This window comes from Nonomuraea sp. NPDC003754 (genome assembly GCF_053605785.1).
Genome location: NZ_JBSGJX010000038.1, coordinates 1 through 57671, shown reverse-complemented (window position 1 = coordinate 57671; position 57671 = coordinate 1). Strand labels below are relative to the sequence as shown.

Annotated in this window: 50 protein-coding genes (1 of these 50 running past the window's edge); 20 read left to right on the top strand and 30 right to left on the bottom strand. The window is 71.4% G+C overall.

The genetic code is table 11. The features are described 5' to 3' along the window. On the top strand, window positions 1–125 hold the end of the coding sequence (locus ACWEVS_RS35320; protein ID WP_452555051.1) for a hypothetical protein. Its footprint begins 778 nt before the window's first position; 125 of the gene's 903 nt are visible here — the last part of the coding sequence; its start codon lies off the left edge, out of view; its stop codon occupies window positions 123–125. A 55-nt stretch (window positions 126–180) separates the two neighbouring features. On the opposite strand, the gene ACWEVS_RS35315 is transcribed toward ACWEVS_RS35320, so the two are convergent. After that, window positions 181–585, bottom strand: coding sequence for a hypothetical protein (locus ACWEVS_RS35315; protein ID WP_452555049.1), 405 nt, complete (start codon window positions 583–585; stop codon window positions 181–183). 215 nt (window positions 586–800) lie between these two features. Between ACWEVS_RS35315 and ACWEVS_RS35310 the strand changes: the two genes are divergently transcribed. From ACWEVS_RS35310 to kstD, 3 genes are all read left to right on the top strand, one after another. Further along, complete coding sequence (locus ACWEVS_RS35310; protein WP_452555047.1) at window positions 801–1448, top strand: hypothetical protein; 648 nt, start codon at window positions 801–803, stop codon at window positions 1446–1448. A 10-nt stretch (window positions 1449–1458) separates the two neighbouring features. Then, the gene (locus ACWEVS_RS35305; RefSeq protein WP_449926968.1) at window positions 1459–2691 is read left to right on the top strand and encodes an amidohydrolase family protein; all 1233 of its coding nucleotides are present in this window, start codon (window positions 1459–1461) and stop codon (window positions 2689–2691) included. Window positions 2692–2778: 87 nt separating this feature from the next. Then, a complete protein-coding gene (kstD, locus tag ACWEVS_RS35300) occupies window positions 2779–4551 on the top strand; it encodes a 3-oxosteroid 1-dehydrogenase (RefSeq protein ID WP_452555045.1) in 1773 nt (590 codons plus the stop codon). Between the two features lie 181 nt (window positions 4552–4732). Here kstD and ACWEVS_RS35295 read toward each other — a convergent pair whose 3' ends face one another. Continuing rightward, window positions 4733–5227, bottom strand: coding sequence for an anthrone oxygenase family protein (locus ACWEVS_RS35295; RefSeq protein ID WP_452555043.1), 495 nt, complete (start codon window positions 5225–5227; stop codon window positions 4733–4735). Between the two features lie 105 nt (window positions 5228–5332). Here ACWEVS_RS35295 and ACWEVS_RS35290 point away from each other — a divergent pair, with 105 nt between their 5' ends. Continuing rightward, window positions 5333–5824: a GNAT family N-acetyltransferase gene (locus tag ACWEVS_RS35290; protein WP_452555041.1), complete on the top strand. Its 492-nt coding sequence runs from the start codon at window positions 5333–5335 to the stop codon at window positions 5822–5824. A 55-nt stretch (window positions 5825–5879) separates the two neighbouring features. Here the strand turns inward: ACWEVS_RS35290 and ACWEVS_RS35285 are convergent, their stop codons facing one another. The 5 genes from ACWEVS_RS35285 to ACWEVS_RS35265 form a co-directional block, all read right to left on the bottom strand. Next, the gene (locus tag ACWEVS_RS35285; RefSeq protein WP_449926977.1) at window positions 5880–6689 is read right to left on the bottom strand and encodes a hypothetical protein; all 810 of its coding nucleotides are present in this window, start codon (window positions 6687–6689) and stop codon (window positions 5880–5882) included. Window positions 6690–6774: 85 nt separating this feature from the next. After that, window positions 6775–7275, bottom strand: coding sequence for an NUDIX hydrolase (locus ACWEVS_RS35280; protein ID WP_449926980.1), 501 nt, complete (start codon window positions 7273–7275; stop codon window positions 6775–6777). 72 nt (window positions 7276–7347) lie between these two features. Then, window positions 7348–7977, bottom strand: coding sequence for a hypothetical protein (locus ACWEVS_RS35275; protein WP_452555039.1), 630 nt, complete (start codon window positions 7975–7977; stop codon window positions 7348–7350). A gap of 122 nt (window positions 7978–8099) precedes the next feature. Continuing rightward, entirely contained in the window at window positions 8100–8714 is a 615-nt protein-coding gene (locus tag ACWEVS_RS35270) for a DUF305 domain-containing protein (protein ID WP_449926985.1), read from the bottom strand. Window positions 8715–8843: 129 nt separating this feature from the next. Then, window positions 8844–9455: a MarC family protein gene (locus ACWEVS_RS35265; protein ID WP_449926988.1), complete on the bottom strand. Its 612-nt coding sequence runs from the start codon at window positions 9453–9455 to the stop codon at window positions 8844–8846. Between the two features lie 401 nt (window positions 9456–9856). On the opposite strand from ACWEVS_RS35265, the gene ACWEVS_RS35260 reads away from it, so the two are divergent. Then, a complete protein-coding gene (locus ACWEVS_RS35260) occupies window positions 9857–10558 on the top strand; it encodes a GNAT family N-acetyltransferase (protein ID WP_452555037.1) in 702 nt (233 codons plus the stop codon). Between the two features lie 31 nt (window positions 10559–10589). Here the strand turns inward: ACWEVS_RS35260 and ACWEVS_RS35255 are convergent, their stop codons facing one another. Further along, window positions 10590–11843: a YibE/F family protein gene (locus ACWEVS_RS35255; protein ID WP_452555035.1), complete on the bottom strand. Its 1254-nt coding sequence runs from the start codon at window positions 11841–11843 to the stop codon at window positions 10590–10592. Between the two features lie 322 nt (window positions 11844–12165). Here ACWEVS_RS35255 and ACWEVS_RS35250 point away from each other — a divergent pair, with 322 nt between their 5' ends. Next, on the top strand, window positions 12166–13386 hold the full coding sequence (locus ACWEVS_RS35250; protein WP_452555033.1) for an MFS transporter: 1221 nt from the start codon (window positions 12166–12168) through the stop codon (window positions 13384–13386). A 79-nt stretch (window positions 13387–13465) separates the two neighbouring features. Here the strand turns inward: ACWEVS_RS35250 and ACWEVS_RS35245 are convergent, their stop codons facing one another. Continuing rightward, window positions 13466–14032, bottom strand: coding sequence for a hypothetical protein (locus ACWEVS_RS35245; RefSeq protein WP_452555031.1), 567 nt, complete (start codon window positions 14030–14032; stop codon window positions 13466–13468). Between the two features lie 244 nt (window positions 14033–14276). Here ACWEVS_RS35245 and ACWEVS_RS35240 point away from each other — a divergent pair, with 244 nt between their 5' ends. Beyond that, window positions 14277–14645 carry a hypothetical protein gene (locus tag ACWEVS_RS35240; protein WP_452555029.1) on the top strand — a complete coding sequence of 123 codons (369 nt, stop codon included), beginning with the start codon at window positions 14277–14279 and terminating at the stop codon, window positions 14643–14645. On the opposite strand, the gene ACWEVS_RS35235 is transcribed toward ACWEVS_RS35240, so the two are convergent. From ACWEVS_RS35235 to ACWEVS_RS35215, 5 genes are all read right to left on the bottom strand, one after another. Further along, window positions 14646–15719 carry a LacI family DNA-binding transcriptional regulator gene (locus ACWEVS_RS35235; protein WP_452555027.1) on the bottom strand — a complete coding sequence of 358 codons (1074 nt, stop codon included), beginning with the start codon at window positions 15717–15719 and terminating at the stop codon, window positions 14646–14648. 157 nt (window positions 15720–15876) lie between these two features. After that, window positions 15877–17940, bottom strand: a complete 2064-nt coding sequence (locus tag ACWEVS_RS35230; RefSeq protein WP_452555025.1) for a beta-galactosidase — start codon at window positions 17938–17940, stop codon at window positions 15877–15879. Window positions 17941–18028: 88 nt separating this feature from the next. Continuing rightward, entirely contained in the window at window positions 18029–19231 is a 1203-nt protein-coding gene (locus ACWEVS_RS35225) for a cytochrome P450 (RefSeq protein WP_449927009.1), read from the bottom strand. A gap of 115 nt (window positions 19232–19346) precedes the next feature. Next, on the bottom strand, window positions 19347–19913 hold the full coding sequence (locus tag ACWEVS_RS35220) for a TetR/AcrR family transcriptional regulator (RefSeq protein ID WP_449927012.1): 567 nt from the start codon (window positions 19911–19913) through the stop codon (window positions 19347–19349). A gap of 25 nt (window positions 19914–19938) precedes the next feature. Further along, entirely contained in the window at window positions 19939–23334 is a 3396-nt protein-coding gene (locus ACWEVS_RS35215; protein WP_452555022.1) for a BTAD domain-containing putative transcriptional regulator, read from the bottom strand. Between the two features lie 143 nt (window positions 23335–23477). Between ACWEVS_RS35215 and ACWEVS_RS35210 the strand changes: the two genes are divergently transcribed. Next, window positions 23478–24833: an FAD-binding oxidoreductase gene (locus ACWEVS_RS35210; protein ID WP_449927018.1), complete on the top strand. Its 1356-nt coding sequence runs from the start codon at window positions 23478–23480 to the stop codon at window positions 24831–24833. A gap of 109 nt (window positions 24834–24942) precedes the next feature. On the opposite strand, the gene ACWEVS_RS35205 is transcribed toward ACWEVS_RS35210, so the two are convergent. After that, window positions 24943–25731: a hypothetical protein gene (locus ACWEVS_RS35205; protein WP_449927021.1), complete on the bottom strand. Its 789-nt coding sequence runs from the start codon at window positions 25729–25731 to the stop codon at window positions 24943–24945. Between the two features lie 178 nt (window positions 25732–25909). Beyond that, complete coding sequence (locus tag ACWEVS_RS35200; protein ID WP_449927024.1) at window positions 25910–26788, bottom strand: LysR family transcriptional regulator; 879 nt, start codon at window positions 26786–26788, stop codon at window positions 25910–25912. Between the two features lie 111 nt (window positions 26789–26899). Between ACWEVS_RS35200 and ACWEVS_RS35195 the strand changes: the two genes are divergently transcribed. The 3 genes from ACWEVS_RS35195 (at window position 26900) to ACWEVS_RS35185 (ending at window position 31767) form a co-directional block, all read left to right on the top strand. Then, window positions 26900–27376: a cupin domain-containing protein gene (locus tag ACWEVS_RS35195; RefSeq protein WP_449927027.1), complete on the top strand. Its 477-nt coding sequence runs from the start codon at window positions 26900–26902 to the stop codon at window positions 27374–27376. Between the two features lie 13 nt (window positions 27377–27389). Then, window positions 27390–28739, top strand: coding sequence for an MFS transporter (locus tag ACWEVS_RS35190; protein WP_449927029.1), 1350 nt, complete (start codon window positions 27390–27392; stop codon window positions 28737–28739). A gap of 256 nt (window positions 28740–28995) precedes the next feature. Further along, complete coding sequence (locus ACWEVS_RS35185; RefSeq protein WP_452555020.1) at window positions 28996–31767, top strand: helix-turn-helix transcriptional regulator; 2772 nt, start codon at window positions 28996–28998, stop codon at window positions 31765–31767. Here the strand turns inward: ACWEVS_RS35185 and ACWEVS_RS35180 are convergent. Then, the gene (locus ACWEVS_RS35180; protein WP_452555018.1) at window positions 31764–35165 is read right to left on the bottom strand and encodes a M28 family peptidase; all 3402 of its coding nucleotides are present in this window, start codon (window positions 35163–35165) and stop codon (window positions 31764–31766) included. The genes ACWEVS_RS35185 and ACWEVS_RS35180 overlap by 4 nt on opposite strands. A 403-nt stretch (window positions 35166–35568) precedes the next feature. Here ACWEVS_RS35180 and ACWEVS_RS35175 point away from each other — a divergent pair, with 403 nt between their 5' ends. Beyond that, window positions 35569–36897 carry an MFS transporter gene (locus ACWEVS_RS35175; protein ID WP_452416792.1) on the top strand — a complete coding sequence of 443 codons (1329 nt, stop codon included), beginning with the start codon at window positions 35569–35571 and terminating at the stop codon, window positions 36895–36897. A 66-nt stretch (window positions 36898–36963) separates the two neighbouring features. On the opposite strand, the gene ACWEVS_RS35170 is transcribed toward ACWEVS_RS35175, so the two are convergent. Both ACWEVS_RS35170 and ACWEVS_RS35165 read right to left on the bottom strand, forming a co-directional pair. Then, window positions 36964–38187 (bottom strand): MFS transporter, encoded by a 1224-nt coding sequence (locus ACWEVS_RS35170; protein ID WP_452555017.1) that lies wholly within the window; start codon window positions 38185–38187, stop codon window positions 36964–36966. A gap of 73 nt (window positions 38188–38260) precedes the next feature. Continuing rightward, window positions 38261–39154, bottom strand: a complete 894-nt coding sequence (locus ACWEVS_RS35165) for an EamA family transporter (protein WP_452555015.1) — start codon at window positions 39152–39154, stop codon at window positions 38261–38263. 87 nt (window positions 39155–39241) lie between these two features. Here ACWEVS_RS35165 and ACWEVS_RS35160 point away from each other — a divergent pair, with 87 nt between their 5' ends. Continuing rightward, window positions 39242–39748 (top strand): MarR family winged helix-turn-helix transcriptional regulator, encoded by a 507-nt coding sequence (locus tag ACWEVS_RS35160; RefSeq protein WP_354918835.1) that lies wholly within the window; start codon window positions 39242–39244, stop codon window positions 39746–39748. Between the two features lie 826 nt (window positions 39749–40574). Continuing rightward, the gene (locus ACWEVS_RS35155) at window positions 40575–40742 is read left to right on the top strand and encodes a hypothetical protein (protein WP_452555013.1); all 168 of its coding nucleotides are present in this window, start codon (window positions 40575–40577) and stop codon (window positions 40740–40742) included. 33 nt (window positions 40743–40775) lie between these two features. On the opposite strand, the gene ACWEVS_RS35150 is transcribed toward ACWEVS_RS35155, so the two are convergent. Both ACWEVS_RS35150 and ACWEVS_RS35145 read right to left on the bottom strand, forming a co-directional pair. Next, the gene (locus ACWEVS_RS35150; RefSeq protein ID WP_452555011.1) at window positions 40776–42533 is read right to left on the bottom strand and encodes a hypothetical protein; all 1758 of its coding nucleotides are present in this window, start codon (window positions 42531–42533) and stop codon (window positions 40776–40778) included. A 28-nt stretch (window positions 42534–42561) separates the two neighbouring features. After that, the gene (locus ACWEVS_RS35145) at window positions 42562–46026 is read right to left on the bottom strand and encodes an MFS transporter (RefSeq protein WP_452555009.1); all 3465 of its coding nucleotides are present in this window, start codon (window positions 46024–46026) and stop codon (window positions 42562–42564) included. On the opposite strand from ACWEVS_RS35145, the gene ACWEVS_RS35140 reads away from it, so the two are divergent. After that, a complete protein-coding gene (locus ACWEVS_RS35140) occupies window positions 46025–46222 on the top strand; it encodes a hypothetical protein (protein WP_452555007.1) in 198 nt (65 codons plus the stop codon). The genes ACWEVS_RS35145 and ACWEVS_RS35140 overlap by 2 nt on opposite strands. Before the next feature lie 4 nt (window positions 46223–46226). On the opposite strand, the gene ACWEVS_RS35135 is transcribed toward ACWEVS_RS35140, so the two are convergent. The 8 genes from ACWEVS_RS35135 to ACWEVS_RS35100 all read right to left on the bottom strand — a co-directional run bounded on the left by ACWEVS_RS35135 (window position 46227) and on the right by ACWEVS_RS35100 (window position 52356). Next, entirely contained in the window at window positions 46227–46385 is a 159-nt protein-coding gene (locus ACWEVS_RS35135) for a hypothetical protein (protein ID WP_452555005.1), read from the bottom strand. A gap of 167 nt (window positions 46386–46552) precedes the next feature. Beyond that, a complete protein-coding gene (locus tag ACWEVS_RS35130; RefSeq protein ID WP_452555003.1) occupies window positions 46553–46927 on the bottom strand; it encodes a hypothetical protein in 375 nt (124 codons plus the stop codon). Window positions 46928–46969: 42 nt separating this feature from the next. After that, window positions 46970–47674, bottom strand: a complete 705-nt coding sequence (locus ACWEVS_RS35125; RefSeq protein WP_452555001.1) for an isochorismatase family protein — start codon at window positions 47672–47674, stop codon at window positions 46970–46972. Between the two features lie 6 nt (window positions 47675–47680). Next, window positions 47681–48811 carry an isochorismate synthase gene (locus ACWEVS_RS35120; RefSeq protein WP_452554999.1) on the bottom strand — a complete coding sequence of 377 codons (1131 nt, stop codon included), beginning with the start codon at window positions 48809–48811 and terminating at the stop codon, window positions 47681–47683. Between the two features lie 21 nt (window positions 48812–48832). Continuing rightward, window positions 48833–49618, bottom strand: coding sequence for a 2,3-dihydro-2,3-dihydroxybenzoate dehydrogenase (gene dhbA, locus ACWEVS_RS35115; protein WP_452554997.1), 786 nt, complete (start codon window positions 49616–49618; stop codon window positions 48833–48835). Beyond that, window positions 49605–50012, bottom strand: a complete 408-nt coding sequence (speD, locus tag ACWEVS_RS35110; protein WP_452554995.1) for an adenosylmethionine decarboxylase — start codon at window positions 50010–50012, stop codon at window positions 49605–49607. Before speD ends, dhbA begins: the two co-directional genes overlap by 14 nt. Then, a complete protein-coding gene (locus ACWEVS_RS35105; protein ID WP_452554993.1) occupies window positions 50009–51013 on the bottom strand; it encodes a DMT family transporter in 1005 nt (334 codons plus the stop codon). The genes speD and ACWEVS_RS35105 overlap by 4 nt, the downstream gene beginning before the upstream one ends. Next, window positions 51010–52356 (bottom strand): hypothetical protein, encoded by a 1347-nt coding sequence (locus ACWEVS_RS35100; RefSeq protein WP_452554991.1) that lies wholly within the window; start codon window positions 52354–52356, stop codon window positions 51010–51012. The genes ACWEVS_RS35105 and ACWEVS_RS35100 overlap by 4 nt, the downstream gene beginning before the upstream one ends. Window positions 52357–53630: 1274 nt before the next feature. On the opposite strand from ACWEVS_RS35100, the gene ACWEVS_RS35095 reads away from it, so the two are divergent. The 4 genes from ACWEVS_RS35095 (at window position 53631) to ACWEVS_RS35080 (ending at window position 56635) form a co-directional block, all read left to right on the top strand. Then, on the top strand, window positions 53631–54158 hold the full coding sequence (locus ACWEVS_RS35095; RefSeq protein WP_452554989.1) for a helix-turn-helix domain-containing protein: 528 nt from the start codon (window positions 53631–53633) through the stop codon (window positions 54156–54158). Between the two features lie 81 nt (window positions 54159–54239). After that, on the top strand, window positions 54240–54830 hold the full coding sequence (locus tag ACWEVS_RS35090; RefSeq protein WP_452554987.1) for a hypothetical protein: 591 nt from the start codon (window positions 54240–54242) through the stop codon (window positions 54828–54830). Between the two features lie 40 nt (window positions 54831–54870). Then, a complete protein-coding gene (locus tag ACWEVS_RS35085) occupies window positions 54871–56010 on the top strand; it encodes a hypothetical protein (RefSeq protein WP_452554985.1) in 1140 nt (379 codons plus the stop codon). 103 nt (window positions 56011–56113) lie between these two features. After that, window positions 56114–56635 (top strand): hypothetical protein, encoded by a 522-nt coding sequence (locus ACWEVS_RS35080; protein WP_452554983.1) that lies wholly within the window; start codon window positions 56114–56116, stop codon window positions 56633–56635. A gap of 126 nt (window positions 56636–56761) precedes the next feature. Here ACWEVS_RS35080 and ACWEVS_RS35075 read toward each other — a convergent pair. Further along, the coding region (locus tag ACWEVS_RS35075) for a cytochrome P450 (protein WP_452554981.1) at window positions 56762–57671 on the bottom strand (910 nt) is incomplete at its 5' end.

Genomic DNA, 57671 nt, shown 5'->3' with positions numbered 1-57671 from the left:
TGGAGGAGCCCGCGTTCATGTGGGTGGCCGTCCCCGCCTACGTCGTGTGGGGCGCCGGGCTCGCCGTCGCCTCCGTCTCCTACTACCTGATCACCCGCCCCGCGTGCGCGGCCTGCGGCCGTTGACCGTGCGCACCCGGGACGACAGCGCGCACCGGGACGACAGCGTGCACCCGGGACGTCAGCCGCCCTGGGTGTAGACGGTCCTCCAGCGGGAGCAGCGGCCCGTCGGCCCGGTGGCGGTGCCCCTGCACACCCTGACCCTGATGTGCAGGACACCGCCGACGTCCCGCCGGAAGCCCTTCGTCCCCGGCACGCAGGCGCCGGCGGACGCGGTCCGCCAGCGCCCGTTCTCGCTGCTCATCCCCTTGATCTGGACCCAGGAGCAGCCGGCGCCCCTGGTGTCGGCGAGCGTGCCGGACACGACGAGGCCCGACTGGCCGGCGGCCACCTTGCCGGCGGCCTCGGCGTGGCCGTCGGTGGAGCGGACGGGGCCCCACCTCCAGACGGTGGGATCGGCGGCGGCGGGGACGGCGCCGGAGACGGCGATGACGGCGGCGGCGGTCAGGTCGAGGAGTGTTCTCATGCCTCAAGAGCTACGCCCTCCGACTTGTGCCCGGCTTGGAGCCCCGTTGCACCCAAATGGAGCCGCCCGGCGGGGCGGGCATGGGGGCGGCCCGGCGGAGCGGCCCGGAGGCGGCCCGAGAGGGAGCGGCCCGGAGGAGCTGGCCTGCGGGGCGGCTCGGCGGGCAGGTGGAAACCCGCATGCGGTCGGACGGGAGGTTCTCGTAGGCTGCGGCCGTGCTGCCCGACCTGCCCTGGCCCCCGATGACCCACCGCCACGCCACGGCCGAGCTGGTGCTTGCGGGCTGGACCCCGTGCGGCGTCGGCGACTGGGCGACGGGGTTGCGGTCGCCCGACGGGCTGTGGGTGGCCAGGGTGTGCCCGTTCGACCCGGCCTATGCCGCCTTCCTGGAGCTGTGCCGCCGCCGGCCAGGCAACCCGTACCTGCCGCGCGTCGCCTTCGACTCCCCGCTGGAGGGCGGCGGCACGCTGGCCGTGCTGGAGTTCCTGGCGCCGCTCGAGCCGGCGCGGGCCGAGGAGGTGGCCCGCCGGTGGCGGGAGGGCGGGGGCGACGACCGGCATCTGGCGGAGGTACGGCAGGCGGCCGCCGCCGTCGACGCCGAGTTCCGGGCGCGCACGCCCTGGTGGGACGGCATCGACCTGAACCCCGGCAACGTGCGGCGGGCCCTCGACGGGCGGGTGGCGGTGATCGACGTGTTCTGCATGGACGGCGCCTCCGTCTACGCGCAGGTGCTCGAGGACGCCGGCGTGGTCAGGCGGAAGCTGCCGGGCAGCCGCCACCTCCTCGACATCCCCTACATCGCCCGCGAGAGCACCCCCGACGAGATCCGCGCCCTCCAGGCCGCCTGGTACCGCACACCGTAGGGTCGGCTACGTGGACCTGCTCGTTCGCAACGCCACCCGGCGCGATCGCCCGGGCCGCTGGATGCTGGCCGCCGACCACGGGATCCTCACCGTCGTGGCGCCCGAGGACCGCGACGCCCCCGGCGGCGCCACCACGGTGATCGACGCCGAGGGCAACCTGGTGACCGAGCCGTTCGCCGACGCCCACCTGCACCTGTGCAAGGTCCACACGCTCGACCTGGCGGGCTCGCGGGCGCTGGAGGCGTACACCGGGGGCTCGATGGGCGCGGCGATGGCGGCGATCGAGGCCGCCGCCGCGGTCAAGCGCGACCAGACGGCCGCCGCCGTCGCCGAGCGGGCCCGGCGGGCTCTCACGGAGTCGGTACGGCACGGCGTCCGGGCCGTGCAGGCGTTCGCCGACGTGGACCCCGACGCCGGACTCACCGGGGTGGAGGCGCTGCTGGCGCTGCGGGAGGAGTTCCGCGACCGGGTCGAGGTGCGCGTCGTCGCCTTCCCTCAGGACGGCCTGCTGCGCCGGCCCGGCACCGAGGAGCTGGTCTCGGAGGCGGTACGGCTGGGCGCCGACGTCGTGGGCGGCATCCCGTGGATCGAGTACACCGACGCCGACGCCGCCGAGCATGTGCGCCGCATGGTCGAGCTGGCCCGCCGTACGGGCAGGCGGGTGGCGATGCTGGTCGACGACGCCGGCGATCCGGGCCTGCGCACGACCGAGATGCTCGCCTCGGCATTGCTGTCCACCGGGGTGCGCGGCAGCGCGCAGCACGCCCGCGCGATGGCGCTGTATCCCGAGCCCTACCTGCGCCGGCTGATGGGGCTGTGCCGGGCGGCCGGCCTGGGCTTCGTCAGCGACCCGCACACCGGGCCGCTCCACCTGCCGGTCTTCGCCCTCGCCGACGCGGGGCTGCCGGTGGCGCTCGGCCAGGACGACATCGAGGACGCCTACTACCCCTTCGGCCGGCACAACCTGCTGGAGGTCGCGTTCCTGGCCGCCCACCTGCTGGACGCCCGCGCCGACGCCGACCTCGACCGGCTGTACGACATGGTGAGCCTGGAGGCGGCCCGCGTGCTGGGCCGTCCCGTCCACCGGCTCGTCCCGGGAGCGCCGGCGGACCTGGTGGTCCTGGAGGGCCGGACGGTACGGCAGGCCCTGGCCCTGCACGCCCCGCCGCGACACGTCGTCGTGGGCGGTCGGGTGGTCGCGAGTACGCGCACGCGGACGGAGTTCTCGCCCCCCGCCCGTTGACAGGCATACCAACCAAGCGCATGCTTCGTTCGGCGCCCGGGCGCGAGGTGCCGGTCAAGGATCAGCCTCACGTCGAAGGGATGCGCCATGCCCGCGGACCACACCCCCCAGCCCGCACCACGGCACACCAGGCGGCAGGTGTTACGCGGCGCCGCGGGAGCCGTCCTCACCACCGGTGTCCTGGGTGGTCTCGACGGCACCGCCCACGCGGCCGTCGCGGACTACGACGTCGTCGTGGTCGGCTCCGGCGCCGCCGGGATGACCGCGGCGCTGCGGGCGGCCAAGCGGGGGCTGCGGACGGTGGTGATCGAGAAGGCGCCGACGTTCGGCGGCTCGGCGGCGCGTTCGGGAGCGGGCATCTGGATCCCGAACAACGAGGTCATCCTGGCCGCCGGGGTGCCCGACACGCCCGCCAAGGCGGCCACCTACCTCGAGGCCGTGGTGGGCGGCGGCGTGCCGGCCGACCGCCGGGCCGCGTTCCTGTCCGCCGGGCCTGCCATGATCTCCTTCGTCACGCGCAACAGCCCGCTGCGCTTCCGCTGGATGGAGGGCTACTCCGACTACTATCCCGAGCTGCCCGGCGGGATGCCGAACGGCCGCTCCATCGAGCCCGACCAGCTCGACGGCAGGGTCCTCGGCCCCGAGCTGGCCCACCTGAACCCCTCCTACATCCCCACGCCGCCCGGCCTGGTCGTCTTCAGCGCCGACTACAAGTGGCTCACGCTGGCCGCGGTCAGCCTCAAGGGCGCAGCCGTCTCCGCCGAGTGCGTCGCCAGGTACACCGCCGCCAAGCTGCGCGGCGAGATCCCGCTCACGATGGGCCAGGCGCTGGCCGGCGGCCTGCGCGCGGGACTGATGGCCGCCGGCGTGCCGGTGTGGCTGAACACCCCGCTGCTGGACCTGCGCTTCGACGGGGACGGCCGGGCCACCGGCGTGCTCGTGTCGCAGAACGGCACGCAGGTGCTGGTCAGGGCCGCGCGCGGGGTCATCATCGGCTCCGGCGGCTTCGAGCACGACCTGGCCATGCGCACGGAGTTCCAGCGGCAGCCCATCGGCACGGACTGGACCGTCGGCGCCAAGGAGAACACCGGCGACGGCATCCGGGCCGGCCGCCGCGCCGGCGCCGCCCTCGACCTGATGGACGACGCCTGGTGGGGCCCGGCGATCCCGCTGCCCGGCGAGCCGTACTTCTGCCTGGCCGAGCGCACGCTTCCCGGCTGCATCCTGGTCAACGGGGACGGCGTGCGCTTCGTCAACGAGGGCGCGCCGTACAGCGACGTCGTGCACGTCATGTACGACCGCAACGCCACAGGCCCGCACATCCCGGCGTGGCTGATCACCGACCAGAACTACCGCAACCGCTACCTGTTCAAGGACGTCGCGCCGACGCTGCCGTTCCCCGACTCCTGGTACGCCGCGGGCGCCGTTCACAAGGCGTGGACGATCGGCGACCTGGCGACGAGGATCGGCGTCCCTGCCGCCGCGCTGCGCCAGACGGTCACCAGGTTCAACGGCTTCGCGATGACGGGCAAGGACCTCGACTTCCGCCGCGGCGACAGCGTCTACGACCACTACTACACCGACCCCGCCGTGGCGCCGAACTCCTGCCTGGCGCCGCTCTGGCTGCCGCCGTTCTACGCCTTCAAGATCGTCCCGGGCGATCTCGGGACCAAGGGCGGGATGCGGACCGACGCGCGGGCGCGCGTCCTGCGCGCGGACGGGTCGGTCATCCCCGGCCTGTACGCCGCGGGCAACGCCAGCGGAGCGGTGATGGGCAACAGCTACGCCGGCGCCGGCTCGACGCTCGGCCCGGCGATGACGTTCGGCTACGTGGCGGCCGACGACATCGCCGGCGCCTGACGCGCGGCGGCCTCCCACCGGTCAGGCCGAGGTGGGCTCCCACCGGTGACGCCGAGGTGGGCTCCCACCGGTCACGCCGAGGTGGGCTCCCACCGGTCACGCCGAGGCGTGGCGGGCACCCGCCCCTCACGCCGAGGTCTGGGGGCGCCCCTCACACGTTGGCCTGGCGGGCGCCCGCCCGTCAGGCCGAGGCGCGGCCGTGCAGGACCAGCGCCCAGACCAGCAGGCCGAAGGCCGGAAGGCTGGTGAGCACGCGGACCATGTTGAACGTGGCCCACCTGGCCTCGTCGAACCGCCGGCGCACCGCGGCCACGTCGATCCGGTCGGGATGCCCTGCCGCCTTGATGGCGTCGTTGCGCGGCACGTTCACCCCGACCGTGATGACGAACGTCACGACGTACAGCACGAGCGCGACCACGATCCACGGGAAGGCCGGCCGGCCGATCTGGGTGACGGCGGCGGCGACGGTGAACAGCAGGGCGCCGAAGAAGCCGCCGCCGATGAACCACGGATTGATGATCGCCCGGTCGATGGCCTGGAAGGCGCCGACGAAGGTGCGGTCGTCGGTCTTCCCGAGCCCCGGCATGATGGTGTGCGCGTAGAGCACGAACGCGCTCGCCGACATTCCCATCGACAACGTCGCGGCGATCAGTGACAGCGTGCGCAGTACGTCCATCGGACACTCCCAACAGGCGAGAAACGGGCCGGCACGGCCCGCGGAAGCGAAGGTAGCGGACAAATCCCATCGCGCGCGGCGCGAGCCGGACGGTAGCGTTCTCCGGTGCCCGAACTCCAGCGCCTGCGCCCCGACCACGTCCCCGCCGTCCTCGCGTTCGAGCTCGAGAACCGGGCCTACTTCGCCGCGTCGGTGCCCGATCGTGGCGACGACTACTTCGCCGAGTTCGACGCCCGGCTCAGCGCCCTGCTCGCCGAGCAGGCCGCCGGCATCTGCCACTTCCACGTGCTGGTGGACGGCGACGCGGTGGTGGGGCGCGTCAACCTGGTCGACGTGGAGGACGGCGCCGCCGAGCTCGGCTACCGCATCGCCGAGAAGGCCGCCGGGCGTGGCCTGGCCACCGCCGCCGTCCGCCGGATCTGCGAGCTGGCGGCCACGGAGTACGGCCTGACCGAGCTGTGGGCTGTCACGACGCTGGACAACACCGGATCGCGGACCGTGCTCACCCGCGCCGGATTCGTTCCCGCCGGCGAGACGGTGCTGGAGGGCCGGCCCGGCGTGCGCTACGCCCGCGCGCTGACTGACACCGCCTCCTGACCGGGGCGGTGCGGGAGGCCGGGGCTGCCGGTCGTGCCCGGCAGCCCCCAGGACCTCAGTGGGCCTTCGGCAGCGCGTCGATGAGCTTCTTCGGCGCCGGCTCGAGGGATTCCTCGAGCGCGGGAACGTCCTCGCTGCGCGTGACCAGGTCAGCGGGCGGCGGCTCGACCGTCACCTTGGCGCCCCAGCCGGTGAAACGCACGTCCGCGCTGACGTCCAGCCGGCGGTCGGAGAGCCGCTGGTCGGCAAGCATGGTGGTCAGGCGGGTCACCCTGCCCTTGTCGTCGAACCAGAGCGCCCAGGCGATCTTCACGCCGTTCCGGGAGCCGAAGGGCCGGCCCGGGATCTTGCGGATGTCGATGGCGCCCTCGGCGGAACGGGAGCTGACGGAGGAGGCGGTGGCGAGCAGCGCCTTCAGCGCCCCTGGCTGGAAGAGATCGACCGTGAGGTCCGCGGGGCGGGACTCGCCGGGAATGTCGCGCACCCACTTCTTGTCCAGCGGCAGCATGCCGATCAGCTCGCCGCCGGAGGTGTAGCTCACGCCCTTGGCCCTGATGACGAGCGTCGGGAAGCGGAAGTCCGCCTGGAGGCTTTCGGCGCTGTCGGGCGCGTAGACGCTGGTCGTCTCGTCGGTGTCGACCTGCCATCCCTTGCGGAAGCCGGCGACGCGCTCGGTGCGGATGGTGGCCAGCCGCTTGCCGTCCAGCGCGATGCGGGTGATCAGGGAGACGTTGACGCCCTTGCCGGGAGCCACCTGGGCCTGAAGCGCCTTGACCGGGTCGGCCTTGGGCGCTGCCTGCGCCGGCGGAGCGGCGACGAGCGCGGCACCCGTGGTGAGGGCGAGGCCGACGATGATCCTCTTCATGCGATTTCCTTCAACATCTGGAGGGAGGAGGAGCATCCTGCCAAAAGAAGATCACGGCCCCGTCTCGACCAGCGGCGGGCCCCCGCTACGGGTGGTGCCAGGGGATGACCACGGGCTCGGCGGGCAGGTCGCCCTGGAGGAGGCGTTCCAGCAGGTCGGCCAGGTTGAGCGGGATCACGCGCTCGGCGGTGGCGCGCAACTCGGCCACGCTCCACCACCGGTGGGTGCCGAACAGGGAGCGTTCGAGGTCCTCCATGCCGGAGGTGTCCACCGTGAACTCCGGGACGCGGAGGAAGAAGAAGGAGTCGTCGGCGTGGACGCGCACGCCGTCGTTCCGGACCCAGGGGCCGGAGCTGACCGCCACCACCGGGCCGACCGCTTCGGGGACGACCGTGTGCCCGGTCTCCTCGCGCAGTTCTCTGGCGGCGGCCACGGCCAGGTCCTCGCCCGGCCGGACACCGCCGCCCGGAGTGAACCAGGCGTGGCCGGAGTTCTTCGTCAATCCCCGCCCGTGGTACAGCAGGATCCTGTCGCGGTCGTCGACGAGGAGGACGCGGGCGGAGGGACGCGATATCGCTTCAGGCACGGGCGCGAGCATAGGGAGACCCGGCGGGCCTGTCATCGCCTTTTCCGGCGACCGCGAGACGGGCCGGGAGCGTCACCGCTGTTCGTCCGGGCCGCGGTCGCGGATACGGGCTCGTACGACGTCGGGGTACCACTGGGTGAAGCGAACGGCGCCGACGATCGCCGCGATCTGGATGATCCAGCCGGTCCAGATGTTGTCCGGGTCGCGCAGGACGAGGTCCCCGAAGAGGCCCGCGATCGCCGCGACCAAGAAGGCCAGCCCCCAGACGCCGGTGATCACATAGTTGGTGCGGAGGAAGACGGGCGAGTTCCAGTAGGCGCGGTCGACCTTCTCGCGGGCGTACTGCAGGGTGAAGGGCCGCCGCGCCGCCATCGACCCGAACGCGATCAGGGTCAGGGCGATGTTCGACATCTCGCCCGCGTACGTCTCCAGCCAGCGGCGCGTGTCCTCGCTCGCCGCCCCGCCCACCATGGCCGTGACGGCGAAGAACAGCACGGTGGCGACTTCGAGGAGCTTCCAGGAACTGCCCGGCCTGGCGATGCGGGCGGCCACGATCAGGAAGAGGGAGGCGGCCAGCGCCAGCATCACCGCCGACTCGAACCGCCCCGGGCCGACGAGCACGGAGAAGATGATCCACGGGGCCATGCCGACGGCCGGATTGTCCAGGACGCCGGTCGGTTTCCCGCGAGCCTGGGCGTTCATGGGCGCGCCTTACGTCACGGGTTCCTCACTGCCAGTGTGCCTTCCCCGTTCGGCCGCCGGCCAGGGGGATGCGCCCCGCGACGGCACCCGCCGCGCCTCCGGTGATGGTGTCAGGCGCCCGGTCAGAGCCGGTCGAGGATCTGGCGCAGCTGGTCCACCTCGGCCTGCTGGGTCGACGCGATGGTCCTGGCCAGTTCCCTGGCCTCGGGGTTGACGCCCCGAGCCTGCTCGGCCTCGGCCATCTCGATCGCGCCCTTGTGGTGAGCGATCATCAGCTGGCCGAACAGCTTGTCGAAGGCGGCGCCCTCGGCGGCCTCGAGCCGCTTCATGTCGTCGGCGGACATGATGCCCGGCATGTCGTGGTGCATGCCGTCCGAGGGCATGGGCCGGCCCCAGGCCCCCAGCCAGCTCCGCATGCTCTGGATCTCCGGCTCCTGGGCCGCCTTGATCCTGGCGGCCAGCTCCTTGACCTCGGGGTCGGCCGCGCGGGTCTCGGCCAGCTCGGCCATCTCCACGGCCTGCTCGTGATGCGGGATCATCATCTGCGCGAACATCACGTCGGCCTCGTCGAAGGCGGCGCCGGGCTGCGCGGTGGCCGTGGTGGCGACCGCGCCCGGCGCCGCGGCGGGCCCTTCCGGTCCGGCCGTCGCGGTGCCGCAGGCGGCGACGAGCAGCGTCGTCGCGGCGCCCACGGCGAGCCGCAGCCGCCGGGCGCCCGATCGGTCGGTGGACATCATGGCTGGGTGCCTCCTGGTGATCGGTGTGCACACAAACCGGAAAACTCCTCACATATCACTATGAGCCATAGTAAGAAGGAGCTGCCAGAAGGAGCTATCCAGGCCAAGCCTTACGACTATGGGTAGTAGCTATCCGACGCCCCAGCGCACCCAGTACTGGAGCGCTCCGGCGACCAGTTGCACCGCCATCGCGGCGGCGAGCAACCCCATGACCCGCGTCACCAGGTTGAGCCCGTTGTCCTTGAGCAGCCGCCCGATGAGCGAGGAGAAGCGCAGCGTGAGCCAGGTGATCGCCAGAGCGGCCACCATGGCCAGGACGACGGCCAGCGTGGCCGGCCCGCTGTCGGCCTTCTCCATGTAGAGCATGGTGGCCGCGATCGCGCCCGGCCCGGCCAGCAGGGGCGTGCCCAGGGGCACGAAGGCGACGGCGCCGCTCTCGGCCCTGGCCCGGTCGCGGGCACAGTCCGCCTTGAGCAGGTCGAGCGCGATGAGACCCAGCAGCGCACCGCCCGCGACCTGCAACGCCTGCAGGGAGATGCCGAGCGCGTCGAGCAGCCGGTCGCCGAGCACGGCGAAGACGGCGACGATGCCGGCCGCGACCAGCACCGAGATCCTGGCGGTACGGCGCCGCGCCGCCGGCGTCTGGGCGCGGGTGAGGGTGAGGAACACCGGGATGGCGGCGAGCGGATCGAAGATGACCAGAAGCGTGACGAAGGCCTGGACGAACAGGGCGGTGGACATGAGACGACCCCACGGGTGAAAGGGAGGATCCCGCCCGCCGTCAGGAAGCCTCGGCGGGCAGGCTGGACCAGGTCGCCGCCCACTCGCAGGGCACGGTCCAGCGCAGCCACACCGCCACGCCACGCCGTCCGTCGATCATGCCCGCCGTAACCGCGGGGCTCTCCGAGCTATTCCGTCAGTCAGCGCCCGGATGGCCATCCGGGTGGCCACTGGACCAAACTTGACCTGCGCGAGCCTGACTGGAGGGTTTACTACTTCGTATAGTTATTTTGTCGGATCGACGCAAGCTGCGAACGCCCGGCGGCCCGACAGGGGTGGACATGTCCGACAGTTTCCCCGTGATGCCGGACATGTCCACCCGGTTTTCGCCTATATACCCCCCACCCGTATATGATGCGGACGTGACCTCTCCGGAACGACGCCTCGTCGAGCACCTCACCCGCTGGCTCGGCGGCTGGCCGGCCACCACCGGCCTCGACATCATCGCCGAGCCCGGGCGCGCGCTCCCCGGCTGGGACGGCCTGCTCCACCCCGTCCTGGGCGTGGCCGGACCGGCGGGCGGAGTCCTCTCGGTCCCCCCTGCGCATGCCGAGACGATCGCCGCGCGGTACGCCGAGAACCAGGACCTGGCACACTTCGGCCCCCTGGTCCCCGCGATGGCGGGCTTTCCCGAGCGCGGCTGGTTCACCGCCGTCTACCGCTGGACGGCGCGCCCCGCGCCGCTGGCCGACGCCGGTGTCTGGGTGCCCGCCCAGGACCCCGCCGTGCCGGAGTGGCTGCGCCCCTTCAACGGCGACGTGCTGGTCGCCCACGACCCGGAGACCGGCGAGCATCTGGCCGGCGTGGGGATCAAGCGGCACGACGACTACGGCCGCGAGCTCGCCGTCGTGACCGCTCCCGCCGCTCGCGGCCGCGGCCTGGCCCGCGGGCTGGTCGCGCAGGCGGCCCGCCGCGTCCTGGACGAGGGCGGGATCCCCACCTACATGCACAGCCCGGACAACCTCGCCTCCGCCGCCGTGGCGGAGGCGGCCGGGTTCGCCGACGCCGGCTGGACCGCCTTCGGCGCCACCGAACAGGCGACGCAGCAGAAGACCGCCGGCTGACGCTCCCCGCACCGCGGGGAAGGCAGGCCGGCTATCCCACCGCTGGGTCGGTGACAGCGTGGCGCCGGACGGGCTCGTCGTCGTCATGGTCGTGCCCGCGGCGGGCCGAGGCCAGCGCCGCCAGCGCGGTGGTGATGGGCACCGCGGCGATCAGGCCGAGGGTGCCCACCACGGCCCGGACGATCTCCTGGGCCATCATCGGGTTGGTCACGGTCTCGCCCAGCGGCTGGTCGCCGATGCTGATCAGCAGGAGCAGCGGCAGCGAGGCGCCCGCGTAGGCCAGGATGATCGTGTTGATCACGGAGGCGATGTGGGCGCGGCCGACCCGGGCGGCGGCCCGGTACAGCCGCCTGGCGGTGAAGGCCGGGTTGGCGTGGGCCAGCTCCGCCACCGTGACGGCCTGTGTGACGGTGACGTCGTCGAGCACGCCGAGCGTGCCGATCAGGATGCTGGCCAGGAGCAGCCCCTGGGTGTTGATCCCATGGCCGGTGTCCAGGTAGAACGAGCTCTCGTCGGTGATCCCGTTCAGCTCCGCGAGGCCGATGGCGGCGTAGGCCAGCGCGCCGGTCAGCGCCAGGCTGGTCAGCGTGCCCACGATCGCGATCGACGTGCTGACGGTGAAGCCGTGCGTCAGGTACAGCACGGCCAGCATGATCGCGGCGGCGCCGACGACGGCCACGAGCAGCGGAGGCCGGCCGTCCAGGATGGCGGGGATCACGAAGAGCAGCAGCAGCGCGAAGGTGATGGCCAGGCCGACCAGCGCGCTGAGCCCGCGCCAGCGTCCGAAGGCCAGGACGGCCAGCGCGAACGCCGCCCCCGTCAGCCACAACGCCGAGGAACGATCGTGGTCGGAGATCCGGTACGGCGAGGCGTCCAGCGTCTCCTCCGGCGTGTAGATCACCACCACGGAGTCGCCCGCCGCGAACGTCTGTGCCCCCGGCCCGCTCGGCAGAGGCGTCGCGACGATCTGGCCGCGCTGGCTGCCGGTGGTCAACTCGATGCTCGCGGTGCCGCAGGTCCGCGGGTCGGCCGGCGGTCGGTCCTCGGCCGCCACGCCGTCCGGCGCCGGTTCCCTGGGGCACGGCTTCGGCGTGATGGCGATGACGGTGGCGTGCATCCGTTCCAGACCGGCGGGTTGGGGCACGTCCGCCTGCCGCCGGTCGGGCCACAGCCACAGCAGCGCCACCACGGTGGCGAGCGCGAGCGGGATGATGACCGCCAGCGTCGCGACCACTGTGGTGCGGGAACTGCTCGCGACCGAGCCGTGATGGTGGTTGGCACCCACGAACGCGATCTCCTCGGGTGACGAGCGGAGGGGTTTCCGCGGCAGACGGCTACCGCCGCGCTGGGGTCGGCGGCGGCAGGCCCCGATTCCATCAGAGAAGGCCACGGGACCCAAACCGCCACCGGGCGGTCCGCCCGTCCCGCTCATCACTTCCGCGGTGTCGACGAGCCGTCCTTCTGTCGTCTTCGTCACAGCGCGCGCGATCGCCGCGAGGACAACCCGAGAGGGGGAAGGAAACCGTCATGCCCGACCGATATCCCACCGCCGCCCGGCAGGTGGTCCGGTGCCGCCATCGGCCGATCGGCTGCCAGGGGGTGTCCTGATGAGCACGACGGACAGGCGATCCGCCGTCCCGGCCACGGGCCGCGGCCGTTCCACGGGCGGCCGGCGGATCGTCGCGGCGCTGTCGGTCACCCAGACCATCGGCTACGGCGTGCTCTACTACGCCTTCTCGGTGTTCCTGGGGCCCATGACCGCCGCGCTCGACGCGAGCGGAGCGCAGGTCACCGCCGCGCTCACCGCCGCGGTGCTGACCACGGCGCTGTGCGCGCCGCTGGTCGGCAGGTGGCTGGACGCCCACGGCGGACGCGCCCTGATGACCGCCGGATCGGTGCTCGGCACGCTCGCCGTCCTGGCCTGGTCCCAGGTGACCTCCCTGCCCCAGCTGTACGGGGTGTTCCTGGCGATCGGCGTCGCCTCGGCGATGGTGCTGTACGAGCCGGCGTTCGCGGTCATCGTCAACTGGTTCGACGGCAACGGCCGCGCCAACGCGCTGCTCGCGCTCACCATCGTCGCCGGATTCGCCTCCGCGGTCTTCCTGCCGCTCACCGGCCTGCTGGTCGACCGGTACGGCTGGCGCCAGGCGCTGGTCGTCCTGGCCATCGGCTACGGCGTGACCGCGATCCCGCTGCACGCCTGCGTGGTCCGCCGCCGCGCCGACCCGGCCGCGGCGGCGCGACCGCCCGCGCAACGCGCCGACCTGGTCAGGGCGGCGGTGCGGGGCCGGCCGTTCTGGCTGCTCGTGGCCGCCTTCACCGCCCACAGCGGGGCCGTGGCGACGATCGCGGTCCTGCTCGTCACCTACCTCGTCCGTCTCGGCCATCCGCCGGTGTTCGCCGCCACCGTCGCGGGGCTGCTGGGCGTGCTGTCGGTGACCGGCCGCCTGGTCACCACCGGGCTGCGCCGCCGCTGGTCCGCCGCGCCGGTGGCCGCCGCGGTCTTCACCCTGCAAGGCGTGGGAGCGCTCCTGCTGCCCCTCGCCGGCCGGACCGTCGCGGGCGCGATCGGCTGCGTGCTGCTGTTCGGGCTGGGGTTCGGCGTCGGCACCATCACCCTGCCCCACCTGCTCGCCGAGCGGTACGGCACCGCCGCCTACGCCACCCTGTCCGGCCGCGTCGCGATGTTCTCCGTCGCCGACCGGGCGGCCGCCCCGCTGGCCGCCATGGCCCTGGCCCAGGCGGCCGGCTACGGCTGGGTGATGGCCGCCGTGGCGCTGGCGTGCGCGACCGCGGCGTTGGCCCTGCTCGCCTACCACCGCCGCTGACCGGCGCGAGGTCCGGACGAGGTGCTGCCGTCCGAGCCCCGGCGGGGAGGGACACCAGGAGTGTTCAGCGAAGCATGGGTCACTCCAGGTTGGTGTGGCGGGCGCGCAGGGCCCGCGGCGGTTCCGACCGCCGAGTCCGGACCCGGTTCGTGACCAGGTCGGCCAGCACGAGCAGGGCGATCTCGTAGGCGCTCCCCATGGGCAGCACGGAGGTCGAGGCACGATCGTCGGCCATGGTCTGCGCGGTGACGCGGACGACGCGATCGGCCTGCCCGGCCGGCGGGCGCTCGGGCTGGGCCGTCAGGTAGAGCACGCGGGCGCCCGCGTGCCCGGCCACGCCGGCCAGCGCCGCGACCGTGGACAGCTCCCCGGGACCGCAGGAGAGCACGACCAGGTCGCCCTCCCCCACCGCCGGGCAGGTCATCTCCCCGACGTAGTGCGCGTCGAGCCCCGCGTGGAAGAGCCGCATCACCAGGCCGCGCAGAACCAGCCCCTCCCTGCCCGGCGCGTAGCAGGCGATCCGCCGGGCGGCGAGCAACTCCTCGGCGATCGCGTCGAGCTCGGTCCCTGGCACGCTCCCGACCGCGGCGGCGATCTCCTCCATGGCCTGTGCGGCGTCGTCGGCGAGCCGGCTGTCAGTCGTCATCGCGACCTCCTCGAGCGGCGCCGCTGATCCGGTGAACGAAGCGGTGATCAGCGGAAACTCTGTCCCAAGAATCATTCTGCTGTTCGTGCTTCTCCTGCGGCGCGCCGCCGCGTGCCGTACTGGGCGGATCTACCGTGAGCGCCAGGGCCGACGTGATCGGGGGATGCACGTGCCACAGAAGACAGAGGAAGTTCCGCCCGCCCGCTTCGTCCGGAGCGGTCCGTTGCCGCCCCATCGCGACATCGTGTTCTCCCAGCGCCTGGCTCTGGCCACCGTTCTCGTGCTCGCCATGGCCGCGGGTGTCGGCGGCTGGCTGGGCTCGGCGTCGGCCAGGCAGCCCGCGCTCCCCGCGCCGGCCGCGGCGCCGCGCGCCGTGGTCACCGTCACCGCCTCGCCGCACGCCCAGGCGAGGAGCACGGCGTCGCCCGCTCCGACCCCGTCCGCGACTCCCGCCGCCAGGAAGCCGGAACCGCGCACGAAGGAGGAGAGCATGCGCGCGCGGCAGCGGCTGCTGCTGCAGACCGCCACCCGGCGCGAGCTCACGAAGGGGTTCTGCGCCGCTTTCACCGGCCTGCGGCGCGACTACTGCTGGGAGTTGCTCCTGAGGCGCTGATCACCTCGGGGGGCGGGCCGTGCTGTTCCTGACCACGAGCCGGGTCGGGACCAGGTCGGTGCCGGGCTCGGCGGCACGGCCTTCGCGGATCTGGCGCAGCACCCGCTGCACGCATCTCCTGCCCACCTCGGCAAAGTCCTGGTGGACCGTGGTCAGGGGCGGGACGAAGTGGGCGGCGTCGGGGATGTCGTCGAAGCCGACCACGCTGATCTGGTCGGGGATCGCCCGGCCGCGCTCGTGGAAGGCGCGCAGCAGCCCGAGGGCCATCTGGTCGTTGGCGGCGAACACCGCGGTGCAGCCGGGTTCGCCGGCGAGGCGGAGACCGGCGCCGTAGCCGGACTCCGCCGACCAGTCGCCGTGCAGGGGCGGAGGGACCGGCCGGCCCGCCGCTTCGAGCGCGCCGCGCCAGGCCTGGGCGCGGCGCTGGCCGGCGTAGGACGTCCGCGGCCCGGTGACGTGCCAGACGGTCCGGTGTCCGAGGTCGAGCAGGTGGTGGACGGCCCGCCGCGCCCCGTCGGCCTGGTCGGTGTCGACCACGCTGTAGCGGTCTCCGGCGTCGGAGTCCACGACGACGACGTGCACACCGGGCGGCAGGCTCACGGTCCCCGCGTCCAGCAGATGGATCCCCATGATGACGATGACCGCGTCGACGGCCAGCTCCCCCATCCGGGTGAACGCCCCGAGCACGTTGTCCTGGGTCGGCACGTCGATGGGGATCAGCGTGATGGCGTAGCCCTCGGCCGCCGCGTGCGTGGCGATGGCCTCCACCGTGCGGCTGTTGCCGGTCGACGCCAGGTCGAAGAGGATGACCCCGATGGTGTTGAACCGGCCGTACCGCAGCGCGCGGGCCGCGCTGTTGGGCCGGTAGCCCAGCTCCCGCATCGCCGCCAGCACCTGCTCGCGGGTCGACCCGATGACGCCGGGATGGCCGTTGGAGACCCGGGAGACGGTCTGCGCCGAGACGCCCGCCAGCTTGGCGACGTCCGCCATGGAGACGCGCTGCTTGCGGCGGCCGCCCGGGATGCCCGACCCGCCACGCTGGACACCACCGGTGGGCGTGGCGCCCCCGTCCATAGCCTCACCCCTTGCCTGCCCCCGGCCGATGCTCTACCGTACCGCACCAAGTTTACGTAAACATCACCCTGAGGAAATCTCTGACTCCTCTGCGTCGCCATCGATCGCGGTGATGTCGACGTCGCGGGCGGCCGGCCTTCTCATGGCGGTTCGCCGGTCAGGAGGCGGGCACCGGCTCGTGCGGCCGGCGCAGGACGCACACCTGGCGGGGGGCCAGGGTGAGGCCAGGGGCGAGGCAGGGGGCCTGCACCACCTCGCCCGCCACGTCGCCCACGGCGACGCTCCGGTCGGTGCGGTTGATGAGGAACCAGTAGTCGGCGTCGCCGCCGGTGCGGATCGCCAGCTCCACCGCTCCGGCGACCGCTGCCGGGAGTTCGGGGCGCACCCCGCTGAAGGCGAGAAGCCGGGACAGCACCGGGCCCAGGCCCTCGGGCCCCAGCCTGGTCGAGACGTAGGACGCCGAGCCCGGCCCGACGGGCCGCGTGGTCACGGCGGGCCGTCCCGCGTGGTCGCCGGACGCGTACGAGGCGACGATCTCGACATCCGGCGCGACGACGTCGATCCGATCGGTCCACAGCGTGCCGGACACGCCCAGATCGAGGTCGACGCGGTCGCCCTCCAGCAGCGGCCCGAACTCCTCGATCCGGATGCCGAGCAGATCCCGCAAGGGGCCGGGATAGCCGCCGAGCCAGACGTGGTCGTTCTCGTCCACGATGCCGGAGAAGTAGGTGGTGACGAGATGGCCGCCGCCGGCGACGAACCCGTTCAGGCGCTCGGCCAGCTCTGCCGGCACGACGTGCAGGATCGGGGCGACCACCAGGTCGTAGTGCGAGAAGGAGTCGCCGGAGGAGATGACGTCGACCCGCACGCCGGCCGCGGCGAAGGCCGAGTACCAGTCGAGGGCCTCCTGGCGGTAGCGCAGCCGCGAGGTGGGATGGGAGTCCAGCTCGCCGGCCCACCAGGAGTCCCAGTCGAAGACGATCGCGGCCGCGGCCCGCCGGCGGCGCGTCCCGGCGACCGGCGCGAGCGCCCGAAGCGTCGCGCCGAGATCGACGACCGACCGGAAGACCTCGCTGTCGGTGCCGGCGTGGGGAACCATCGCCGAGTGGTACTTCTCGGCTCCCGCCGCCGACTGCCGCCACTGGAAGAAGCACACGGCGTCCGCCCCGTACGCCACATGGGTCAGCGAGTCGCGGGCCAGGCCCCCCGGCTTCTTGGCCAGGTTGACGGGCTGCCAGTTGACCGCGCTGGTCGAGTGTTCCATCAGGAACCAGGGCCGTCCCCCGGCGAGCGAACCGGTGAGATTGGCCGAGAACGACAGCTCGTCCTGCGCCTGCGGTCCGGTCAGCAGGTAGTGGTCGTTGGACACGAAGTCCACCTCGGGCGCCCAGTCGGCGTAGTTCATGCCGCTGGTGTCACCCATGACCATGAAGTTCGTGGTGACCGGGATCCGCGGCGTCAGCTCCCTCAGCACGCTCCGCTCGGCCCGCAGGTAGTCCTTGAGCGCGTCGGAGGAGAAGCGTTTGAAGTCGAGCTGCTGGGTCGGGTTCGGGTAGGAGGCGGCCAGCCGAGGGGGCAGGATCTCCGCCCAGTCGCCGTACCCCTGGGACCAGAACGCCGTCGCCCACGCCCGGTTCAGCTCCTCGATCGTGCCGTACCTGTCGCGCAGCCAGATCCGGAAGGCCGCCGCCGCGTCGTCGGAGAAGTCGTAGACGTTGTGGCAGCCGAGCTCGTTGGAGACGTGCCAGGCGGCCAGGGCCGGATGCGTTCCGTATCTTTCCGCCATGGCGCGGACCAGGCGCAGGGCGTGCTCGCGGAAGATCGGCGACGTCGGGCGCCAGTGCTGGCGCGCGCCCTGCCACAGCGTGCGGCCGTCACGGTCGACGGGGAGGATCTCCGGATGCCTGGTGGTCAGCCACGGCGGCGGGGACGCGGTCGCGGTGGCCAGGTCCACGGCGATGTCGTGGGCATGGAGCAGATCCATCACCTCGTCCAGCCACTCGAAGGTCCACACGTCCTGGCGGGGCTGGAGCCGCGCCCACGAGAAGATGGCCAGCGAGACGATGTTCACCCCGGCCCGGCGCATCGCCCTGACGTCCTCCTCCCACACCTCCCTGGGCCACTGCTCGGGGTTGTAGTCGGCACCGAAGGCCAAGCGTCCGCGCGAGCTGTCCGAAGGCCAGCGAAGCCAGCCCGGCCTGGACTCGTCATTGATCGTCACAACCACTCCTGCCCGGTCACCCAGTCTCATGTTTACGTAAACATACGCTATCGGGCCCGCCCGGTTCGAGCCGTCCGGGCGGGCCCTCCTACCAGGCGACAGGGAGCCGGCGCACGCCGTAGATGGTCATGTCCGTCCGCAGCGGGATCTCCTCGTGCGGTACGGCCAGCCGCAGGCCGGGGAAGCGGTCGAGGAGCGCGCGGTAGGCGACGCGGAGCTCGATCCTGGCGAGCTGGTGGCCGAGACACTGGTGGATGCCGTGCCCGAAGGCCAGATGCCCGGCCGTCGGCGGCCGGGTGACGTCGAGGACCTCCGGGTCGGCGAACCGTTCGGGATCGCGGTTGGCGGCGGGGATGGAGACCGTCACCACCTGCCCCTTCCTGATCGTCCGGCCGCCGATCTCGACGTCCTCCAGCGCGGCCCTGAGCGGACCGAGATGGGCGACGGACAGGTACCGCAGCAGCTCCTCGACGGCACCGTCCAGCAGGGACGGGTCCTCACGCAGGGCGGCGAGCTGCGCCGGGGCGCTCAGCAGGGCGTAGGCGCCCAGTCCCAGCATGTTCGCCGTGGTCTCGTGCCCGGCGACCAGGAGCAGCAGCCCCATCCCGGCGATCTCCTCGTGGGTGGCCTCCCCGGCGGCCACCAGGCCGCTGAGCAGGTCGTCGCCCGGTTCGGCCCGCTTCCTCGCGACGAGCTCGAAGAGGTAGCCGAACAGCGCCGCCGTCGCCGCCCCCACCTCCTCCTTGCCCGACCCCACCCGCAGCGCCGTGGCGGCGTCGCGCTGGAAGCGCTCCCGGTCGGCGTACGGCACGCCGAGCAGCTCGCAGATCACCAGGGACGGGACGGGCAGCGCGAACTCCTGGACCAGGTCGGCGGGCGCGCCCCCGTCCTCCATCGCGTCCAGCGCGTCCGCTGCGATCCGGGCGATACGTGGTTCGAGCCTGTTCATCCGGCGCACGGTGAACTGGGCGGCCAGGTGCCTGCGCAGGCGGGTGTGGTCGGGCGGGTCCATCTGGAGGAAGAAACCGGGAGGCGTGGCGAAGTTCTCCGGAGCGAGCCCCTCCCAGCGGATCGGCCAGCGCAGATTCTCCATGCGGCTGCTGAAGCGGGGGTCGGCCAGCACGGCCCTGACCGCGGAGAAGCCGGTCACCAGCCAGCCCTCGTGGCCGTCGGGATAGCTCAGCGGCCGGATGGGCGCTTCCTCCCTCCAGCGGCGAAGCACCTCGGGAGGGTCGAAGGGGGACGGGCGCTCTGTCGGAAAGGTGACGGGGGTGGGTGCCGCATCGGTCATGAGACGCTCCTTCGTCGGGCTCTACATCTGTAGATACCTCTACAGATGTAGAGTAGCGAGGAGCCGCCGCGGCCCGGTGACGAGGTCTTCCTGGAAGGCCGGCGATGCCCTCCGGTCACCGCTCGCCGGCGGCGCTCAGCAGCGAGCCGATCGCGGGGCGCAGGTCGGGAACCTCGTCCGAGTCCGCGCCGACCAGGCGGTCGAACAGCAGCCCGTCGGCGAAGGCCAGCAGGTCACGGGCCCACAGGTCGGCGTCGGGCACGCCCCAGGCGGCCAGCAACTCGACGACCATGGCGCGCAGCCGGGCCCCGCCGGCGACGAGCACCCCGCGCAGCTCCGGTCGCCGGGTCGCCTCCAGGGACAGCTCGTACCTCGCCAGCTGGCGATCACGGTCAGTGGTGAGCCACCGCCCGATCACCTCCGCGACGGCGTCGACCAGACCGTCCCGGCCGGGCGTCGACGACTCCGCCAGCTCCCGCAACGCGGCCAGGTCGGCGGCGGTGTGCTCGGCCAGCCGTTCGACCGTCGCCTGAAGCAGCGACTGACGGGTGCGGAAGTAGTACGACGTCGACCCCTCCGGCAGGCCGGCGGCCCGATCGACGGCACGGTGGGTCAACCCGCGCATGCCCTCCGCGGCGAGGAGGGAGATCGCCACGTCGGCGATCTCTTGTCTTCTGGACACTCACCAAGTGTAGAGACGGGCGCGCCTACTCCTCCAAAGCGGCGAGCAGCCGGTCGCTCTCGCCCGTCCAGTAGGCCAGTCCCAGGCGGGCGTGGGTCTCCCGGGCCCGCCGGGCGTGCCGGCGCGCGAGGTCGCGATCGCCCGTCGCGCCGGCCAGTTCGGCCAGCACCATGTGCATCGATCCCCACGCGGCACCGCCCATGCCGCTCACGACAAGCCGTTCGGCGTACGGCGCGAGCCTGCGGTAGTGGGCGGCGGGGTCGGGCGCCCGCAGCCGCGCGGCGACATGACCCCAGACGACCGTCAGGAACTCGGTGGCCCAGTCCTCGCGGACCTCGCTGCCCCACCGCTCCAGCAGCCGGCGGGCGAGCGCGGTGTCGCCGACGTCGAGAGCGGCCAGCACGGCGACGGGGCGCAGCGGCACGAGGCCGGGGTCGTGCGCCCGGGAGATCAGCCGGTCGGCGATCTCGGCCACCCGGCCCTGACCGCGCCTGCAGGTGTACAGGGTGATCAGACCGGGGTAGTCGACCGCCCACATGCCGATCCCCTCGAGCAGCGCGGTGAACTCGGCGGCCAGAACCTCGGCCCGTTCCCAGTGGCCGCGCAGGTTGTGGCCCGCGGCCTCGGCGATCCGGGCCATGCCGGTGAGCTCGGGCCGCTTGAGCTCGTCCACCAGCCACCGGCAGCGGGACAGGTCGCGCTCCCACGCGACCAGTTCGCCGGCCCGCAGCAGGTGCGCCATGCGGAAGACCCGCGCCACCGCCTCGGTCGGCGGGTCCAGCGGCAGGGACAGCATCTCCTCGACCGCCTGGCGGCGCTGCTCCTCGCGTTCCGGCACCCATGCCGCCACCAGGTAGTTGTTGAGCGAGCGGGCCAGCAGGCCAGGATCACCCGTACGGCGGGCCACCCGCACGCCCTCCTCGGCCAGCCGTTCCCCCTCGGCGCGGCGCGGGGAGTAGTAGAGCTCCAGGCCGAGGTTGCCCAGCACGGTCGCCCGTTCGGCGTCGCCGAGCGGCTCGGCCACCAGGCTCTCGAGCAGGGCGATCATCGTCGCGTCGACCTCGCCGTAATGGCGCCAGTTCCACACCGACAGGCCACCGAACACCTTGACGGCCTCGATCAGCGTGGCGCGGTCGCCGATCCGGGCGGCGAGCGTGATCGCCTCCTCCAGCGCCGACCGTGCCCCGCTCAGATCCCCGACCACTCTCAGCGCCTCGCCGTGGCCGACCAGCAGGGCGCAGCGCCGCGCGGGATCGGCGGGGCCGAGCGCGGTGAGAGCCTTCGCCCACCAGGTGACCGCCTCGGCGTACGCGCATCGCGAGGCGGCCTGGCCGGCCGCCCGGACGGCGTAGTCGACCGCCTGCGCCGCGCCGCCGGCGCGGGAGGCCATGACGAAGTGATGGGCGAGCACGGACACCTCGACGCCGGGCAGCGTCTCCAGCGCCAGTCCCGCACGCAGGTGCAGCTGAGCCTTGCGGACGCGACTGAGGTCGGCGTAGAGGGCGTCGCGCACGAGGGCGTGCGAGAAGCGGTAGTCGAAACCGTCCGGGACCTCGACGAGCAGCCCCGTCGCCACTGCCGGTTCCAGCAGCGCCATGACCTCCTCCGCGGGTGCGCCGCTGACGGCTTCGATGGCGTCGAGGCTCACCTCCCGGCCGAGAACCGCTGCCGAGCCGAGCAGGGCGCGGGTCTGCTCCGGCAGCCGGGCCACGCGGCGGCCGATCACCTCCCGCACCCCGGCCGGGACGCCGAGGGAGGCCGCGTCGAGCCGGTGCTCGCTGTCCAGCAGCCTGATCAGTTCGCCCAGGTAGAAGGGGTTGCCGGCGGTCCGGTCGAAGAGCACGCCGGCCAGCCGCGGGTCGGGCAGGCCGCGCCCGGTCAGGTAGGTGAGAACGTCCTCCCTGGTGAAGGGCGGGAGCGCGAGGCGCTCGGTGCCGCGTTCGCGGGCGAGGGCGGCCAGGGTGTCGCGCAGCTGGTCGGGGTCGCCGCCGGGTTCCGGCCGCATGGTCGCCAGCACCAGCACCGACGTCCTGTGCAGCGCTCCCGCCGCGAAGGCCAGCAGGCGCAGGGACGACGCGTCGGCCCAGTGCAGGTCCTCCAGCACGACGAGCACCGGGCCCACCGACCTGAGCGCGTGGACCACGCGTTCGTGCAGCTCGAACAGGGCGGCGCCGGGGTCACCGTCCCGTCTCGCGGTGACCCCGGACAGCGCGCCCAGCGCGTCGGCGGCGTCCTCGCCGAGGTCGCGCAGCACCTGCAGCCATGGCCAGAAGGCCGGGGCGCCCGTGTCCTCGGCACAACGTCCCCACGCGACAGCCAGTCCCAGCGCGTCCGTCTCGTCCGCCACCGCCTCCGCGAGGCTGGTCTTGCCGATCCCCGCCTCGCCGGAGACCAGGAGCACGCCGCCCCGGCCGCGCCGGGCTTCCGCCAGGCGCTCGCCGACCCGCTGGAGCTGCTCCTGCCTGGCGACCAGCCCGTCCCTCACGAGGGTGCCGGCCGGCCCAGGACTGACGGGGACGGGACCGACCGGGACAGAGCCGGCCGGGACAGGACCGGCCGGAACAGAGCCGGCCGAGACAGAGCCGACCGAGACAGAGCCGACCGGGACCGGACCGGCAGGGACGGCGGCGGCCCGGGCGGGACCGGCAGGGGCCGGTTCCAATACCGGCGACTGGTCGAAGACGTCCCGCTCCAGCCGCCGCAGCTCCGGACCCGGCTCCAGGCCCAGCTCGTCGGCGAGCCGCGCCCGGACCCTGCGCAGTGCCGCCAGGGCGTCGGCCTGCCGTCCCGAGCGGTAGAGGGCCAGGACCAGCAGCCGCCACAGGCGCTCCCGGAACGGGTACTCCTCCACCAGGCGTTCGAGATCGGCCACGCACGAACCGCTGTCACCCAGCGCCAGCCGGGCCTCGAACCAGTCCTCGGTCGCCGAGGCACGCAGTTCGGTGAACCGCGCGACGACCGGCTGGACGAAGTCGTGGCCGGCGAACTCGGCGAGCGGCTCGCCGCGCCACGTCTCCAGCGAGCGGCGCAGGAGATCGGCCGCCGTGTCGTGGTCGTGCTGGACGAGCGCCCTGCGGCCGTCCTCGGCGAGGGTGGTGAAACGGACCAGGTCCACCTGGTGGGGTGCGACGGCCAGCAGGTAGCCGGGCTCCCTGGTGATCAGCACCTTCGGCGGCGTGCGCGGCGGCCGCCCCGGCTCCAGGGCGCGGCGCAGCTGGGAGATGTAGGCCTGGAGCGTTCCCGTGGCGCTCGACGGCGCCTCCCCTGACCACAGCTCGTCGATGAGGCGGTCGAGGGAGACGACGCGCCCCGGCTCCAGGGCGAGCACGGCCAGCACCGCCCGCTGCTTGCGCCCCCCGAGATCGACGGCGTGCCCCGCCGAGTCCGTCACCTCGAACGGGCCGAACAGCCGAAAGTCCACGCTTCCTCACCAGAGCCGGAAAAACACTCGAAAAGTGTAGGGCCATGCCGCGGGAACCCGTGGACTCCTAGTCACCTCCTACTCGCCTGCAAACCAGCTGCGGCAGGCTATGGCGCGAATGCCGCAGTGATCAGGAGGAAAGTGTGACATCCATCGGAACCGACCTGCGCCGCGTGGTGCGCGGCCGTGTCCTCGCGCCCGGCGACGACGCGTTCGAGACCGCCAGGCTGCCCTGGAACCGGGCGATCGACCAGCAGGTACGGGCGGTCGTCGAGATCGAGGACGCGGCCGACGCCGCCGCCGTCATCCGCTACGCCAAGCTGCACGGCGTCGGTGTCACCGCGCAGGCCGGCGGGCACGGCGCCTCGTCCCATCTCGACGGGACCATCCTGGTCCGCACCGGACGCCTGCGGGGGATCGACGTCCGGCCGGAGCAGCGGATCGCCCAGGTCGAGGCGGGCGTGCAGTGGGGCGACCTGCTCCTCGCGACCGGCAAGCACGGGCTGACCGGCCTGCCGGGCAGTTCCCCCGTCGTCAGCGTCACCGGTTACACCCTCGGCGGCGGCATGAGCTGGTTCGGCCGCCGGTACGGGCTGGCCGCCAACGCCGTGCGCGCGTTCGACGTCGTCGACGCCGACGGCGCTCGCGCCCACGTCACGGCGGAGTCGGACCCGGACCTGTTCTGGGCCCTGCGCGGCGGAGGCGGCGACTTCGCGCTCGTGACCTCGATGGAGGTGGACCTGCACCCGGCGCCCGTCCTGTACGGCGGGCGGCTGCTGTGGCCGGCCGACCGCGCCCCGCAGGTGCTGGACGCCTTCAGGGAGGTCACCGCCACGGCCCCGGACGAGCTGACCGTCTGGTTCACCATGCTCAGGTTCCCGCCGCTCCCCCACGTGCCCGAGCCGTTGCGCGGCCTCGCCGCCGTCGCGATCGACACCACGTACCTGGGCGCGGACGACGAGGCGCGGGCCCTGCTCCAGCGCTTCGAGACCATCCCGGGCACGATCCTCGACACGCGCGCGCCCATGGCGCTGGACGCCCTCGGCGGCATCTGCGCCGAGCCGACCCAGCCCGTGCCCGGGATGCAACGCGGCGACCTGCTGGTCGGGCTCGACGACGACGTGGCCGCCGACCTCCTCGCGGCGGCAGGCGGCATCGCGCCGCTGGCCGCCGTGCAGGTGCGTCACCTCGGCGGCGCCCTGAGCCGCCCGACCCCCGGCTCCGGCGCGTGCGGCCATCTGGCGGAGCCGTACCTGCTGGGGTTGCTCGGCCCCGTCCCGACTCCCGAGGCGGCACAGGCGGTCAGGGAACGGCAGGCGGAGATCTCGCGCGCGATGATGGCCCACACCACCGGCCGCAAGCCGTACACCTATCTGGGCGGCGGGGAGAAGACCGCCGCCGCCTTCCCCCGGGACGTCATGTCGCGGCTGCGCGACATCAAGCGCCGTCGGGACCCTGCCGGAGTCATCCGGAGCAACCACCCCGTGCTCATCTCGTGAGACGGTCCGCCCGCGGGCGAGGGCGGACCGGCGGTCATCGCGGAGCGGACGGACGACGGCGTCCTCCGGATCCGCGGCCTCCGGCCCGCCCGGGACCGTCGGGCAGGCCCTAGTTGTACTTGTACAGCCGCGTCGCCACCTGGCGGTCGTCGTCGAACACCGAGGCGCGGTACATGCTCACCGGAAGGTCGTCGTGCACGGCCTTCCCGCAGGTGTTCAGCCCGGCCAGCTGGTGGATCTCGAAGCGCGCCGTGGGGTCGCCGTCCAGGAAGTACTCCGCCCGCGCCTGGTGCCGGTCGGCGCCGGTGTCACACGCGTAGACGAAGGTCTTCTTCCCGCCGAAGCACATGCTGGCGGCGCCCTTCGTCGAGGTGCAGATCTCGGAGCGGGCCCGCGCACCGGCCGGGGTCACGCGGGTTTCCCGCTTGACGGGGTTCTTGGTGACGTCGCGGACCGTCCGCCACGCGCTGACCCTGATCCGCTCGTCACCGCTGTAGACGGCGGCCCGGAACGTGACGGTCTTGCCGATCCGGCGGTTCCCCTTGATCTCACCCTTGCGGGCGAGGTTGTGGATGACGTACTTCGTGCCCAGGTAGCCGTTCTGGTAGTACTCGACCGCGGCGTGGAGCCTGTCCTTGCGCGTGTCCTCGATCGTTATGCCGGGCAGGGAGCCCTGGTCCACTCCCACGCACGCCCTCGCGCCTTTGACGCGGACGCACTCGGCCGGCGCCGAACCCACCGTCGTGGACACCGCGGCCGGAGTGACCACGCCGACCGCCGCGGTGCTGACGCGGGCCACCGGAGCAGGGCGGGCCTGGACCTCCGCCGCGGCTCCCTCCACGCCGAACGCCGCGGTCATCACCATGACCACGGCGGCCAACCTGCGATCTAATACCATTCGTCCCTCCAACCTCAGCTGTCACATGTTCCAGGTGTGACGCGCCGCATGCGGTAAAGGTTCGGATGTGGAGGGATATGACCGTCAGGCCGTGGCCGGTCGCGCTCCCGGGCCGTACCGGTGAAGCAGCGGCTCGCCGCGGTTATCCCGCGCCGGGCCAGGCTCACCGCGGCTCGCGTCAGGCGGGGGCGACGCGGGCGAGCGCGTTCAGCAGGTGCGGCAGCGCGGGCCCCGGTGGGCCCGGGGGTACGGCCAGCGACGTGGTGAGGGCGGGCTCGGCCAGCGGCCGCAGCGTGACACCCGGAAGCACCGGCAGCCCGTTGACCTCGTAGAAGACCGTCCACGACGGTGTCCCGGCGCCGATCGCGGTGAGGGTCTCCTGGAAGCCGGTGAACGGCGGCCCGAGCGTGGGTTCGGCGCCGGCCGCGCGCATCGTCCCGACGACCAGGTCGTGGAACGGGGGATTGTCCTGTCGTGGCGCGAGGCGGAGCGGCAGGTCGGCCAGGTGCGCCAACCGCAGGTCGGGCGTCTCGGCCCGGGGATCGCTCGAGGGGAGCGCGACGTACAGGGCGTCGGTCCAGACCGGGAGCAGTTCCAGCCCCGGTGCCGCGGTCATCGCCCGGACGAACGCGGCGTCCAGTTCCCCGGAGCGCACCGCGGCCAGCCGCTCGGCCAGCGGCAGCCGCCGCGGCCTGACGCGCAGCCGCGGAGCGAGGCGGGACAGCTCGGCGAGCACCTGGAAGATCCGGTCACCCGGCCCCTGGATGACGCCCAGCCGGAGCACGCCGTCCGTGCCCGCGGCGATGTCGGCGGCCACCTGCCTGGTGCGATCCGCGGCGGCCAGGACGCCACGGGCCTCGGCGAGCAGCCGCTCGCCCGCACCGGACAGGCTCACGTGCCGCGTGGAGCGGTCGAACAGCCGCACGCCGAGTTCCCGCTCCAGCCGCTGGATCTGCTGGCTGACCGCCGACTGCACGATGCTCAGCCGCTCGGCCGCGCGGGCGAACCCGCCTTCCTCGGCCACCGCCACGAAGTACTGCAGCTGGCGAAGCTCCACGCGTTACCCCGATTTATCGCGATCGGTGATTTCTGCAGGTGACAACTGCCGGTGGCTCCGGTGATGTTCCCGCGATCGAATGAGAGCCCGCTCTCGATCAAGGAGATGACCATGACGACCATCGGTGGAGCGCTTGTCGTGCGCCCGGAGGAGGCCGAGGAGGTGGCCCTGCCGCACGGCGGCGGTTTCCGCCTGCTGGCCGACGCCGGCCATACCGGGGGTGCGCTGGGGGCCAACCGCCTCGTGCTGGGCGAAGGCGCCGTCGGCGCCCGCCCGCACCACCACGTCCGGTCCACGGAACTGTTCTACGTCGTCGACGGCGAGCTGGAGTTCTGGCTCGACGGCGCCACGACGCGGGTCGGCAGGGGCGCCGTGGTCGTGGTGCCGCCACGGATGCCGCACGCCTTCGGCGCGGCGCCCGCCCGCACCGCCGAACTGCTGGCGATCCTGGCACCCGGCGTCGACCGTTTCGGCTACTTCCGCGCTCTCGGGCGCATCCAGCACGGGCTGGACTCCTTCGAGAGCCTGCTGCCCGAGCAGGAACGGTACGACGTGCACTTCCTCGACGCCACCGTCTGGCCCCGCTGAGCAAGGAGTTCGCATGTCACACACCATCGCGACCACGGGCGCCTCGGCACCGGACAGGGATCACGGACCGCTGTCGACCGCGCTGCGCCTGGGGGCGCTCTTCGGGCCGGCGGTCTTCGGGGTCACGGCGGCCGGTGTGGCGCTCCCCCAGGTCGCGGCCGAGCTGCGGGCGCAGCCGGACGCCGTGGCGTGGGTGCTGACCGCCCACGCGCTGGCCCTCGGTGTGGGCACGGCCGTCTTCGGCCGCCTGGCCGACACCCGCGGCCTGCGCGTCGCGCTCTGGATCGGCGCGCTCCTGCTCGGCGCCGGAGCGATCATCTGCCTGGCCGCGCCGGGGCTGGGCGTTCTGGTGGCCGGGCGGCTGGTCCTCGCGGCCGGATCCGGCGCGATGGCCGCCGGCGGGGCGGCCCTGGCCGCGGCGGTGCCACCGGACCGCCGCTTCCGCGTCCTGGCCGGGTACGGCGTCGTCATCGCGGCGTTCGCGGCCTGCGCCACCCTGGTCGGCGGTGTCGTCGCGACGTGGGTCTCCTGGCGCGCGACGCTGATCCTCCCGGCGCTGTCGCTGGCCGCCGTACCCCTCTGCCTGCCCCTGGTACGGCGGGCCGGGACCGGCCGTAGCCTCGACGTGACCGGCGCCGCCCTGCTGACGCTGGTCGCGACCACGCTCCTGGTGGCCATCCAGTCCGGGACCCTGCGACTGCCCGCCGCGCTGGTCGTCGCGCTGGTCTGCTGCCTCGTCCCCGCCGCCGCCGCGCTGGCCTGGTGGACCCGGCGGCACGCGGACGGCTTCCTCCCCCACGCGGTGATCACCGACCGCGCGTTCCTGGCGGCGGTCGCCATCGGCGCGAGCGTCTTCGCCGGGCTGTTCGCCACCATGTACGCGGCGCCGCAGATCCTGGCCCGATCCCACGGCTGGAGCGTGCTCGCCATCGGGGCGGCGCTGTTGCCCGGCGCCGTCGTGGGCGCCGTCCTCGCCCGTACGGCGGGAAGGTTCCACCCCGGCGACCGGCGCCGCCTGCTGGCCGCGACGGCGCTGGTCACCGCCGCCGCGCTGGCCGTCGCCGCGACCGGCGCGGCCGGGCCATGGGCCGTGGTGGCCGCCGCCTCGCTCAGCCTGTCCGCCTTCGCCGTCACCCAGGTCGTCCTGACCGGCGAGATGTCGGCGCGGCTTCCGATCCAGCTACGCGGTGTGGGGATGGGGCTGCTCAACCTGACGTTCTTCGTCGGCGGCGCGGCCGGCTCGGCGGTGACCAGCGCGCTGTCGGGAGGACTGGGGCTGACCCGGGCGCTGGCCGTGGTCGCGGCGTTCTCGGTCGCCGCGGCGGTGCTGGCGCTGTCCACCCGCCCGGCCGAGACCGCGTGATGTGACCCGCCGGGGCGGTCCGCCGTTGACCGGCCCGGATGGCGGGATCCAGGGTGGGCGGCGGCGCCCGCCCGCGCTCCGACGGCGTGCCCGATTCGGGTGGTTATCGCACCACAGGGGAAATGTTGCGGGATTGATGGCTGTGTCCTGAATGGATACCCTCCGGGAGGATTCACCTAGCCGTTCGGAGTCGTTCATGCGCGATGTGGGCGGATTAGTCGGGCGTGAAACCGCGTTTCAGGCCCTCCTGGAGGCCATGACGCACCCACCGTCGGTGGCCCTGGTGGAGGGAGAGCCGGGCATCGGCAAGACCACGCTGGTGCACGCGGCGGCTCAGGCGCGCGGAACCGGCAGCACGCTCCTGCTCGGCCACTGCCACCAGCTGCGCGAGCCGTTCCCCTACGGCCCCGTCTTCGAGGCGCTGCGCTACCTGACGGACCGGCTGCCTCCCGTGGGGCGGCTCAACCCGGTGACCGGGGCGCTGCGCGGCCACCTGCCCGAACTGTCGGACGTGCTGCCCCCGGCGCCCGCCGAGCTGGCCGACCCCGGAGCCGAACGCCACCGGCTGTTCCGCGCCGTCCACGAGCTGCTGGCCGCGGCCGGCCCCGCCGTACTCGTCGTCGAGGACCTGCACTGGGCGGACGACGGCACCCAGGACCTGCTGCACTTCCTGCGGCGCAGGCCCCCGGAAGGGCTCACGCTCGTCCTGACCTACCGCAGGCAGGACCTGCCCGCCGCCGGGCTGCCGCTCGTCGCCTCCTACCGCCAGTCGCCCGAGGCCACCAGTGTGCTGATCCCCCTCGGCCCGCTCGACGCCCGCGACGTCGGCACGCTGGCGGCCACCCTGCTCGACCGGCCCGAGCTGCCGCCGGAGTTCGTCACCCGGCTGCACGAGCGCACCTCCGGCATCCCGTTCCTGGTGGAGGAGGTGGTGCGCTCGCTGGGCGACGACTGGCGTCCCGAGGCGCTCGACCGCGCGGGGGTGCCGCTGCTGCTGCGCGAGTCGATGACCGAGCGGCTGGCCAGGCTCTCCCCCGCGGCTCTCGGCATCGTCCGGGCCGCGGCCGTCCTGCGCCTGCCGGTCGGAGAGGCGCAGCTCGCCGCGGTGGCCGGCGACACGGGCGGGCTGGTCGAGGCGCTGCGGCTCGGCGTGCTCCACGAGTACCCCGACGGCAGGTACGGCTTCCGCCACACCCTCGCCCAGGAGGCCGTGTACGACACGATCCCCGGCCCCGACCGCAGGCTCGCCCACGAGCGGGCCGTCGCCACGCTGGCCACGGGCGACCCCCCGCCCCTGGTCCAGCTCACCTTCCACGCGCGCAGGTCGGGCGACACGGCGGCCTGGCTGAGGTACGGCGCCGCGGCGGCGGCCCGCGCGGCGGCCGTGGGCGACACCCCTCTCGCGGTCGAGGTTCTGGAGGAGATGCTCGCCGACCCCAAGCTGCCGGAATCCGAGCAGGCCGCGCTGGTGCTCATGCTGGGCCGCCTGTCGCTGGCCGGCCTGTCCTACCCGCGGGTGATCAGGCTGCTCAGGCACCTGCTCGCCGACGACCGGCTCTCCCGCGACCTGCGCGGCGAGGCGCGGCTGTCGCTCGGGCTGATGCTGTTCGGTCAGGGCGGCGACGTGGCCGCGGGACGCTCGGCGATCCTGACAGCCGTGGAGGAGCTGGGCGACCGGCCCCTGGCGGCGAGGGGCCTGGCCGCGCTGGCGATGCCCGCGTGGGGCGAGGAGAGCCTGCCGACGCACGAGAAGTGGATGGCGTGGGCGGAGGAGCTGGCCGCCACCTCCGACGACGCCGAACTCACGGCGGCGGTGCGCGGGAACAGGGCGGCGCTGGCCATGGCGGTCGGCGCGCCGGAGGCCGGCGCCCTGGCCGCCGCGCTGCCCGCCACGGACCCGTCGGCCGCCGTCCGCAGGCAGGTGGCGCGCAGCTACTGCAACCTGTACGACATGGCGGCCAACCTGGGCCGCTACGCCGAGGCCGAGACGTACGGCAGGCAGGTGCGCACGCTGGCCGAGGAGACGGGGGCGTTCTTCCCCGCCCAGCTCGCCCAGGGGGTGACGCTGCGCGTCGACCTGATGACCGGCCGGTGGGACGGCCTGGCGGCCAGGGCGGCCGCCGCGACCGAGGCCGTGGAGGAGTCGCCGGTGGCGGCGATGGAGGCGCACTTCGTGCTCGGCCGGCTCGCGCTGGCCTCGGGCGAGTGGGCCGAGGCCGCCGCCCGCCTGCGCGCGGCGGGGCTCGACGACCCCGGCGAACGCTACCTGCCGCTGGTGCTGGCCGCGTGGGGCGGCCTCATCGAGCTGCTGCTCGCCAGGGGCGAACTCGCGCGCGCGGTGGCGGAGTCGGGCAGGGCGGTGGCCAGGCTGCGCGACAAGGGGGTGTGGGTCTGGGGCGACGAGGTCGTGCCGCCCGCCGTCACCGCGCTTGTCGAGGTCGGCCGGGTGACCGAGGCGGCCGAGCTGACGTCGTTGTTCGCCGAGGGGATCGCCGGGAGGGCGGCGCCGTCCGCGGCGGCCGCGGTGCGTCTCGCGCGGGGCGCCGTCGAGAGCGCGCAGGACAGGCACGAGAGCGCCGCCGAGCAGTTCGCGCTGGCGCGGGCCGCCTACGCCGCCATGCCGCAGCCGTATGCCGCGGCCCGCGCGGGAGAGGCGGAGGCCCGCGCCAGGCTCGCGCTGGGTGACCGTACGGCCGCCGCCGCGGCGCTGGCCGAGGCCGCCGAACGCTTCACCGCGCTGGGCGCCACCCGTGACGCCGCCCGATGCCGTCACGAGCTGCGCGAGTGCGGCGTGCCCACCCCCGGGATGCGCCGCAGGGCCTCCGGCCTGCTGTCGCCCCGGGAGCGGGAGGTGGCCAGGCTGGTCGCGCTCGGCCGGACCAACAAGGAGATCGCCGAGGTGCTGTTCCTGTCGCGCCGTACGGTCGACACCCACGTGGCCACCCTGCTGCGCAAGCTCGGGGTGCGCTCGCGCACCGAGATCGTGGTCCCGGCCGAGGATCCGGCCGGGACCACGGGTGCCTCCTAGACGGTGATGCTCCAGGAGTCCAGGATTCCGTTGTCGAAGAAGTAGACGTCCTCGATCTCCAGCACCCATGTGCCGGCCGCCGGCTGGGTCACGGGCACCGAGAAGTTCCTGGTGCCGAAGACCGAGCAGGAGGTGCCGCCGGCCGACCTGAGCTTGTACCACGCGCCGTTCGGGCCGCGCAGCCAGATCTCCAGGTCCTCGATGCAGGTGTGCGTGCTGGTGATCGAGACCTTCACCGGCGAGACGGCGTTACCGCTGGCGGTGGAGGTGATCGGGCTCTGGACGGTCGAGAAGTCGTTGATGCGGTAGTCGGTGTCGTTGCGGAAGGTGCGCCCGGGCTGGGAGGTCTGCACGGTCAGCGTGTACACCGTGGTGTGGCTGCCCGTCTCGCCGGTGCCGACGATCGTCAGCTGGTGGTTGCCCGCCGGGGTGCCGGCACCGGTGGTGATCGTCAGCGTGGAGCTGGCGCCCGAGGTCACCGACGACGGGTTGAAGTTGACCGTGACCCCTGCCGGCAGGCCGGTGATGGTCAGGTTGACCGTCTGCGCGGTGCCCGCGGTGGTCTGCGTGGCGACCGTCGTGGTGGTCGCCTGACCGGCCTGGACGGTGCCCGAGGAGGGGTTCACCGCGACGGAGAAGTCACGCGAGGTGGGCGTGCCCACCGCCAGCTTCCAGATGGCGTACGCCGAGGCGTCGGCGGCCCGGTCCAGGATCGTGTCGTTGATGTTGGTGGTGGTGTCGCAGGAGGCGTGGTAGCAGGAGTCGTAGGCCTGGCCTGCCGTGCCGCCCCACTTGGCGGCCTGCGCCGACGACTTGGTGTTGCTGGCGCCGGCCGCCACACCCGAGGTCGCGATGCCCGCGTTGCGGAAGGAGGCGTCGTCGGAGCGGTTGGCGCCCTCGGTGTTCTCCTCCGGCTGCAGGTTCAGCGCGTCGTAGAACGCCTTGAGGTGGGTGGCCGCGGTGGTGGTGATGTTGTTGATGAAGTAGCCGCCGTTGCGCGAGCCGACCATGTCGAAGTTGTGGTAGACCTGGATCTTCGAGCGCTCGGCCGAGCTGAGAGAGGCGACGTAGCCCTCGGAGCCGTTGAGACCCTGCTCCTCGTCGCTCCACCAGCCGAACCTGACGTGCTTGGCCATCGTCGGGTTCTTGGCGGCCAGTGTCAGCGCGACCTCGAGCAGCGCGCCGGAGCCCGAGCCGTTGTCGTTGATGCCGGGTCCCGCGGAGACGCTGTCGAGGTGCGCGCCTGCCATGACCACCTGGTTGGCGTCACCGCCCGGCCAGTCCGCGATCAGGTTGGGTCCCGCTCCCGAGCTGCAGGTGGAGCCGCAGTTCTGCCGTACGACCGTGTACCCGGCGGCGCGCAGCTTGTCCTCCAGGTAGGTGACCGAGGCGGTGTAGCCGGGGCCGGTGGACCTGCGGTTGCCGCCGTTGTTCGTGGCGATCGTCTGCAGCTGCGCCAGGTGCGCCTTCACGTTGGCCAGGCTGACGTCCGGCGGGTCGGTCGGGTTGGGGCCGCCGCCCACGGTCAGGGCGTAGGTGGCGGTGTGGGTCGCCGTCTGGCCGGTGCCGGTGACGGTCACGGTGAAGGTGCCGGCCGGCGTCGAACCGGTCGTCGCGATCGTCAGCGTGGAGGAGTTCCCGCTGGTCACCGAGGTGGGGTTGAACGTGGCCGTGGCGCCGGCGGGGAGCCCGGAGGCGGTCAGGTTCACCGTCTGCGCGGCGCCCGCCGTGGTCTGGGTGCCGACGGTGGTGGTCGCCGACTGCCCTGCCTGGACGGTGCCGGAGCCCGGGTTGGTGCTGATGGAGAAGTCCTGGCTCTGCCCGGTGCAGGTGGGTTCGCCGGCCTGCGCGGGCACGCTCACCGCGTTCCACGCCGCCTTGGTGGTGGCGCACTCGGGGCTGTTGGCGCCGTACAGCTCGGCCGCCGCGGCCAGCGACGCGGAGCGGACGTTCGCGTACCGCCAGGAGGAGGTCTTGCGGGCCAGCGCGCCCATGAAGATCTTGCCGGCCTTCTGGACGCCGACGCCGGTCACCGACGAGGGCCCGCCGGAACAGATCGGGCTGGGCGGCTTGCCGCCGCCCGGCGCCGACCCTTCGGCCAGCAGGTAGAACCAGTGGTTGAGCGGGCCGGCCGCCGCGTGCACCTCGGTGTTGGGAATCGAGGTCGACCAGCAGTTCGGGTCGCCGACGCGCGACGGGTTGTACATGTACCTGATCGGGCCGTCGCCGACCAGGTTGACCTCCTCACCCACCTCGTAGTCGGGCGGGTCTCCCGCGTTGTTGGCGTAGTGCTCGGTCAGGGCGCCGAAGATGTCGCCGGTGCCCTCGTTGATGCCGCCGTTCTCGTTGCCGGACCCGGCGCCGCCGGGAGTGGTCTGGAAGATGGCGTGGCCGAACTCGTGGCCGACGACGTCGATCGGGGTCGCCTGGCGCTGGTTGTCCTGGGAGTGGCCGAAGTTGGTGTAGCTGCCGTTCCAGTAGGCGTTGACGTCGGAGAGCCCGACCCTGGCGGGGAATCCGCGACCCTGGCCGTCGATGCCGTTGCGGCCGAGCCAGTCACGCAGCATGTCCCATTCCCGCTGCACGCTGTACAGCGCGTCGACGCAGGCGGTCTCCAGGTCGGTGCCGGAGTTGTTGCCCCAGGTGTCGTCGGGTCCCGTGTACGGCTGGCCGTTCTGGCCGCCGCACTGGATGCCGGGGCGGGAGGTGTCGACCATCCGGTAGGTGCCGCTGGACTGGCTGGTGTCGATGGTCACGCCGGAGTAGTAGTTGCCGTTGCCCGTGCCGGCCTTGACCTCGTCGTAGAAGTCGGCGACCCGGCCCGTGCGGGCGTCGACGAACACGTGCTGGCGGCTCGGCTTGCCGTCGGCGACGCCGGAGACGACGGTCTCCCACGCCAGCCTGGGTTGCCCGCCCCAGGCGAGCACGACCAGGCGGGGCGCCTCGCTGTCGTCGACCTTCGACAGCCTCCCCCTGGAGACCTCGATCGCCCGCTCGGCGGTGACCCGCGGCCGGACGTTCAGGTTCTGGGGGGCGGGGCCCGAGGCGGCGGTGGTGTCGCGCACCCGCCCCTCTGAGTCGGTGACGACGACCGCGTCGCCGCCGACGACCGGCAGGCCCTTGTAGGTGCGGTCGTAAGAGACGTAGAACATGCCACTGGCGCCGGCCGTCACGGCGCGGCGCCAGTAGGTCTCGTCAGGTCCCTTGCGTAACTCGTCCAGGCCGCTGGAGACGGCCTGGTCGGCCGCCTTCGCGGCCAGGCTCGCGGGATCGTTGCCCGCTGTCAGGTTCTGCTGGGGTTTCACGCCGGGAGGCGCGCTTGCGGCGGCGGGGTTGACCACCAGCGCAGTCGTGGTCGCCAGCCCGGCGACTGCCGCGAGAACGGATCTGCGTCTCACTCGCCAGTCCTTTCATGCGGCCGTCCACACCGGCCCGTTCGCTGAGCGGGCCGGGTGGAGGGCGGGGGGTGTTCGGCGGCTTGACAGTAGATCCGAACTGGCGGACAAGATATCCGTATGAATATCGGTACCAGTACCGAATTAGGACACGGGAGGAGAGGGCGGGCGGCGCCCGTGGCGCGGCGGCCACCCCCTCCAGGACGGCACGGCACCGTCTCGTAGACGGATGCACGAGGGCGGCTCGGCCCGAGGTCGGTGCTAGCGTGTGCCCGTGTCGAAAACGGACAAGGTGCGCCGTCGCTGAGAGCGACGGCGCAAAACCCCAGTTCTCGCCGTCGCTCCTGACCCTGTGGCCAGGAGCGCCTTCGTGGCGCTCGGACTTCCCTTGTTCCGGAGCGCATCCGTGTTCGCCTTGTCTCTTCGTCAACGTCGGCGTGTCCTTGTCGCCGACCTCATCTCCACCGCGGTCTTCCCGCTCGCGATCACCGGCGCGACGGCGATCGTCCCCGATGTGAGCGCGCGGCTCCCAGGTGCGGACGCCCTGGGTCCGTGGATCGTCCTCGCCTACAACGGGCTCTTCGCCGCGGCGCTCCTGCTGGCGGGGGCGAGCGCGGATCGCACCGCCCGCACCCGGTTCTTCGCCGTCGGCAACATCGTCGTCGCGGCCACCGGGATCCTGTCCGCCTTCGCCCCGGACCTGCCGTCTCTGGTCGCCCTTCGCGCGGTCGCCGGCGTCGGGGCGGCCATGTGCGCCGCCGGCGGATCCTCGATGGTCCTGGCCGTCTACCCGCCGGAGGAGCGTCCTCGGGTGTACGGCTACGCGGGCGCCGTGCTGGGCAGCAGCCTGGCGCTGGGACCGGTCGTCGCCCAGGCCCTCACGGCCGTCGGAGGCTGGCCCCTCGTCTTCGTCGCGCCGGCGGCCGTCGCCGCCGTCGCGGCCCTGACCACACTCGGGCTTCCTGGTCTTCGCAGCCCCGAGGTGCCCGACGACTTCGACCGTGCCGGAGCCGTCCTGTTCGGGCTGACCATCGCCGCCGCGGTGACCGCACTCGGGCTGGGCCTGGGGACCGGCGTCGCCTGGTGGGGGCCGGGCGCGCTCGTGCTCGTCGCGGCGGCCGCCGCCACCGGGCTCGTCCGCGTGGAACGGCGCGCGTCCGATCCCGCGATCCCCCTGGACCTGTTGCGGATCCCCGCCTACCGGGCGTACGCCCTGGCGACGGGCGCCTTCATGGGGATGCTCGTGGTGGGGTTGACCGTGCTCCCGCAGCTCGCCGCTGTCCGAGACATGGGCCCAGGCGAGGCCGCGGTCATGCTCAGCCTGCTGACCGTGCCGTCCACGGTCCTGCCGCTTGTCGCCGCACGGCTCGCCCGCCGGGCGGCTCGGCCGCTGGTGACAACCGCGTTGTCGGCCTGCACCGCCACCGCGCTCGTCCTGCAGGTCACCGACCATCCTGCCGTTCTTCTCGCCGCGGCCGGGGTCATCGGACTGTGTCTCGGCCTGACCGAAGGCGTCCCTGACGGGCAGGCACTGACGTACGTGCCCTCCCAGCGCGGAGGTGCGGGCGCCGCACTGTTCAGCACGGCGCGGATGAGCGTGGAAACACTCACCCTGGCGGCGGCCACCGGGGTGATGGCGGCGCTGGGTCCTGCATCCGGCATGGCGGTCGCCGGCGCCATGTGCCTCCTGGCCGGCTTCGCCGTCCGCCGGACCGCCTCCTCCCGCGACGCATAGCCGGGGAACGCACTCCCCTGGGCGCACGCCGTCGCGGCGTGCGCCCCGCTCGCTCATGGGACCGGCTCATCCACCGGCGGCCATCACCTCCTCGGGGAGGGCGGCCGAGGTCTTCCGGCGAGTGACGAGGGTGACGGCCAGCGAAGCCGCCATCAGCGCCACACCGAACCAGAAGGCACTCCTGACACCCACGTTGTCGGCGAACACCCCACCGAAGAACGCTCCGAGCGCGATGGCCGTGTTGTATCCCAAGGTGTTGAGTGACATGGCCGCTTCGAAGGTGTCGGGCGCGGCGGCGAGCGTCATGTTGATCTGGCACAGGTTCACGGCGCCGAAGGAGACTCCCCACAGGGCCACCGCGACGATCAGGCCGACCTGTACGTGACCGATCGTGAGCAGCAGCAGCAAGGACGCCACGAGTCCCGCGCAGGCGACGACGAAGCTCGCCCTCAGATTCTTGGTCGCGGTGTATCCGGCGACGAAGTTCCCGGCCGCGCCTCCGACACCATAGATCACCAGCAGTGCGGTGATGAAGGCGGGCGTGGCGGCCGAGCCGTCCTCCACGAAGGGGCGCAGAAAGGTGTACGCCCCGAAGTGGCCGAGCACGTACAGCACGACGGTGAACATCACCGCACGTAGCCGGGGGTTCTTGAGCGGGAGCCCGAAGACCTCCCGGACCGGGACCGCGTTCTCCGACGGCAGCGAGGGAATGACGGCAGCGACCGCGAGGAACACCAGCGCGCCGAGGCCGCTCCAGATGAGAAACGTCGTGCGCCAGCTGGTGAGGCTCTCGAGGAATGTTCCCAGCGGGATGCCCACCACCGTGGCTATCGAGATGCCGGACAACGCGACCGCGGCCGCCCTGCTCGCGTGGCGGCCCGGAACGAGGCGCATCGCCATGCTCACGCCGATGGCCCAGAACACCCCGTTGGCGAATCCCATGACCAGCCGCGTCGTCAAGACCAGCGGAAAGTTCGGCGAGACGGCGGTGACCAGGTTGCCCAGGACCAGTACCGCCAGCAGCGCGGACAGCAGGACGCGCCGGTTGACCCGCCTGGTCCAGGCCACGATGAACGGGACGCCCAGCCCGGCCGAGATGCCGTACAAGGTGACCATCAGCCCGGCGATTCCCACAGATATGCCCAGGCTTGCGCTCACCGGAGTAAGAAGGCCGACGGGCATCAGCTCGGTCGTGACGAAGACGAACAGGCTGGCCGTGATGACGGCGACACCCAGCCATGACCTCAGGGCCGAGTGCGGGTGCTCATCGTGTGTGGTCTGTGTGGTCATTGCTTCTCTCTGTTTGTCCGGATGAACGGCGATGGCGCCCGAAATCTCTTCGCTGGATGTCGCCCGCGCGCCGTCATGGACGCTTCCCTTCCACCGGGGTTGTCGCTGTCAGGGGAAACACACGGGCGCCGCCCCCTGCGTCGCCCGGCCAGGGTTGCGCGAGCAGGACGGCAGCGATGATCACCACGGTTCCGGCCAGCTGCGGAACCGACAGCGTCTGGCGGAGGAACAGGTATCCGAGGAGGGTCGCGACGATCGGGCTGACCAGCGCGAGGAAGGAGACCGCCGGGGCCGGCAACCGTTCGATCCCGCGGAACCAGATCGCATAGCTGATGACGGCGCCCAGGGACATCAGATAGCCGAACCCGATGATGTTGGTGCCGCTGATGGTGGTCGGCAGCCCTTCGACGGCCAGCGTGAAGGGCGACAACACGAGTCCGCCCGCGACGAGTTGCCAGCCGGTGAAGGGAAGGAGCCCCACTCCGGCCGGGCGTCCCCACAGTTTGGTCAGCGTGATGCCGGCAGCCATGCAGGCCGCTCCGGCCAGGGCCGCCGCCACACCGACGACATCGGCTGCCGCCGTCCCCTTGAACACCAGCAGCGCCACGCCGCCTGCGCCCAGGACGCAGGCCGCCACCTGCTGGTACCGGATGCTGTCCCCGATGAGGAGCGCCGCCAGGACCAGGACCAGCATCGGCTGCACCGCCATGATCATCGCCGCTGTACCCCCTGGCAGGTGGTAGGCCGCGACGAACAGCAGGAAGTTGAACGCGCCGATGTTGAGCGTCCCGAGCGCCAGGGCGCGCCACAGCCAGATCCCGGTCGGCAGCGTGCGGGCGAAGACCATCAGGATGAGCCCCGCGGGAAGCGCCCGCACGGTGGCGGCCAGCAGCGGGCGGTCCGGCGGCAGCCACTCGGTCGCCACCAGATAGGTGCTCCCCCAGATCGCCGGTGCCAGCGCCGTCACACCCGCGGTGAGGAGTGGCCGGCCGCTGCGGCGGCATTTATCTTCCACGGAAGATAACTTATTTTCCGGGGAAGCTATAGTCAAGGCATGACAACGCCCACCGACCCTGACGGCGTGGATCGGATCGTCGCGCAGTGGCGCCGCGAGCGGCCTGACCTCGACCCCAGCCCGATGCACGTGATCGGGCGGATCAGCCGGCTGCACTGGGCTTTCCACGAGCGGCTGCTGCGCGTCTTCGCCCGCTATGACCTGGGCCGGGGCGAGTTCGACGTGCTGGCCACGCTGCGCCGCGCCGGCGAGCCGTACGAGCTGACCGCCGGCGAGCTGTGGGGGGCGACCATGGTCACCTCCGGGGCCGTCACCAAGCGGGTGGACCGGTTGGAGCGGGCCGGGCTGGTCGCCCGCCGAGCCGCCGAGGACGACGCGCGCGGCCGGCTGGTCAAGCTGACCGACCAAGGCCTGCAGGTCATCGACGACGCCATCGTGGCGCACGTGCGCCACGAGACCCAGCTGCTTTCCGGCCTGACCGATTCGGAGCGAAGCACCCTCACCGACCTGCTGCGCAAGCTGGGCCAGACGCTGCCCGAGGACTAGCGATCGGGATCGGGCGGCACGCCGACGGCGCCGGCCGTCCCGGCTGAGACCCACCCGGGCGACGCGCCTTGCCGCGGCTGGGCGACGTCTTGCATGATCGACTCTTCGGCAAGGCTGGGAGGGCGGATGCGGGACAACGGCTGTCGGCATGGCAGGCTCGACGGCGCCGTAGGTTTAGGCCTCCCGACAAGATCTGAAATCGTGACACACTGGCCCCTCGGGCCCCGGCGCCGATCGGGCGTCTGGGAGGCGACGCTTGGGAGGCGAGGCGCCTGATGGCTCGCGATGATGAGCAGGCTCCCCCTCTGCCGAACAGCCAGCCGTTCGACGGTTCTGAGGGGATGCTGGGCATTGCCGACGTGGGCGGCGGCTATCCGATCGAGCAGCCGGTCGCGCCACGGAGTGACAAGCTGACCGCCGAGGCAGGTGCGGCGGATAATGCCGCGCTGGGTACGGCGGCACCGTACGGTGGGGAGCCGCGGCGTCTGTACAACCCGCTGCCCATGCCGTCGGCCGCGCTTGAGGAGTGGGGGAACCCCGAGCCGGCCCGTTCCGACTGGCGCAAGGTCGCCCCGTTCGGTGCGGTCCTGGCGGTGGCGATCGGCGCGGGGTTGTGGCTGACGCTGTCGCCGAGCTGGCCCAGAGACTTGCCATCGGCCGCGCCCGAGCCGACCCAGGAAGAGCAGTCGATCATGGCTGAGCCTACGCGGGTCTCTCCGGAGGCGAGCAGATCGCCGCGGCCGCACACCCCTCCAACATCGGCTCCCGCGCCCCGCCGTACGCGATCCTCGGCCCGCATCTCACCCTCTCCTTCGCTTACGCGGCCATGGGCCTCGCCGACGGTGACCGTGACGCGCAAGGTCACGGTCACCGTCCGGCCCTCCACCACTTCCCGGCCGTCGACATCGCCGAGCAGGGCGGGAAGCCCGGAAGAGCCACCGGTCGGCGGCCGCCCGTCGAGCACCTCCGCGCCGACGTGCCGGACGTGGGCTGACTGCCATGACGAGCCGCCAGCGGGCTGAGGGGGTTATGACAGCTTGATGTAGACCTCGCTGATCGTGTCGGCGAAAGCGGCGATGTCGGCTTCGATGCTCGTCTCGGTGGAAGTGGGGTCGATCACCACCGACAGCCGAGATTTCAGGCCACGCTCGGCCAGCGTCTGCCACACCCGGTTGGTGGCCAGACCCGCGTTTAGTAGCCGGTAGGTGCGCGAGTCGTCGGCGGCCTTGTGCCCCCATAGCGTGACCGTCTGCGCTCCGAGCCCGATGGCGTTGCCGACGCGGGCGTCGATCTCGTTGCTGGCGGTGGTGGTGTCCCAGGCGGACTCTTCGCCGGCGTGCGCCAGGCCGTACTCGCGGGCGCCGACCTGGACCAGCGCGTCCCAGCTGAGTGCCTTGACGCTCAACCACTGAGCTTGGGCGGCCAGCGCGGGCGTGATCGGCGTCGACTTGCCTTTGTGGGTGACTTGATGCTGGCCGTAGGCAGCTCCGAACAGACCGGAGGCGATCTGGATGCGGTCGACGGCGGCTACATCCTTGAGCGTATTCTTCTCATCTGAGGCGTCAGCCTCGATCGTCACATTGGTCTTGATGTAACGGTCGACCAGCCGCTTGGTGACGAGCGGGTACTTGGCGCGCATCGTGGCGATGCACTTCTTGGAGGATCCGCAGCCGAGCTCGGGCACCACGACCCCGATAGCCAGCCGCTTGCCTGGTAGCGCCTGGCGCAGCGCGGCCGAGGTTTTGGTCAGGAAGGCGCGCACCTCGCTCTCGCTGGCCATGTCGCGAAAGCCGAGGCTTTCGGCGAACTTCACGCCGATCACGCCCGGCCGCTGGGCGGCGGCGATCACCGCGTTCAGCGCCGTGGTGTAGGCGGCCTGGCCGCGCCCGTAGGCGGTGTTGAGGTCAGCCTCGACCCACACCCGCAAACTTGAGGCGCGTGCGGCTTCGATCGCAGTGGCCACTGCTGCGGGCTTTTGCCCGGCAGGAGCAGGCCGCGTGGCGGGCTGGCCGGTGCTCGGCACGGCTTCTGTCCCGGTCTCGGGCGCGGCCGGGGTGGGGGTGGGCCCGTCGGTGGCAGCGCCGTCGACAGACTCAGCAGTGGGCGCTACGGTCGGCTGACCGATGGCGGGGGCGGTGACCTGCTGCACGCCGGCATCTCCGTCGGCAGGGAGCATCGTGTCGGCCGGGTTGACCGTGGGCAGGGGTTGCGGGCTGGCGATAGAGGTCATCGTTGGCGCCGTCGACGGCGCGCTCGACGGGTTGGCTGTGGCGGGCGGCGCAGTGGTGCGCACCTGCTTTGTGCCGTCGACGTGCCGCTCGTAGGTGACCTTGCCTGTGGCCTCGTTGTGGCAGCGATACCAGCCGTCCGGGCGTTGCTTGCAGTGGGTCTGGCCACCCTTGCAGCGGCTGGCCTTGGACAGGTCGGTCCGTTGGTTGCAGCGCATGTACTCGGTCGGCAGCGGCTGGGCCGCCTCCATGCGGGCGCCGCCATCGGCTGCCCAGAACGCCGCCACTTCCAGGGCGTCCTGAGGCGGGGTCAGCCAGGTGCAGGAAACGAACGTGGGGGTGTCGCTGGGCAGCAGATCGCGGCAGGAATCGCCGCGCTCGACGTCGACGGGCTGCTCGTAGATCGGGGCGGGGCCTTGCCCCGGCCCCGAGCCGGGGATCAGGCCGCTCGGGTCGGCGAAGGCAAGAAACGGCATGAAGATGACCAGAGCGATCACCGTCCCGGCGAGGGCGAAACGCCGCTCGCGAGGGGTGATGTCGCCAAAGAAGCGTTTCATCGCAATTGTCCCTCGAACTGGTGATTGATTAGTTGCAGTTGGACCACTTGGTGCCGCTGGGGGTCTCGTACTGGTAGCCCTTGTCGGCTTCCACGGTCCAGCTCACCGGGAGGGACAGGGTGCCGGACTCGCTTGTCGTCCCAGAGGTGCTGGTGCCGTCGCCGGTGTTGGACGCCTGCCAGGAGATGGTGATCGTGCCCGACTCGGTCGTCGGGCCTCCGCAGCCAGGCTTGGAGACCGGCGTCGACACCGTGAACGTGTTGCCGGAGACGGAGATCGGGCCGGAGCCGGACGCCGACCAGGTGCCGGTGCCCGGTGAGATCGTCACGGAGATGTTTCCCGAGCGGCCACTGCCCAGGCTGCCGCCGCCACTGGCTGAGGCTTGCGGAGGCGGCGGCGCGGGAAGGGCAGCCTTGCTCGGCTGCGCGGCAGTGCTCGGCGGGCTGCTGCTGGCCCTGGACCTGCTCTGCTGGCTGTTTTGCCTGCCCGGCGGCTGCTCGGGCCCGGTGCGCGGCTCCCCCGCGCGCAGGGTGAGCTTCGGGGAGGGCTTGCGACTCGCCGTGATGGCCTGCTTCGGTGTCGGCTTGCCGGTGGGCCGGGCCCTTACCGTGGAGGGGCGAACGGTGGGAATGGCGACCGGCGGCGGGGAGGCCTGCCGACCGGGCGGCTCTTCGAGGGCCAGTTCGGTGTCAGGGTCGACTGGGGCGGTCTCGATCAGGATCGTCGGCGGGATGCTGCGGCTAGGCGCGGCCGCCTGCACCACGGTGGTCGGGCGGCCGACGGTGTGCAGGCCGATCCAGGCCAGGCTGGCCACGGCGACAGAGGCGGCAGTCAGCGCCGTCACCCGCACGACGGGCCGCCACGACAGCCGAGCTTCGGGGTCGGACTCGTCCGGGCGTCGCCGCCACATCTCCTCCTCCCAGTCTTTGTGCGTCTTCTCCCACGCGCGGAACGCCTGCTCGGTCTCTTCGACGGGCATGGCTGCCGGGGCGGCGCCGGAGAGGTGCTCGCGCGTGGGCTCGTGCGCGGCGGCGGTGGGCTCGACCAGGGAGTGGGATTGAACGGGGAAGCCGTCGACGCGCCACAGGTTCCCGGTGTCTGGCAGCGGCGCGGCCTGCTCCAGCAGCAGGGTCAGGCGGACGGCCACCTCGTCCGCGGCCGCTGGTACCGGCATGCTGGCCAGCAGCTCGAACGCTGAGGTTGTGGGAATGCTCTGGCATTTCCGGCAGTCGGCGATGTGCTTGCTGGTCTGGGTGCGGGTGCGGCGGCTCGGGGTGCCTTCGCCGATGATGGCGGCAAGGCTCTCGCAGCCCTGCCCGTCCTGAATGGCGCGTACCGCGGCGATCCAGGTCTCGAGTTGGGCGCAGGCGGCCTCGCCGAGCGTTTCGATCTGGACGGCGCCGGCGTCGAAGATCGCGCCGATCTCGATGTCGGTCAGGCCGTGCCGGAGTGCCAGGTCCAGAACTTCGCGGTGCGGGGCTCCCAGAGCTGCCAGCGCCTCGGGCAGCAGGGTGAGCGTCGGGTCGGGTTGGGTTTCGGGCGAGGCCTGATCGATGGTACGGATCCGGGCCCAGGTACCGGTGCTGGCCGGGTTGGCGGCGGCGGCTTGGCTACGATGCACGCGCGCCACGGCATACAACCAGGCGCGCAGCAGCGATTCTTCGGACAGCCGAGCGGCGTGAGCGTGGGCCGACAGCAGGGTGCCGCAGACGGCGAGTTCGGCCTGCTCGGTGCTCAGCTCGGCACGCATGTAGTCGAGCAGGAGCGGCGCGTACTCCTGCAGCAGATCCTGGATCGCCTGGCGCTCGTCGTCAGATAATGAGTGCCGCATGGGGGCGTGCATCTCCTCTTCGTGGATGGGCAGCTGGCCGTACAGCTGCTGGGCGGCCCGCCGAAAATCAGTAGTGACGGTCGGCCGCATACGGGATGGGTCCGGGGGAACGGTGTGGGGCCGTGGCGGCACCGGTAGCTTGTGGGCCGGTGGTGCCGGGGGCGGGCTGGTCAGCAGCGGATCGATCGCTGCGATAAGCTGGCCGGCCAGAGCCAGGATTGAGCCGTATGGTGCCGCAGGCTCGGCGGGCGTGGCGTCGGCCGGGGAAGGTGCGACGCGACGCTGCTGCGGCACGCTGAGCTGAGCGTGCAAAGAGCTGTTCGTGTCGTCGAGTGCCTGGTCAGTACGGCGGGGCCGAGCAGCGTCGGTGCGGAGCCCCAGGGCCAGGTACCCGGCCGCTACCGTGCCGACGATGATGAGGGCGAAGACCGCGCTGTAGCCCGGCATGGGGCCGCGCAGCGGCGGGTGCTGTAGCAGGAGCACGGCCATGGCCACGCCGATGGCGCCGCCCAGCTGGCGGGCGGTCATGCTTGCGCCGACGGCTGAGGCGTAGTGGTCGCTGCCTGCGGTCAGGGTGGCGGCCGCCGACGCGCCAGTGCTGATCATGCCCAATCCCAGGCCCATGGCCAGGGATGCGGCCGCCCACAGCGGCAATTGGAATTGGGGCTGCAGACCGAATCCCAATTGGCAGAGCGCCGCGCCGACGACAACGAGGACACCGAGATAGACCACCGGCCTGGCGCCGCGGCGCCGGACCTCCCGCCCGGCCAGCAGACTGGAGACGAGCACCCCAGCCGACAGCGGCGTAAGCGCCAGCCCGATCAGCGGCAACGGCAGCTGCCATTCCCGCAGCAAGATGGGGGCGGCAACCAGCAGCGCCAGCGATACGACGCCGTACAGCAGCGAGATCAGCCCGGCCAGTAGGAAGCGCGGCCGCCGCCACAACGTCAGGTCGACCGCCGGGGACCGATGGCTGGCAGAACGGACGATCGCGATCAGCAACAAGCCGACAGCCACGCTGATCAGCCCGAGCAGCATGACCCCGTCCCACTGCTGGCCCTTGGTCAGCGCCAGCACCAGGCTGGCCAGCCCGCCGAGCAGCATCAGGGAGCCGATTGGATCCGGCACGCGCCGCCCGCCGGCGAGGTCGCCGGCGCGGTCGGGCGGCAGTGTCAACGCCAAAAGCATCAGTGCGGCGCCGCCCACCGTGGCGGGCACGAACAGCAGCCGCCAGCCCCACAGGTCGGCCAGCCACCCTCCGGCGCTATGCAGCAGCACGCCGCCCAGCCCAGAGGAGGCCGACCAGGCGCCGATCGCCAGGGTGCGCCGGGCCGCCGGTAGATGGGCCAGCAGCAAGGCCAGGGAAGCGGGCACGATCGCGCCCGCACCAGCCCCCTGTAGGGCGCGTCCAGCCACCAGCACGACCAGGCTGGGCGCGACGGCGGCCGCCCCGCCCCCGAGCGCGAACACCAGCAGCCCCACCAACAGCACTCGGCGGCGGCCGACGGCATCAGCCAGCCTTCCAGCGGCGGCTAGCACCGCGGCGTAGGCGATCGCTGAGGCGCTGGCGACCCACTGGACCTCCGCCAGGCTCATCCCGGCGCTGATCGCATGTTCGGCCACCAGCGGCACCGCCAGGGTGCTGGCCATGGTGTCACCCATGGTCAGCACCATCGTTCCGAAGCCGAGCAGCATAAGCGTCCCGGTACGGCAGGCGTTGCTGCGGCGCCAGCGGCTGCGAGAGGTCCTGCCTCCCGCAAGGGAAGTCGAATCGACCGGCGCAGGCGCCATGGCGCTCGAGGCGTGCGCGGGTGTGCGCGCGAAGATCATGATCAGCCTCCAGTCATCGGCCGGGTGAGCGGTCAATCGGGGTGGGCGTGCTCGCCGAAGGCCAATACGACTTCTTGCGCTGCCTGCCGCAGGTTGAGCAGGGCATCACGCTGGCGGGCGGTGAGGGCATGGCCAGGAGGCCAGGTGTTAATCGCGGGTAGGACATCGGTCGGCGCAAGGTCATCCGGCATGGGCCAGGACCTGGACGCTGCACCGCGGTCTCTGAACGGCTGGGGGTTGAGTTCGCCGGCCAGTTCCTCATACCAGGCGTGCAGGTCGCCGGCCGGCGGGCGGTGGGCGTGAATCGGTCTGTGGTGGCCGGGCGCGTCCGCAGGCCAGGAGCGCTCGTCAACGGCGCTCACCGCTGCCGCCCGGCGCAGGTCAGCACGGTCGCGATGCCGCGACGGTTGAAGGCCAGGTGCTCTACGCCCGCGGTCGACTGCGAGCAGAGGCTGTGGTTGTCGGCTCGCCCAGCGTCCAAGGGCGAGATCGCGTAGGTGAGTCCCTCCTTGCCGCCCAGCCGTAGGACGCCGGAGCAGGTGTTGCTGACATACGGGGTGGTGAGCGTGAGAGCGACCGAGCCGCCGCGCAGCAGCACGAATCGGCTGTCGCCCATCCCCGCCATGGCGATCTTTCGGAAGCCGAGCTCGGTCAGCCAGGACAGGATCCGGTCGTCACTGACGCGCGGTTCGTTGGAGGCGACGCCTTGATCGCTGCCTTGATCGTTGGTCACGACGCCAGGAGTCCTTTCGCGAGACAGAAGGAGGGCGGCCGGTCAGCTTGCTGTGCGCAGAGGCGGCTGCAGGGGCCTGAGCGGGCTGTCCGCCGAGCCTGGTTCGGGCAGCGGCATTGCCTGCGACAGAGCGCGGCTGAGCTGGGTGGTGGTCGTGGTGACCGCGCACCGTTCGGCGGCGTAGGTCAGCGCCATCACGTGGTGCCTGTGCGAGAAGTCGGCGATGGCGTCGGCGACGACGAACGGCTGTATATCGCGCATAAATGCTTCGCCGGCGGTCATCAGCACCCCGATGTGGGCGTATATGCCGCAGATGATGAGCTGGTCCCGGCCGAGCTCGTCCATCAGCTGGGCCAGTTCCGTCCTCTGAAAGGCCGAGTAACGCCATTTGGTAAGCAGGCGTTCCCCTTTGCGAGGCAGCAGCTCGCGGGTGATCTCCGCCTCGTGCGAGTCAGGGATGCCGCCGCCCCAGAAATCGAGAAGCAGCCCACGCTGATTGGCGGTCTGGGCGAATGGCTGCGCTGAGAAGATCACAGGCACGCCGAGGCTGGAACAGTGCTCGCGCAGCGCCGCGACATTGGACATCAGCTCCACCAGTGGTGAAGCTCCCGGGGTGAAGGCGCCCAGGAAGTAGCGCTGCATGTCGTGCACGAGCAGCACGGCGCGGTCCGCGTCCGGCTGCCAATCGACCCGGTTGGCGGGGGTGTGGGTTGGCATCGCGTAGGGCTCGATCGAGGGAAGTGCCATGATCGGTCAGGTCCTTTCGTGCAGGTAGCGGGTGTCGATGTCAGCGCCGAGCGCGCGCAGCATCGTCTGGAACTTGGTGGAGGTCTCCTCGAGCTCCCGCTCGGGGTCGGAGCCGGCGACGATTCCGGCGCCCGCGTACAGGCGCAGGATGTGCTCGGAGACTTCGGCGCAGCGGATGGCCACCGCCCACTCGCCGTCTCCGCTGGCGTCCATCCAGCCGACCAAGCCGCTGTAGTAGCCGCGGTCGAACGGCTCCAGACGCTGGATGAGTCGCCGGGCCTGGTCGGTGGGGGTGCCGCACACGGCCGGGGTCGGGTGTAGGGCAGCGGCCAACGTGAGCGCCGAGGTGTCTGGGTCGCGCAGGGTGCCGGTGATCCTGCTGGACAGATGCCACAGCGTGTCGGTGCTAGCCAGCTCGGGCGCGCGCGGCACGTTCAGGCGAGCGCAGAACGGCTGGAGAACGTCAGCGATAGCCTCGACGACGAAGCGGTGCTCGCGCAGATCCTTCGTGGAAGCGAGCAAGGAGGCGGCACGTCGACGGTCTTCGGCTGGGTCGGAGCTGCGCGCGGCTGATCCGGCCAGCGGGTTGCTGATCACGCTCGGGCCATGGCGGGAGACCAGCAGCTCAGGGCTGGCGCCGACCAGCGTTCGACCGGACGGCAGCGGCGCGGCGAGGGTGTGGCCGTGGCCAAGCAACGGCCGCAGCAGCTTGGTCAGGTCGACGGGCTCGTCCGAGCGCAGCTCCAGACATCTAGCGAGCACGACCTTGTCTAGACGGCCGGTCCCGAGCTCGGTCAGGGCGTGCCGTACTGCCTGCAGGTAACCCGGGGGGGAAGGCAGGGGCCGGGTCCACCAGCCGCCCAAGGGTAAGGCGGGCGCGCCCGGCTGCAGAGCCGACGACCAGGTCGCCGATTCCGGCATCAGCACATTGGCCTCACCAGCGAAGGTGACGGCTCCCGCCACCAGGCCGGAGCCATCGAGCACGGCGGCCGCCCGCGCGGGCAGGGTGTCGAGAGGGCCGTCGACGACAGCGCTGATCCCGCGTGTGAGGAGCGTGCCGCGGGAGGACGCGAACAGCACGCTGGTCGCCCGGTCGTAGTCCGCCAGCGGGTCGGCGGCGATGGTCAGCTGTGTCATGAAGATCCTGCCTTGGATCGATCAAGCCCGCGGCGTTGCACCACCGTCGACCACGAGGTCGTGCATGGTGATGTGCCGTGAGCGGTCGGAGGAGAGAAACAGCACGGCGTCGGCGATGTCCGTGGCGCTGGCGACACGGCCGAGGGGGATACCGAGCCGATACGTAGCCGAGTCGCCGTTGATCGTGGCGGTCCACGCCTCAGCTGGGGTTCTGGTGCCATGGAGCGTGCGCAGCATGTCGGTGTCGGTCGAGCCGGGAGACACGACGTTGCACCGGATGCCGTGCCCGGCCAGCTCCAGGCCGAGGCAGAGAGTGAACATGCGGGCCGCCGCCTTGCTGGCCGCGTAGGCGCCGATGCCCATCCGAGGTGTCGAGGCAGCATTGGAGCTCACGGTGACGATCGCCCCACGCCTGCGTGGCACCATTCGGGCGGCGACCGCACGGGATAGCCGGAAGACACCGCCTGCGTTGACGTCGAAGGTCTGCCGCCAGTCCTCGTCGCTGATGTCAGCGACGGCCGCCGGCAGCAGTACACCCGCCACATTGACAAGAATGTCGACCGGGCCGAGATCGCGCTCCACGGCCGTGACGACATCCTCCACCTCACGCGGGTCGCGAACGTCCAGCAGGTACGGCACCGCGCCGCGCGAGGTGGTGGGCTGCATGAGCAGATTGGTGGCGGCGACGATGGCGCCAGTGCTCAGCAGGGCATCGGTCACTGCGGCGCCGATGCCGCCGCTGGCCCCTGTGACCAGCGCCACCTTGCCTTCGATCCCATCTCGCAGGGACGCCTCACACGTGGACATCGCGCACCAGAAGAAGGTGCTCAGACCGGGTGCAGCCCACTGCCTGTTTGAGATGCTCGAGTGCCACCATGGGATCCGCGGTCGGCCCGCAGGTGTAGATGTCTACCTCCGCAACGCCCGCCTCGGGCCAGGTGTGCACGCTCGCGTGCGATTCGGCCAGCATGGCGATCAAGGTCACGCCCTGCACGGGAAACCGCTCGGCGTGCATACTGAGGACAGTGGCACCGGCGGCACACAGGGCTTGTGTGAGCGCGCAGCGCAGGTCCTCCTCGTCGTTGAGGACAGCGGCGTCCACGCCGCGGAGGGTGGCGATCACGTGACGGCCGCGAATGTGCAGTGTGGCTGGGGCATGCGCCGCTCGGGGCGCCTTGTCAAGCAGGAGATCGCTGATCACGTTGTGCTCCTTGCGTATGAGGCACGGTGGGCACCGCGACGGCCGTGGGCCGGCCGGTAGCGGGGCATTCGCTGGATGGTGCTGAGGATGTGCAGGGCCACCGCCAGGACGGTCAGGGCCGCCCCTGCCATCTGGCCAGGGGTGAGGCGCTCGCCCAGCAGGACGACCGCTGCGCCGATGCCCATGACCGGGGTGAGCTGCAGCAGCAGGGAGGCCTCAGTGACAGGGACTGTCGCGATCGCCCGATTGAACAGCGCGTAGGGAAGCGCCAGGCCGATCACGCCGCTGGCGACGGCCGCCGCCCAGTGCGTCAGGCCGGGCGCCATCGGAAACGGCGTCGCCAGGCTGAGCGGGATGATCACTACGGCGAGGGCGGCCGTGGCGATGGTGAACTGCCACACGGTGGCCGACAGCGGGTCAGGCTGCGCCTGGTCGCTGCGACGGCGCAGGAGGCGGGCGGCCAGCACTGAACCGAGGGCCGCGCACAGCGTGCCCGCCACGATCAGCAGGGTGCCGGTGCGGTCCCCCCACGAGGTGGTGGCGCCATCCAGCAACCAGACACCCGGCAGGCTGAGGGCCAGCCCAAGCCAGCCCAGCGGCCGAAGTCGCTCGCCTAGCACGAGCACCCCGGCCAGGGCGACGATCAGCCCTTCAAGGTTGGCCAGGATGGAGCCGGTGGCGGCGGTCGCGGTTAGCATGCCGGCCACGAACAACGCGCTGGACAGACCGGGCTCGGTGAGGGCCAGCAGGATCAGACCGCGCGTCAGGTGCGGCCGCCGATGTCCGGCCGCGAGCGACAGCACCCACAGCGTCGCGGTGGCCGAGCCCAACTGGATGCCCAGCATGGCTTGCCAGGGGATCGCGGCCAGCGCATGCTCAATAGCCACTGCGGCCAGGCCCCAGCAGAGTGCGGCGCCCAGCAGTGCCAGGCGGTGGCCATGCAGGTTGGCTCGGGCCCGTCTGTACGGCGGGGTAGGGCTAGCGACTGCGGTGGTGGTCATGCCGACTCCAGCACCGCGGCCCCGCCGGGCGCCGGGTACGGCTGGCGGGAGGCGGGATACAACGCCTGGCACAGCTGGTGGAGGTCGACAAGCTCGCCGGCGGCGCTGTCGCGCACCCATCTCCTGGGGGTGTGCTGGTAGAGATCGGGGCGGGTGGCGATCCCGGCCCGTGTCGCCCAGAGCCGCCCCAGCGGATAGAGGCCGGCCAGGTGGACCGGCAGATCGAGGCTGCGGCTGATGCTCGGGGCGAGCTGGCGGGCGGTGGTCAGTATCCGCCGTTCCTGGTCGTTCTCCACCGCGACCGCGACGCGGACAGCACCGCGGTTCCTGCTTAGTCCGGCCCGCAGGTACTCGGCAACGTAGGCGGCCACGCCGAGCTGGGCGATTGTGCGGGGGCGCATGTAGTGCAAAACGGCCGCGATAATCGGATCGCGCCGGTCGTCGGCGGCTAGGTCCTCAACGCCGAGGACCTGGCCGCGGGTAAGGCCCTGGTAGACGCGGTCGGCGAAATGGTCGAGCTCGGGACGCGCTACCACCTGGACGCGGGAACGCCACGCGGCGGGCAACCGTAGCTCGAGCTGCCACCGCAGATGCTCATTCAGGCGGCACCGGCGGTCGTCAACCAGGGCGGCCACGTGGAGGCCCAGCTCTGGGCGCATCTTGCCGCTGCGCAGCAGAGGCTCGACGAAGCCGTAGTACTGCAGGCGCGGCAGCTGCACAGCGATCGTGGTCGGCACCAGAGCGGACGCGGACGCCGCGAGCGCTGCGGCGGTCCCAGCCAGTCGGGCACAGGAGTCGATTTCTGCCACCGACAGCTGTGGACCGTCCCATTCCACTGACACGATCGCGCCGATCTCGGCGAGCTGGCAGCTGCGCAGAGCCAGCAGCGGGATGCGCTGCCCGGTCGCAGTCACCAGGCGCACTGCCGCCTCGGGCCACAGGCACAGGCCAGTAATGATGGCGAGCTCGGCAAGCTCCCGCAGCCCCGCTCCGGGCAGACTTCCGGTAGCGAAGGTGAAAGGGCGGCCGCCGCCGAGTTCGAGGCCGGTGTAGACGGTGGTGTTGCCGGTCACCGGGTCGACCCCGCACAGGGCGCTGCCGGTGAGAGAGTGCGGAACTTCAAAGAAGTTGAGGAAGTTGTGGATGCGCCTGGCCGCACGATGCACCGTTTTGCACCAGGGGCCGTCATAGCTACCACCGACGTGGTGCATGTTGGCACCGAGCGGCTGGGCCCGGGTAGAAGTGAGCGCGAGATCCACTGTCGTCAGGCGAGGCTGCGATGGATCGGGCATGAGCTGGGTGAGGTAGATGGCCTCAGCTGCGGAGCGTTCAGCGTGGCGCATGAGGGGTGGTCCTTCCGGCCCAGGAGGCTCTCCTGGAGGAACGGGGAAGATGAGCTAAAAGGGATGGCGGAGCCGCACGGATGACGCACACTGCGGCACAGGCGATCACAGGAACTGAGCCGGAGCGGGACGCGTGGGTCGCTCGGTCGTTGCCGCCGCATCGCAGTTGCTGAAAATGGTGATCAAGGCATCCCCGAGTGACGGCGATGCTCAGACGATCCGGGGACGGTGCCAGGACGGGGGCTTGCGGGTGGGCGACATCGCATCCCCGGCACAGTGGATGCGGATGTCACCGGTCGGGTGAGAAGATCACTCCGGCTGCAGGCCGGCCGTGTCGATCGACCGGTTGGGTACTGCGGCCTCGATCAGCCGCTTGAACATGCGAAGGGGCCGCGTGCCGGGATAGTGCGTGGTCGCGGTTTCAGGTCTGACCGCTGACCGACACTCGGCAGGGTGGTACCCGACTTCAGCAGAGCCAGGGCCACGCCTCGGGCAGTGCTCACCTCGCCAGTCGCGTTCGCGTGCGCGCACACGGTGTGGGCGGCATGCTCGGCCAGATCCAGGTGATCGAGGCAGCGCTCCCAGAGGCTGTGTTCCAGCTCCATCACTCGTGCGAGGCTGCGCTGGATGTCCTCCAGGGAGGAGGTCCGCCCGCAGCAGGGACCGGTGCCGCCGCCAGCGCAGCCGGCGATCAGCTTCGATGATGGCCACCTGCACGATCTGATGGATGTCTTCCTGCGGCCAGCGGCCAGCGGCCAGCGGCGCCGCGGCAGTGAGGCAGCACGCCAGCGGCCGTGTCGACGGCCCCCATGAACGTGGCGGCGCAGTCTCGTAGGGGCTGCCCGCTCAACGCCGCCCGCAGCAAGCGCACGCGGTGGCTCAGGTTTGGTGCACTCCCTCCATCCGAGCACCACCAGCCCCTGAATCTGTTTCTCCTGCTCGACGTACCAGCCCAGCTGATGCAGCTGGCGCTGGATGCTGTGCAGGATCACCCAGGCGAAGGCTGATCCGGGGAGGGGGGAGCTGGTCATGGTCATCCGTGCGTCTCCAAGACCCAAGTCGGCGGAACTACTGAGAGCCTCACGAGGAGAACGTGGCCTCATCGAAAGAGCTCTCAACCTTCCACGAATGCATGATCCATGAGTTGAGCTTGCATTCATGGGGGATCACTGTCTATGCATTGGTGCTCGGATGTCAACATCACTTCCCCATGAATGCACGAGAGGGTAGGCTCCGGGACGCGTCCCGCCGTCTAAGCTCAGGAGCCTGATCACTTGTCCACGCATACGAGCCCTTCGGACGAGCCCGTTCCCGAGAACCCCGACAGCGGGCGCAGTGACACGTGGCTGAAAGACCGGATCAACTGGCTGTTCGACAACATCAGGGGCGCAGACGGCCGCCGCTTCTCGTTTACGCGGGTGGCCGAGGCCTCGGGCAACCGGGTCGGCGCCAGCACAATCAGCCGGCTTTGTGATGGGTCGATCACCAATCCGAAGGTCGACACGCTGTATGCCATCGCCGATTTCTTTGGCCTGCCCCGCGGTGCTCTGGTCAACGACCCGAAGATGAACGAGCTGTTCGGCCTGGCGGAGAAGAACGACCCAAGAGGACTGGCGCTGATCGAACAGATGCGGGCCGCGCGGGTGATACATGATCGCCGCATTCGCGCCCTGGCTGGACGTCTCGACCGCATCGAAACTCTCAACCCTGGGATCATGCCAGATGCGATCAAAGCGATCTCCGCGATGCTGGACGCGCTAGAAGCCAACATCTCGCCGCCGCGTCAGGAAGGCGAGAAGTAGCAGCACCGAGCTAGCCAACGGCATCAACCGGCCCTCACCCCTCCTCACAAAGGGCCAGGTTCGGAGGAAGGACTACTGAACGTGCTGAACGATCTAGATCTGTACGAGAGCCAGCGCAAGCAGCATGACTCGGTGCTCGCGCTGCTTGCCGAACGGCGCTCCCCCCTCAACATCGACGAGTTCTGCGGGGCCTTGAGCGAACACTTCGGCCAGACCATCCTGTCCTGGCCCTTCGACCCTCAACAGATGCAGCTGTCGATTTCGTGCGAGGGCGTTACGGGCCTGTACTGCAGGGTGGAAGACCGGAAGCGGCCCGGGGTTATGCGCACGGTGCTGTGCTACGGATCAAGCCCCGACATCCCTCAGGTACTGCAGGAGATCTACTTCCTGCATGAGCTGGGTCATTTCGTCAATGATGACGGACGCCCGGAGGTGCAAAGCCTCGAGAACCTGTTCAGCCTGGTGACGCCAGACTTGCTGGAGTTCTTAGGCGGCCCGGGCGACATAGTCAAACTCATGGGCCGTACCGCCTTCCGCGACGCTGAAGAGCGCCAGGCCGAGACCTTCGCGATCCTCGGCACTGAGCGCCTCCACGAAGGCGAGATCGACCTCGGATATGGCAGCCATCTCGCCCAGCCCTTGAAGGGTTGGAGAGGGCGCAGGCGTGGGTAGCGTCGTGCCCCTTGCCTGCTTGGCCATCATGTGGGCTGTCGTGATCGTCTTCACCCTTGGGGTGAGAGGAAGCCGGGCGTTCAAAAGCATCTGGTTAGCTCTGTTCCTGGGGATCAACGGCATCTCGGTGGGCTGGACTCCGCTGGGAACCTGGCTTGCCCAGGTGAGCCACTCAGGAGCGACCCCTCTTGTCGCCGAGCATCTGCTCACGGTCTTCACGATGGCGTGCTTGGGCACCTGGGTGTGCTTCAGCTTCGTCGAAGACGCCGGCGACCCGAGATGGCGACGGTGGGTACTTCCAGCCTGGCTGGTAGCTGTGAGCATCGCAAGCATCTTGGCCGTACTCGCCTACGCCCACGATCTTGACGGTGCAATCTATGCGGCTGTCGGAGCCCAGCAAGCGAGTCCTGCGCAGCTGTCCTACCTCGCGCTCTACGAGGGCAGCATGATGGCCACCATGTACGGCGAGGTCGTGCTGTTCGTGTGGCGCGCTCGCGTAGCACCCGCGCACCAGATCTGGCTCCGACGCTGCTTCTACATCCTGGCGATCACCTCGACGTTCTCCACAATGCGCTCGGTCTACACGATGATCTACCTCGTTCCGCAAGTGCTCGGCATTCCGCCCATCTCCCTACCGTGGTCACAGAACGTCAGCCTGTACATCAACACGGTCCCCTACACCGTGGGTTTCCTCACTCTGCTACTGCCCAAGCTCGATCTTCGCAGAAGCCCTGAACATGACCTCGCCGCGGTGAGCCGACTCTGGCAGGACCTGGTGGCGGTCTTTCCTCATCTGGTCCGTATCGGCACGGCCGACAAACCCAGCGCTGAGCTGATGGCGCGCAGTGCGCTGATCGGGGAGTCCTTGGTGGAGCTGCAGAAGGTCACCCCACCGGACCTGTGGCATAGGGCTTCCGCCATCGCAACGGCGACGACCCGCGTTCGCGAGCGAGAAGCCCTCGCCTACGCCCTGTGGGTCCGTTCAGCCCTGCACCATCTCGCCACCCATTCTCCTCAGTTCAATCACCGACCGACCTGGCGCCTCAGCGCCAAGGCAGGTACTCCCAACTGGGTGTTCGCGGTAGCACACCAGTACAACAAGGCTGCGAAGGAGCCACGATGGTGGCAACGCCGCTCAGCGGCCGCCCATTTACTGGCCTCTACCCGCATCGCCGTATGACGATCCGCCAGCAGCGCCACCCACCAGCAGCCTGATGCCTATGCCAGGGAGCCGAGCCAGGACATCGCTAGCCAGGCTGATCTCGACTCTTCTCCATCCCGTTGTGGTAGCGGTCGCGCTGCCGCTGTGCATTGGTGCCTGTAGCGCAGGGCTGGTCGGCGCCTTGTGGGGGCTGGGTGACGCTACCTTCACCGGAATTCTGCCCACGCTGTACGCTCACCGCCTCGGCCGGGCAGCCAAGCTGTCCGGCCATAGCGGTAAGCACCCCCGCCTGTTGGTCTTCGCATTCGTCTCGCTGACAACAGGGTTGGCCGTGCTACTCCTTGCTGACGCCCCCCGTGACGTGCTCGTCGTCAACGCCGGCCTGCTGGCCGTGCTCTTGGTTCTCACCCCGATCACATTGCTGTGGGACATCAGTATCCACGTGGCCACCATCTCTGGCGCTACCGCGCTCTCCCTGCTCCTCGTGCAGCCCGGCCTGTATGTCGGCGCAGGCCTCGTCCTCAGCGTGGCGTCTGTGGGCTGGTCCCGTGTCCACCGCCAAGAGCACAAGCCCACACAGGTCATAGCGGGCGCGGCGGCAGGAGCGTTAGCCTGCAGCCTCGTCTACGTGGTCATGACCTGATCGACTACGAGCCAAAGACCTCCCGCGCACTCCTCACATGAACTACTCGCGCTCGCCGCCAGCGCGCTGGCCTCCCAAGGCCCGGATATTCGGACGTAGCTCCCACGGATTCCTGAGCGCTTCTGCTTAACCCGATATAACGGGCAAAGACAGGGGACGGTGCCCCATCCCTTCGACGGCCCACTGCACCTCGGCGGGTGCAACAGCCAGCTGAAGCGAAGGCAGGCGAGTCACCAGCGCTCGAAGCGCCTCCTGCAACTCCACACGGGCCAGGTTCACACCCAAGCAGTGGTGTGGGCCATGACCGAAGGAGAAGTGCGGCCGTGCGGCGCGATCGAGGTAACGGCGGATGTCGAAGCGCCTCGGGTCAGGGAAAGTCTGCGGATCATGGTTGGCGGCCGAGACGTTGGGCAATACCACACTGCCTGCGGGAATCGTTCCCGACGGGAGCTCGATGTCGCAGGTGGCCAGGCGCAGTAGCCCGTTGGAGCCCGGGCCGTCGTAGCGCAGGATCTCCTCCACCGCGCTCTCGATCAGGTTCGGGTCGGCGACCAGTTCGTCATACTGCCGTGCCCACAGCAGCCGATAGACACCCCTGGCGATCATCAACGCCGTTGACTCGTGCCCAGCCATAATCAACAGGTAGATCATGCTGTTCAGCTGGGTTTCGGTGAGGCGATCGCCCTCGTCTCGGGCCTGGATCAGCAGGTCAACCAAATCGTTACCCGGATTTGCGCGATGGTCGGCGATCAGGTGCGTGGTGTAGTCGACCAGGTTGGCGACCGCATCAGCGCGGGCTTCGGCAGACGCGTCTGAAGTGGACAGGAACAGTTGCGTCCAGTGATGGAACAGGGGCCAGTCGGTGTTGGGTACGCCAAGGAGCGCGCAGATGACACGTGTTGAGAACGGCAGTGCGTAGTCCTCGACCAAGTCGGTCCGCGGTTCGAACGTGTCGATCAGTTCGGTGGCGATGGTGCTGGCCAGTCCTCGCCATCGCTCGGCCTGGAGCGGGGTGAAGGCGCCTTGCACGATTTTC

Coding starts and splice junctions, on each gene's coding strand:
- ACWEVS_RS35315 (WP_452555049.1), bottom strand. CDS start 585: ATGAGAACACTCCTCGACCTGACCGCCGCCGCCGTCATCGCCGTCTCC.
- kstD (WP_452555045.1), top strand. CDS start 2,779: ATGCCCGCGGACCACACCCCCCAGCCCGCACCACGGCACACCAGGCGG.
- ACWEVS_RS35295 (WP_452555043.1), bottom strand. CDS start 5,227: ATGGACGTACTGCGCACGCTGTCACTGATCGCCGCGACGTTGTCGATG.
- ACWEVS_RS35285 (WP_449926977.1), bottom strand. CDS start 6,689: ATGAAGAGGATCATCGTCGGCCTCGCCCTCACCACGGGTGCCGCGCTC.
- ACWEVS_RS35275 (WP_452555039.1), bottom strand. CDS start 7,977: ATGAACGCCCAGGCTCGCGGGAAACCGACCGGCGTCCTGGACAATCCG.
- ACWEVS_RS35270 (WP_449926985.1), bottom strand. CDS start 8,714: ATGATGTCCACCGACCGATCGGGCGCCCGGCGGCTGCGGCTCGCCGTG.
- ACWEVS_RS35265 (WP_449926988.1), bottom strand. CDS start 9,455: ATGTCCACCGCCCTGTTCGTCCAGGCCTTCGTCACGCTTCTGGTCATC.
- ACWEVS_RS35250 (WP_452555033.1), top strand. CDS start 12,166: ATGAGCACGACGGACAGGCGATCCGCCGTCCCGGCCACGGGCCGCGGC.
- ACWEVS_RS35245 (WP_452555031.1), bottom strand. CDS start 14,032: ATGACGACTGACAGCCGGCTCGCCGACGACGCCGCACAGGCCATGGAG.
- ACWEVS_RS35235 (WP_452555027.1), bottom strand. CDS start 15,719: ATGGACGGGGGCGCCACGCCCACCGGTGGTGTCCAGCGTGGCGGGTCG.
- ACWEVS_RS35225 (WP_449927009.1), bottom strand. CDS start 19,231: ATGACCGATGCGGCACCCACCCCCGTCACCTTTCCGACAGAGCGCCCG.
- ACWEVS_RS35205 (WP_449927021.1), bottom strand. CDS start 25,731: ATGGTATTAGATCGCAGGTTGGCCGCCGTGGTCATGGTGATGACCGCG.
- ACWEVS_RS35195 (WP_449927027.1), top strand. CDS start 26,900: ATGACGACCATCGGTGGAGCGCTTGTCGTGCGCCCGGAGGAGGCCGAG.
- ACWEVS_RS35190 (WP_449927029.1), top strand. CDS start 27,390: ATGTCACACACCATCGCGACCACGGGCGCCTCGGCACCGGACAGGGAT.
- ACWEVS_RS35185 (WP_452555020.1), top strand. CDS start 28,996: ATGACGCACCCACCGTCGGTGGCCCTGGTGGAGGGAGAGCCGGGCATC.
- ACWEVS_RS35170 (WP_452555017.1), bottom strand. CDS start 38,187: ATGACCACACAGACCACACACGATGAGCACCCGCACTCGGCCCTGAGG.
- ACWEVS_RS35160 (WP_354918835.1), top strand. CDS start 39,242: ATGACAACGCCCACCGACCCTGACGGCGTGGATCGGATCGTCGCGCAG.
- ACWEVS_RS35155 (WP_452555013.1), top strand. CDS start 40,575: ATGGGCCTCGCCGACGGTGACCGTGACGCGCAAGGTCACGGTCACCGT.
- ACWEVS_RS35150 (WP_452555011.1), bottom strand. CDS start 42,533: ATGAAACGCTTCTTTGGCGACATCACCCCTCGCGAGCGGCGTTTCGCC.
- ACWEVS_RS35140 (WP_452555007.1), top strand. CDS start 46,025: ATGGTCAGCACCATCGTTCCGAAGCCGAGCAGCATAAGCGTCCCGGTA.
- ACWEVS_RS35145 (WP_452555009.1), bottom strand. CDS start 46,026: ATGGGTGACACCATGGCCAGCACCCTGGCGGTGCCGCTGGTGGCCGAA.
- ACWEVS_RS35135 (WP_452555005.1), bottom strand. CDS start 46,385: ATGCCGGATGACCTTGCGCCGACCGATGTCCTACCCGCGATTAACACC.
- ACWEVS_RS35125 (WP_452555001.1), bottom strand. CDS start 47,674: ATGGCACTTCCCTCGATCGAGCCCTACGCGATGCCAACCCACACCCCC.
- ACWEVS_RS35120 (WP_452554999.1), bottom strand. CDS start 48,811: ATGACACAGCTGACCATCGCCGCCGACCCGCTGGCGGACTACGACCGG.
- dhbA (WP_452554997.1), bottom strand. CDS start 49,618: ATGTCCACGTGTGAGGCGTCCCTGCGAGATGGGATCGAAGGCAAGGTG.
- ACWEVS_RS35105 (WP_452554993.1), bottom strand. CDS start 51,013: ATGACCACCACCGCAGTCGCTAGCCCTACCCCGCCGTACAGACGGGCC.
- ACWEVS_RS35100 (WP_452554991.1), bottom strand. CDS start 52,356: ATGCGCCACGCTGAACGCTCCGCAGCTGAGGCCATCTACCTCACCCAG.